The organism is Streptomyces sp. NPDC017202 (genome assembly GCF_044331705.1).
GTDB lineage: Bacteria > Actinomycetota > Actinomycetes > Streptomycetales > Streptomycetaceae > Streptomyces.
Genome location: NZ_JBIRNP010000035.1, coordinates 1 through 43,482, shown reverse-complemented (window position 1 = coordinate 43,482; position 43,482 = coordinate 1). Strand labels below are relative to the sequence as shown.

The following is a 43,482-nucleotide window of genomic DNA, read 5'->3' as shown; positions in this document are numbered from 1 at the left end:
CCGGCGAGCCGTGTGATGAACACGAACGGGGCGGGCCAGGCGGACCACGTCATGGCGGCCTCGCCGGAGCGTATGCGGCACCGGATCTACCGCGACGTCGTCGTGGAGATGGCCCGGGTCCTGGCGCAGCAGGCCGCCAACGGCGACGAGGGCGCGGTCCCGAAGGACGTCACCCACCTGTTCGACACCTACCTCATGGACGTGGCCACGATCGCGGTCACCAACGACCACCGCGGTCGGGCCCTCCTGGAGCCCGTCAACACCGCCAAGGTCTACAACGCCTACAAGCAACTGCTGCGCGACCAGCTGGCGGACACCCCCGCGCTTCAGGCACTCCTGCCCCCCGACAAGGGATGGCGCGGCGTCGCGGGGAACTTCACGCGACTCGCCACCAGCATCGCGGCCAACAACGCCGGCGACAGCATCCAGCGGCCCGCCCCGACCGGCGAAGCCCGCCCCCGCCTCCCGCAGAGCACTGCTCAGCAGTCCGAGGACGCCCAGAAGGAGGTTCCGCTCTCCGCCCGGCCGCTGCCGCAGGGCGCCCGGGACACCCGCCCGCGGTTCGTGGTGCGCTCCGGCTTCGACGCCCGCCGCTTCACGCACGCCGGTGATCCCGTCACCGACCTCACGGTGCGGGTCGCGCTACGCGGCACGGATGAACAGCAGGCGTACGTACGCGAACAACTGGACCTGGGCGTCGAGGAGTTGCTTAACGATCCGGCCTACCGTCTGCCGAACGGTGACCGTCTGCACGTGACGGTGGAGCACGTCGACCCGGCCGATTCGCCGCACCTGACGGTGGACTTGGCGGGCCGGGACCGGGCGATGGATCAGAACACGTGGTGGGCGGACGCCGCCCCGGTGCAGCTGGTGCACGAGCTGACCCACCAGCTCGGCCTGCGCGACGAGTACCGCGACGCCGACGCCCCGCACCGCCCCCACATCCTCGGCAGCCTGCTCGGCGACCTGGACGCGGACCCGGAGGACTCCTCCCTCGCCGCGGCCGGTCTGCGTGACCGCCACCTCGCCCTACTGGGTGCGCTCATCGGGGACGTGACCCCGGCGCCGGAAGAGGTCGGTCTCAACTTCGCGGAGGCCCGCAGCGCAGCCGTCCCGGACACGCGTGAAGCGGTGTGGGTGGACCCGATGTCCCTGCCCCGGCCGGCGGACGACACGGCAGGCGCCGAGGTCCCGGCGCACATGCCGCAGGCCACGGATACGCCGGCGGAGCCGGTGCTGCGGTCGTTCCGGATGGGGAACTACGAGTTCACGAACCTCAACCAGACGGACCGGTACGTCGACAAGGCGATGCGGATCGTCGAGCTGCTGGACGAGCACGGCACGATCAGGGATTACGTCGGTGGTCGTCCGGTGCGTATCACGCTGCGTCTGCGGACGACGGAGGCTCCTGCTGATGTGATCGACCGTGGCGAGGACGGCGTCGACATCAACCTGGCCAGCTACTACTTCGAGAAGTACGACACCGGTTACGTCATGGGCATGCTCGCCCACGAGATCGGTCTGCATCCTCTGGCTTCGCGGAACGGTCGTATCGCGGAGGAAGAGGATCTGTTCGCGGGGATGCCGTTGATGGTTCCGGGGCTGGAGTCGTTGAGCGAGCCGCGTTTCATGAACACGATCGGTTCGGGGCAGGCCGACCACATCATGGCGGCGTTCCCGCAGTCGATCCGCCATGCCCTGTATCGGGACGTGGTCGTGGAGATGGCAGGCGTGCTGGAGCAGCGCGCGCGGGTCGGTGTGGAGGGTGCCAAGGCCAAGGACGTCACGGACCTGTTCGACACCTACCTCATGGACCTGGCATCGATCGCGGTCACGAACGACCACCGAGCCCGAGCGATCACGGACCCGGGCTACACGGCGAGGTCCTACAACGCGTACAAGGAGCAGTTGGCGGCGCATCTGCCTGCGGACAGTCGTCTTCGTGCCCTGCTGCCGGCCGACAAGGGCCGGTGGGGCGTACTGGGTGACTTCGCCCAGCTCGCCACCAGTGTGGGGACCAACAACCGCGGCGACAGTATCCAGCGACCCGCCCCGACCGGCGAGGCCCGCCCCCGGCTCCCGCAGGAGACCACCGGTGACCAGCAAGCCGAAGGGAACGTGAACCAGCAGGCCCTGCCGCTGCCGAACGGCGCGCGGGACACCCGCCCGCGGTTCGTGGTGCGCTCCGGCTTCGACGCCCGCCGCTTCACGTATGCCGGTGATCCCGTCACCGATCTCACGGTGCGGGTCGCGCTGCGCGGCACGGCGGAGCAGGGCGCGCGGGTGCGCGAGCGGCTCGACGCGGGCGTGGTCCAGTTCCTGAACGATCCCGGTTACCGTCTGCCCAGCGGGGATCGCCTGCACGTGACGGTGGAATACGTCGACCCGTCCGATTCACCGCACCTGACGGTGGACTTGGCGGGCCGGGACCGGGCGATGGACCAGACCACGTGGTGGACCGATGCCGCCCCGGTGCAGCTGGTGCACGAGCTGACCCACCAGCTCGGTCTGCGCGACGAGTACCGCGACGCCGACGCCCCGCACCGCCCGCACGTCCCCGGCAGCCTGCTGGGCGACCTGGACGCCGACCCCGAGGACTCCTCCCTCGCTGCCGCCGGTCTGCGCGACCGCCACCTCGCCCTGCTCGGCGCACTGGTCGGCGATCTCGATGCGCAGGGAAGCGCGCAGGACGGCGACCAAGGCTGGGAGAGCGTGCGGTCCGCCGCGACACCGATCACCCGGGAATCGCTCTGGGTGGACCCGGTGTCCCTGCCCGGGTCGGCCGACGACTCCGACGGTACGGCCGACACAGGAGTCCCCGCTCGGATGGTGCAGGGGCAGGGTCTGCTCCCGTTCGGGTCGGGCAATTTCACGTTCACCAACCTGAACTTTGACAATGAGGCGTACCTGAGCAAGGCGGTTCGTGTCATTCAGGCGTTGGACAGTCATGCGGTGATCAGGGACTACGTCCGTGGTCGTCCGGTGCGGATCACGTTGCATGTGCGGACGACGGAGACGCCGGCGGATGTGATCGATCTGGACGTGGCGCGTCAGGATGCCGCGATGCGTGCTCTGGAGGCCGCGGCCGACTCGGGCGATGCTCAGGCGGCTCAGGCGGCTCAGGCAGAGCTGGTGGATGCTCTGGCGGACCGGCCTGCGGCAGAGATGCGCGGGGTCGAGATCAACCTGGCGAGCTACTACTTTGAGAAGTACGACGTCGGTTACGTGATGGGCATGCTGGCGCACGAGATCGGTCTGCATCCGCTGGCGTCGGCGCAGGACGGTCTGGGCAGGGACGAGGCCGACAGTGCGGGGAGGCCGCAGCCGGTGCCGGGGCTGCCGGAGAACCGTGTGATGAACACGAACGGGGCGGGCCAGGCGGACCACATCATGGCGGCCTCGCCGGATCGTGTGCGGCACCGGATCTACCGCGACGTGGTGGTGGAGATGGCGCGGGTCCTGGCGCAGCAGGCTGCCAACCGCCAGGAGGGCGCGGCCCCGAAGGACGTCACAGACCTGTTCGACACGTATTTGATGGACGTGGCGACGATCGCGGTGACCAATGACCACCGCGGTCGGGCCGTCCTGGAGCCCGTCAACACGGCCAGGGTCTACAACGCCTACAAGCAGCTGCTCCGCGACCAGCTGGCGGACACTCCCGCGCTTCAGGCCCTCCTGCCCCCCGACAAGGGATGGCGCGGCGTCGCGGGGAACTTCACGCGACTCGCCACCAGCATCGCGGCCAACAACGCCGGCGACAGCATCCAGCGGCCCGCCCCGACCGGCGAAGCCCGCCCCCGCCTCCCGCAGGCCGCCTCGGACCCCGCTTCCCACGGCGCGTTGGTGGATACGTCGGCGGAGCCGGTGCTGCGGTCGTTCCGGATGGGGAACTACGAGTTCACGAATCTCAACCAGACGGACCGGTACGTCGAGAAGGCGATGCGGATCGTCGAGCTGCTGGACGAGCACGCGACGATCAGGGATTACGTCGGTGGTCGTCCGGTGCGTATCACGCTGCGTCTGCGGACGACGGAGGCTCCTGCTGATGTGATCGACCGTGGCGAGGACGGCGTCGACATCAATCTCGCGAGTTATTACTTCGAGAAGTACGACACCGGTTACGTCATGGGCATGCTCGCCCACGAGATCGGTCTGCATCCTCTGGCTTCGCGGAACGGTCGTATCGCGGAGGAGGAGGATCTGTTCGCGGGGATGCCGTTGATGGTTCCGGGGCTGGAGTCGTTGAGCGAGCCGCGTTTCATGAACACGATCGGTTCGGGTCAGGCGGACCACATCATGGCGGCGTTCCCGCAGTCGATCCGCCATGCCTTGTACCGGGACGTGGTCGTGGAGATGGCGGGCGTGCTGGAGCAGCGCGCGCGGGTCGGTGTGGAGGGTGCCAAGGCCAAGGACGTCACGGACCTGTTCGACACCTACCTCATGGACCTCGCGTCGATCGCGGTCACGAACGACCACCGGGCGCGGGCGGTCACGGATCCGGGTTACACGGCGAGGTCGTACAACGCCTACAAGGCACAACTGGACGCGCATCTGCCGCAGGACAGCCGCCTGCGTGCCCTGCTGCCGGCCGACAAGGGCCGGTGGGGTGTGCTGGGTGACTTCGCGCAGCTCGCCGCGAGTGTGGGGACGAACAACCGCGGCGACAGCATTCAGCGGCCCGCCTCGACCGGCGAGGCCCACCCCCGGCTCCCGCAGGAGAACACCGGTGACCAGCAGGCCGAAGGGAACGTGAACCAGCAGGCCCTGCCGCTGCCGAACGGCGCGCGGGACACCCGCCCCCGGTTCGTGGTGCGCTCCGGCTTCGACGCCCGCCGGTTCACGCACGCCGGTGATCCCGTCACCGACCTCACGGTGCGCGTCGCGCTGCGCGGCACGGAGGAACAGCAGGCGTACGTACGCGAACAACTGGTGCTGGGAGTCGAGGAGTTCCTCAACGATCCGGCCTACCGTCTGCCGAACGGTGACCGTCTGCACGTGACGGTGGAGCACGTCGACCCGTCCGATTCACCGCATCTGACGGTTGATCTGGCGGGCCGGGACCGGGCGATGGACCAGAACACGTGGTGGACCGATGCCGCCCCGGTGCAGCTGGTGCACGAGCTGACCCATCAGCTCGGCCTGCGCGACGAGTACCGGGACGCCGATTCCCCGCACCGCCCCCACATCCTCGGCAGCCTGCTGGGTGACCTGGACGCGGACCCGGAGGACTCCTCCCTCGCCGCCGCCGGTCTGCGCGACCGGCACCTGGCCCTGCTCGGCGCACTCGTCGGGGACGTGACCCCAGCGCCCGAGCAGGACGCTCAGGCCGGCCGGAGCTTCGAGGAAGCCCGGAGCGAGGCCGTCCCCGACACGCGTGAGGCGGTGTGGGTGGACCCGGTCTCCCTGCCCCGGACCGTCGACGACGACACCACCGGTGTCGATGTTCCCGCCCGGATGCGACAGGAGGGGACCCTGCTGCCGTTCGGGTCGGGCAACTTCGTGTTCACCAACCTGAACCACCAGGACAGAACGTTCGAGAACAAGGCGATCCGCATCATCGAACTGCTTCAGGCCCACCCGATGATCCGGGCGTACGTGAACGACCGTCCGTGCCGTATCACCCTGAAGTGGCGCGTGAAGGACGCGCCGGCCGACGTGATCGACCGCGGTGCGGACGGCGTCGACATCAACCTGGCCAGCTATTACTTCGAGGGGTACGGAATCGGTCACATCATGGGGATGCTGGCCCATGAGATCGGTCTTCATCCGCTCGCTGAAGAGGACGGAGGGATCGAGGACCAGGAGCGGAACATGCGGACATCGCGGTTCCTGGTACCGGGGACGGAAACGACCGCGGCTCCGATCTACATGACACCCGAGACGGCGGGGCAGAGAGATCACGTCTTTGCCGCCTCCCCCGGCACCCACCGGTACGACATCTACCGGGAAGTCGTCGCGACGATGGCCGACCGGTTGGCCGTGGCCGCGGCTGACGCGGGGGACGAAACCACGGACCAGGACGTCACGGACCTGATCGACTGCTATCTCATGGACCTGGCGTCCATCGCGGTCACGAACGACCACCGGGCGAGAGCCATCAGGCAACCCGGCAACACCGCTGTGGCCTACAACGGCTACAAGCAATCGTTCGCCGAGTACATGGTCGACCGCCCCGCCCATGCCCACGTGCTGCGAGCCGTGAAGGACACCGACGGTGTCAAGCGGGACTTCGCCACCCTCGCCAATCGCCTGGTGTTCTCCAACCGTGGCCGCAGCATCCAGCGGCCCGCCCCGGCCGGCGAGGCCCGTCCCCGGCTCCCGCAGGAGACCACCGGCGACCAGAGCGAGCGTGTTCTCCCGCCCGCCACATCCGCGCCCCGCGGCGCGCGGGACAGTCGTCCCCGGTTTGTGGTGCGGTCGGGCTTCGACGTCCGTCGGTTCACGCACAACGGTGACCCGGTCACCGACCTGACCGTGCGCGTGGCGATGCGGGGCGCGGACGGTCAGAGCGCGCACGTCTTCGGGCAGTTGAGCGCGGGTGTCGAGGAGTTCCTGAACGACCGCGGGTACCGCCTGCCGAACGGTGACCGTCTGCACGTGACGGTGGAGCACGTCAACCCCGCGGACTCCCCGCACCTGACGGTTGATCTGGCGGGCCGGGACCGGGCGATGGACCAGAACACCTGGTGGACCGATGCCGCCCCGGTGCAGCTGGTGCACGAGCTGACCCACCAGCTCGGCCTGCGCGACGAGTACCGCGATGCCGACGCCCCGCACCGCCCCCACATCCTCGGCAGCCTGCTCGGTGACCTGGACGCGGACCCGGAGGACTCCTCCCTCGCCGCCGCCGGCCTCCGGGACCGCCACCTCGCCCTGCTCGGCGCACTCGTCGGGGACGTGACCCCGGCGCCCGAGCAGGACGCTGAGGCGGACCGGAGCTTCGAGGAGGCCCGCAGTGCGGCCGTTGCGGACACGCGTGAGGCCGTGTGGGTGGACCCGGTGTCCCTGCCCGCCCCGGCCGAGGGGCAGCGCGACCCAGGCCCTGTTCCCGCCTCCGCCCCCGCCACGGGCGTCGACCCGGATGCCGGGGGTGCCGTGGCCGGCGAGGTGTCGCCCCGGATGCTCGTACCGTTCAAGTCGGGGAACTTCGAGTTCACCAACCTGAAGCACACGCAGGAGGTGTACCGCGACAGGGCGGTCCGCATCATCGAGCTGCTGCGTCAGCACGACACCATCCGCGAGTACATAGGCGACCGGCCGTGCCGCATCACCCTGCACGTGCGCACCACGGAGACGCCCGCCGACGTGATCGACCGCGGCGAGGACGGCGTCGACATCAACCTGGCCAGCTACTACTTCGAGAAGTACGACATCGGTTACGTGATGGGCATGCTCGCCCACGAGATCGGCCTGCACCCGCTGGCCTCCCGGAACACGGGCCTTCCGGACGAGGAGGCGATGTTCGAGGACTTCCCCCTGCCGGTGCCGGGACTGGAAGGCGTGAACCCGCCCCGCACCATGAGCACGGCGGGCGCCGGCCAGGCCGACCACATCATGGCCGCCTACCAGAGCAGCACCAGGCACCGGATCTACCGCGAGATCGTCCTGGAGATGGCCGGGACGCTCGCGCGGCACGCCCGGGACGGCGAGGAGAACGCGAAGCCCAAGGACGTCACCGACCTCTTCGACTGCTATCTGATGGACCTCGCCTCCATCGCCGTCACCAACGACCACCGGCTGGGCGCGGCCATGGAGCCCGGTTACACGGCGAAGGTCTACAACGCCTACAAGAAGACGCTCCACGACCTGCTCGCGGCGGACCCCGCTCTTCAGGCCCTGCTGCCGTCGGACAAGGGCATGCTGGGCGTGATGAACGACTTCCGGCGCATCGGCACTTCCATCTCCGTGAACAACCGCGGCGACAGCATCCAGCGGGACGGGACGGCGACCTGACGCGCGGAGCCCCGGGGTTCCGCGCGTCCCCCGGCCGGCTCGGCACCACGGCGACCACAGCCGGGCCCGGCACCGGCTGGATCTCCCCTCCGGCACCGGGCCGTGCCGTCACCAGGCTTGTCCGCTCCGGGCGTTCGCCTCGGCGACGAGGGCGCTCAGCAGTTCGTCCTGGGTGAGTGCCCGCAGCCGCCCGGGATCAGCGTCCCACTCGCGACCACCGCCGAGCGGGCGGACCTGGACGTACGGGCCCTCGTGCCCCGTCACGCGCCCGACGCGGTCGCGGACGGTGTCACGGACGGCCTCGCCGACGGCCGGGAGCCCCTCGGGAACCTCCGTCACCTGCCGACGCCCCTCATGATCACGTCCGCGAGCATCAGGGCGACGGGGGCCGAGCACACCCCGAGGTGGACGAGCGCGTACTGTGCCTCGGCCCTGCGGTCGTCCACCCACGGCGTACGGATGTCCATCGCGGGGAGCTGGATGCCGGCCTGCGAGAGGGCGTCGGCGAGCGCGTCCCGGGCTTCGAGGGCCTCGGAGGTCCTGGGGGCGGGGGAGTGGTGGGGAGACGGGCGGGTCTGGTCCATGGGTGTCCTCGTGGGTGTGGGTGTGGGTGTCCGTACGGGGGTGGTTCCGCTGATTCGGCGACCCGACCGTGCCGACTGGATTACTCTGCGTGGTCCGGCCGTTACGAGAATGCGGCCGGGTGGGGGCGGCCGAGGTGTGGACGGGGTGGCTCTTCTCCGCCACACGGAGCTGGTTCCACAGGTTCCACATCGGTCGCACGAACGTCCCGGAGGGAGCGGTATGTCGCAGCGACGCGTCGTCACCGGCCGCAGCCAGGAACCCCGTCAGCGGTTCGCCGAGGAACTGCGGACGCTACGGGCGGGGAGCGGGACGAGTCTGCGCGCGCTCGGTGAACGGCTCGGCTGGGACTGGTCGTTGTTCGGCAAGATGGAGAAGGGCGAGACGCTCGGCAGCCCGGAGGTCGTCCAGGCCCTCGACACGCACTACGGCACGCCGGGACTGCTGCTCGCACTCTGGGAGTTGGCGGCCGGGGACCACACGCAGTTCCGCGAGCGGTACCGGCGCTACATGGCGCTGGAGGCGAAGGCGGTGAGCCTGTGGCACTTCGCGGTGAGCGTGCTGCCGGGCCTGCTCCAGACGCCGGGGTACGCGCGGGAGGTGCTGGCGGCGGGCGGTCTCAAGGGCAAGGAACTGGAGCAGCAGGTCGAGGCGAGGATGGGGCGGCGGGAGGTGCTGGAGGGGGAGGACGCGCCCCGGTTCCGGACGATCCTCTCCGAGGCGGTCCTGCGGACGGCGTTGCTGGACACCTCCGAGTGGCAGGGGCAGTTGGAGCACCTTGCCGAGGTGGCGGAGCGCCGCAACATCGCCGTTCAGGTGCTGCCCTTCAGTGCCGGCCCCTACGGACTCGACAGCACCGACGTGTGGTTCCTGCGCCTGCCGCAGCAACGCACGGTGGCCTACACGGAGAACGCGCACCGGGGTGACCTGATCGAGGACGATGCGGCGGTCGAGAAGCTGCAAGCCGCTTACGATGCAGTCCGTGACCTGGCACTGACCCGGGCCGAGTCGCTGAATTTCATCCGGCGCCTGTTGGAGGAAGTACCGTGCGATCCATCGACCTTGGCAACGTGACGTGGCGCAAGAGTTCCTACAGCAACTCGGACGGCGGAGCATGCCTCGAGGTCTCCCCCGACTTCGCCACCGCCGCCGTCCCGATACGGGACAGCAAGGTCCCGCACGGCCCGGTGCTGGTGTTCCCGGCCGCCGGCTGGGCCTCCTTCGTCTCGGCCGTCAAGGACGGGCGGCTGAGCGGGTGAACGCGTCATGACCTCACCCACGCTGGCCGTGGTGAGCGGGGGCCCCGGCACGGGGAAGACCACGCTGGCCCACGCCCTCGCACGGGAGCTGGGCTGTCCCGCGATCGTCCGGGACGAGATCAAGCAGGGGCTGGTCATGTCCACCCCCGGCTACCGGGGCGGCGGTGACGACCCGCTCAACCGCCCCGCGTTGGAGGCGTTCTTCGGCGTGCTGGAGGTGATGCTCCGGGCCGGGGTGACGACCGTGGCCGAGGCCGCCTACCAGGACCGGCTGTGGCGGCCGCACCTGGAACCCCTCATGGACCTCGCCCGGATCCGCGTCGTCCGCTGCGTCACGCCCGCCGCGATCGCGCACGAGCGCATCGTCCGGCGCGTCGAGGAGGACGCCCACCGGGCCGCCCACGGCGACCGCGACCTGCTCGACAGGATCGCGGCGGGCGAGCACCCGCTGGAGTCCTTCGTGCCGATCTCCCTCGACGTCCCCACCCTGACGGTGGACACCTCCGCCGGTTGCGTCCCGAGTGTCCCGGACATCGCCGCGTTCGTACGGGCGGCCGTACCGGACGGAACCGACGGCCCCGACTGAGCCGTGTGCGGACACGTCCTCGGCCGTCCGCGGCGGACGCCCTTGAGTCTCCCGCCACGGGAGACACCAGGATGAGGCGCATGAACGACGCGACGCTCTTCCCGATCGGGGAGGTGGCCCGGCGGACAGGTCTGTCGGTGAAGACGATCCGCTTCTACTCCGACTCGGGGGTGGTGCCGCTCGCCGGCCGCAGCCCCGCCGGCTACCGGCTCTACGACCTCGACGCACTGCTCCGTCTGGACCTCGTACGCACGCTGCGGGAGCTGGGCTTGGGCCTCGCGGCCATCCGGCGGGTGCTGGACCGCAAGGTCTCGGTGGCGGAAGTCGCGGCGGTCCACGCCGATGCCGTGGACCTCCAGATCCAGACGTTGCGCCTGCGTCGCAGCGTCCTGCGAGCCGTGGCCGACCACGGTTCCGGTCCCGAGGAGGCCGCTCTCATGCACAAGCTCACCCGGCTGACCACAGCCGAACGCCGACGTCTGATCGACGAGTTCATCGTCACCACTTTCGGTGCGGAGCACGCCCGGCACGGTCTGGCGGCCATGGTGCGCGTGGCCGCTCCCCACCTCCCCGACGACCCCTCGCCCGCGCAGGTCCGCGCGTGGGCGGAGCTCCACGAACTCATCGGTGACGAGGACTTCCGCGACCGCATGCGCAGGGCGGCCGAGCGCCAGGCAGACCCGGCCGGATCCGGTATCGACGACGGGTTGCCGGAGCCCGTGCGCGAGCGGATCACCGTGGCGAAGCAAGCGGGCATCGACCCGGCAGGCCCTGAAGCCGGACCGGTCGTCGAGAGCGCCGTCCGGCTGTTCGCGCAGGCGTACCCGCACGTCCCGGACGCGGAGGTGACGGCCCGGTTGACCGAACGACTCGAGGCGGCCGGCGATCCGCTCGTGGAGCGGTACTGGCGACTGGTGTGGGTCGTCAACGGCTGGCAGGTCGTACCCGGCCTGCTCCCGGACGCCTCCTGGCTGCTCCAGGCGTTGCGCGAGAACCACACTCCATGACCGGGCACAGCTACGAGGTCACGGGCTCCCGTAGTCCTCCATGAGGTCGCCGATGAGGGAGAGCAGGGCGTCGGTCCGGTGCCGGTCCTCGCGTTGGTCGTGCAGGGCTCGGTGGACCTTTCGGAGCCGGGTCAGGGCGGCCGCGTTCCGGTCCTTCACCTCGTAGAGCAGGGGAGCGGTGACGAGGTCCAGGCATGCGGTGAACAGCAGCCGGGTGGCGGGGGTCGGTGGGGTGGGGTCGGGGGCGGCGAAGCCGGTGGTGAGGTGGCGGGCGGGGTCGGTGAGGCTCCAGCCGACGACGGTGTCGTGCTGGACGAGGAGTGCGACGTCGGGGGCGATGCCGATGCGGGCGTCCAGTGGTTCGTCGAGGACGTCGAGGTCGCGCAGGCAGGTGAGCACGGTGTCTCCGGGGGCGCGGCAGAGCTCCGTGGTCACCTCGAGGTGGAAGTCCCGGGCCTCGTCCGCGCGAAGGCCGCCGGGGCGGACGGCGGGCGTGAGCGGAACACGGGCCGAGTCCTCGGCATCGGCGCCCTCATAGGCGATCTGGAACTCGGCTCCGACCAGTTCCCGGCTCGCCCGGTCGAACCCGAGCTCGTCGGGTGTGTCCCACAGCCACGGCTGACTGCCGAAGGTGTCCAGAAGGAACCGCCCGCGTTCCTCGACGTTCGCGTACGGCGCGACGCGCACAAGGAAGTCCCGGAAGTCGAGACGCGGGCTGATGTCCAGCGGACCGCTTGTCACCTCCGCGGTCCAGTCGCCGTCGACGATGATCCTCATGGTGACTTCTCCCGCGGCCGGGACGAGGCGGAGCCGCCGTCCGTGTCCAGCATCGTTCTCGACTCCCGCGATTCTCGGTGTTCCGGTTCGGTGACCACGGGGACTCATGGTGCTTTCTACGAGAACAGGAGGCGGTCGTGTACGGACAGGCGGGGCGTCACCCGGATCTCCACCGTCCCCGTGCACTCACCCATGTCGAAGTCGATGGAAACGTGTCGGCTCGATCGCCCTGAGGTGAAGGAAAGACGCGTCGCGCTCTCGCGGAAGACGTCCAGCACCTCGATTCCCCGATCGTCCACCCAGCGAATCCTCACCGACCTCGCCGGCCCGTCGTAGGAGAGCACGAGACACTGACCGGAATCATCCCGCAGGGTGAGAACCCGCGCACCGCTCTCGTCGGAGGAGGGCCACTCGCCGATGGCCTCGTGGACCTCTTCGTCGTCGGGGGTGACGAACTCTCGGTACATGTCAGCCTCTCCCCGCTCGGCAACCGGTGGCCAGGACTGCTGTGAGTTCCGTCGATCGCCCGGCCAAGGCTCCTCGCCGCGGCGGTCGGCTCGGGCACACCCTACTTTTCCCGGCGGACGTCGAACGCGTACACCACCACCCAGTAGTCGTATTCCTCGACCGAAGCGGCACACAGGTGGCGGCCGTCGACCGAAACCGCGACGAACTCCGGTGAGCCTGCCGCTGCGGAAACGCGGGAAGGGAGGTTCTCGCCGGCCGGGTCCCTGACACGGATCCAGCCGACCTCGCTCCCTCCCGGCATGGGCGGGAGGACGAGGAACTCGCCGTTCTGCGTGTGCAGTGAAGCTCGTGCGGCGTGGTGATGCCACGCCTGGTCCAGTTCGTCGGCGGCGTGCGGGGCGGTGGCGGGGATCGCGGCGACCGGCTCGACCTCGAATCCGTTGACCGCGTGGAGGGCGGCGATCGCGGGTGGGCCACCTTGCGCCGCCCCTCCCGTCACCTCGAGGCCGCAGCGCTCGAGCAGCCGTACGGCGGCTTCTCGGTCGGTCGTCACCACTTCCCGTAGTCCTCGACGTAGGTGGCGATCAGTTCGAGCAGGGCGTCGGCCCGGTGCCGGTCCTCGCGCTGCTCGCGCAGGGCCTTGTCGGCGGCCTGGAGGCGGGCCAGTGCCGCCGGTTCGCCGTCCACCAGGTCGTCGACCACCGGCGTGGTGATCAGGTCCAGGCATTCGGTGAACAGGCGGTGGGTGGTGGGGGAGGGCGGGTCGGGGTCGGGGTCGGCGTACGTCGTGGTCAGATGGCGGGCGGGGTCGGTGAGGCTCCAGCCGACGACGGCGCCGCGCTGGACGAGGAGTGCGACGTCGGGGGCGATGCCGATGCGGGCGTCCAGCGGTTCGTCGAGGACGCCGAGGTCACGCAGACAGGTCAGCACGGTGTCCCCGGGGGCGCGGCACAGCACCGTGCACCTCTCGTGGCGGAAGTCCCGGACCTCATCGGCGCGGAGCCCGCCCGCGCGCACCGCGGGCGTGAGGGGAAGGCGGGCGACCTCCTCGGCGGAGGCTGATTCCTCCGGCCAGTGGAATTCCGCCCCGACCAGTTCGCGGCCCGTCTTGTCGAACCGGAGCACGTCAGGTGCGTCCCACAGCCACTCCTGGCTGCCGAAGGTGTCCGCGAGGAACCGCACACGCTCCGCCGCATCCACGTAGCGCGCAACGTCCACGGAGGCGCTGCCGGTGAAGCGGGGGGAGATGTGCAGCGGGCTGTCCGTCACCGTTGCGCGCCAGTCGCCGTCAAAGGCCAGTCGCACGGTCGTCGCCGTCCCCCGCCCGGTCGAGGCTCCGCTCACGCTCACCCCTCCAGTAGATCACTGACGGAGTCCTGCAACTGAGGAGGAAGGCCGGTGAGGGTGATCTCGCGCAGTGGAGAAAGAGCGTCGAGGCCGACGTGCCCGGTGGAGGCGAGCTCGACGAGGGCGTGCAACTCGGCTTCCAGGGCGGCACTCGCCTCTTCGGAGACGGCAGTCGCCGCCAGCAGTGTCGCCAGGGCCGATGCCTGGGCGGGTGTGTAAGCGCCCAGGTGGTCGGTCACTTCGTCGGCTGCGCGCTCGCGTACGTGCGGATCGCCTTCCAGGAGCATGCGGGCGATTTCGATGAATTCACGGGACTTCAATGCGGAACGCCCGTCGTCATGGGCACGGAAGCCGAAATCGGGCCGGCCATCGGTGAAGGTCAGTCGCACCGTCATGGCCGGCTCGTCCGATCAGCGCCGACGTGCACTCGGGCCGAGACGCTTTCACCGTCCGGTCCGGTCGGCTTCTCGGCGACGAAACGCCGCCCAGACCGCGGTTACGGCTGTCTGGAGTCCGGCGTCGTCGAGATCGCCGGGTTCTGCGAGGTCGGGGTCGACCGAGTAGTCCTCGAGGATCATGAACACCTGGTCGAGGAGATCACCGAGGGCCCCCTGGATCCTTTCCCCGTTCGCCTGGGAAGCACGCCGGGCCTTCCACCAGCCGTGCGCGAAGTCCGGTGCGTCGCACGTCCCGTCGGTGAATGCGTCCAGCAACGCCAGTTGCCGTGCTGCCGCACTCGCCGAGGCGACGTCATCAAAGCGTGACCAGGCCTTGATGCGATGCGGGTGAGCGGCGGTCACGGACGCCGTCGCCGCATCGATCTGTGCGTCCCCGGGTGCTGGGGCCGACGATTTCTCATTCACCACAGAAACCCTTAGTGCTGTCTACTGGAACAGGAGGCGGTCGTGTACCGAGAAGTGGGGAGCCACCTGAATCACCATCGTCCCCGCGCACTCGCCCGTGTGGAAATCAATCGAAATATGCTTGGTCGATTGCTCCGACGTGACAGAAAGGCGTGTAGCGCCTTCACGGAAAGAATCCAACATCTCGATTCCCTGATCGTTCACCCAGCGGATCCTCACCGACCTCGCCAGAGCATCGTAGGAGAAAGCAATGGATTGGCCGTAAGTATCCTCCAGGGTGAGAACCCGCGTGCCGTTCTCGTCCGAATCCGGCCATTCGCCGATGGCCTCGTAAACCTCTTCGTCGTCCGGGGTGAGGAACTCTCGGTACACGTTCACCTTCATTTTCCGGTGTACGGCGGCCAGTGGTCCAGGCTGCCGTGAATGCTGACATTGGGGCCGCTGCCGCGGAAGATGACTGTGGAAAGTCTATGCCCGCCGTCCGGCAGAATCTGCCATGTGCTCTCCACGCCAAGGGCTCCGTGGGGGCCGTGGAGGACGGATTCGGTCACACCGAATTCTCCGCTTCCGCCAGGCCACTCCTTGGTGAATGTGCGCCCGAACGGCTGTTGGGACGCCTGTGACAGATGATCGGTGACGTACCGTCGCATCTCCGGAGTGTCCGGTATGCCGATCCGGTGGAGTTGCAGTTCGTTCTGGAGCGCCCTCGGCGAGTTGTGCGAGTCCGGTTTGATGTCCTTGTTGAACAGGTAGTCGAGCTTCCGGGAATCGATCTCCGCGTTTCCTCCCTTGTCCTGATAGGGAGAAAGGCCCAAAGGGTCCGCCCAGGTGTGCGGATTATGGACGTATGCGGCCGGGTTGGGTGCGGGAGCGAGGCCGAGCGGATCCGGGGTGAGATAACGAGCTGTGGCGGGGTCGTAGTGCCGGAAGAGGTTGTAGTGGAGGCCGGTCTCCGGGTCGTAGTACTGGCCGGGAAAACGGAGAGGCGTGTAGGTGGTGCTGCTTCGGTTCCAGGCGGTGTTGCCCCAGAGGGTGGACCGGGCGCGCCAGGCGACGTTCCCGTCCTCGGCGACCAGTTCGGTCGGGGTGCCGACGAGGTCCGTGACGATGGCGAAGAAGCGGCGGTCGATCTCCCGCTGCCCCGCCTCGCCGGCGATGATGCGTTCGGTCTGGGCGGCAGGAGCCGAGCCGCGGTGGTCCCAGGTGAGTGCGACGATGTTCGGCAGGTCGTGGGAGGCAGTCGTCTGTTCGCACAGGACCATGCCGTCCCAGGTGAACCGGGTTTCCTCCAGGACGGTCTCACCGTCGTCCGAGAGGCGCTGCTTGGCGATGCGGCGGCCCAGCGGGTCGTAACGGTACTTCCAGAGGGTGCCGTCCGGAGTGACGACCGAGGTGAGGCGGCTCTCGCCGTCCCATGCGTAGCGCCAGGTCTGCGGTTTGCGGGACAGCCGGGTCCGCTGCTTGAGGATCACACGCCCCAGGCGGTCATGTTCGAAGCGGCTGTCGCCGGCACGGGTGATCGTGGTGCCGGTGTACGTGCGAGGGCCGGTTGTCCCGTGACTCGGATGCGTGGAGGGCCAGGAGGCTTCGGTCTGGTTGCCGGCCAGGTCGTAGGCGTAGCGCTCCGTCCATCCGTGGGCGTTGACGGTGGTGACACGGCCGGCATCGTCGAGCTCGAACGACCGGGTGCCGGAAAGCTGATCGGTCACAGAGGTGAGGTGACCGTCGGCACGGTAGGTGTACGTACGGCTGCTCAGGGCCTGTTCACCGGCTGTGAGGTACTGGGCGGTGAGCTTGCCGACTTCGTCCCGGACGGATGACAGGGTCATCGTGTCGCCGTAGGAGCGCGACACTTCACGGTCTGCGGCGTCATGGGTGAAGCCGATCTGACGGCCGCTCGCGGTCATCAGATCGAGCCGGCCGGCGTCGTCGTAGGTATACGTCGTGACATGGCCGGTCGGAGTCACGCGTCGAGTCCGGCGACCGAGTGCATCGTGCACGTAGGTGATGGCGCGGCCGTCGACGAGTTCGGTCTTGAGCAGGCCACGTCGGTCGTACTGGCGGATCAGGTCGCCGTCCGGGCCGGATGCCTGCAAGAGACGTCCCGACGCGTCATAGGCGTAGGTAGTGGTCCTGCCTCCGGCTTCCTTCCTGATCATTCGGCCGAGTTGGTCGTGTTCCAGCTTGAGAACGCCGCCGAGAGCGTCGGTCCGGGACGTCAGTTGCCCTGCGGCGTCGAGGTGGTAACTGAGGGTTCGGCCGTCGAAGTCGGTTTCCGACACGAGGCGGTTCGCCGCGTCGTACGCGTATGTCCAGCAGAGTCCCTGGGGGTTGATGACCCGAGTGAGACGCAGGTTGGCGTCGTGCTTGAACTCGTACCGTGAGCCGTCCGGCTGGACGCGGGTGGAGAGGAGGTCGAAGTGGGTGTACTCGAAGCGGGAGACGCCACCGGACGCGTCGGTGTGGGTGAGGCAGTTGCCCTCGCCGTCGTAGGTCCACGACTCCGTGGCGCCGTCGGGGCCGGTGCGCCGGGCGAGCTGCCCGTCCGCGTGCCACTCCAGGAGGGTGACGCCGCCCGTCGGATCGGTGACCCGGACCGGCCTGCCGAGGCCGTCCCGCTCCGTGCGGGTGACGGCGCCGCCGGGAGCGGTCACCTCCACGGGCAGCCCGGCCGCGTCGCACACCACACGTGTCGTGGCCCCGAGGGCGTCGGTGACGGAGGTGAGCCGGCCGGCGTCGTCGTAGGTGTAGCGGGTGGTGGAGCCGGCCTGGTCGGTGACCGAGGTGCGGTTGCCGCGTTCGTCGTACGCGTGGACCATGCGGGTGCCGTCCGGCGCGACGACCTCCACCGGCAGGCCGAACGGGCCTCGCACGGTGCGCAGTTCGCTTCCGTCGGGGCGGGTGGCGGAGACGACCCGGCCGGCGTCGTCGTAGGCGAGGACGGTGGTGTGGCCCAGCGGGTCCGTGCGGCTCAGGACGTTGCCGCGGGCGTCGTGGCGGAACCGGGTCGTGTGGCCGAGGGGGTCCGTGGTGGCGATCACCCGGGAGTGCCGGTCGACGAGGTGGCGGGTCGCGTGGCCGTCGGCCGTGGTGAGGGTGGTGGTGCGGTGGCCGGTTTCGGGGTCGGGTTCGGTGTAGGCCAGGGTGATCTGGACGTGGCCGGCCTCGCCGCCCTCGGCCACGACGCGGTCGTGGTCGTCGTAGAGGTAGTCGTAGCGGCTGCCGCCTGAGTCGATCCAGGCGATGACGCGGTGGCGGTCGTCGTAGAGGAAGGTGGTCGTCGCGCCCGACGGCTTGGTGACGGTGGTGAGGTCGCCGTCCTGGTAGCCGTACGACATCAGGGGCAGGTCCGTGCCGTCCTCGCCCGCGCCCGCCAGGGACAGGGCGGTGACCAGGCCGTCGGCGGTGGTCAGGTCCACCCGGTGGCCCGCCGAGTGGACCAGGGCCAGCGGCAGGCCGTCCTCGCCGCGGTCGACGGCGACCGTGTGGCCGTTGCGTTCGGTGACGGTCGACAGCCAGGCGGTGCCGTCGTCGCCCGGTTCGGTGCCGGGCGGGGCGGTGAAGCGGAAGACCAGGCCGCTGTCGGGGTCGGTGAGCGTGTAGTCGCCGTCGGGCTCGCGGGCCAGCAGGGTGCGCGTCCTGCCCGACTCCGGTGTGGTGGGGACGCCGGGGACCGGGTGCGGGTACGGGATCAGGAGCCCGTCGGCGGTGACGTGCAGGACGCCGACGGCGTCGACCTGGAGGCGCTCGTCGACGGTGGACGTCCAGGCGGGTCCCAGGAAGCGGCCGGCCGTGCAGCCGGACTCGGTGCGGCGGGTGAACACCAGCGGCAGGATGCCGGGGATCTCCAGGTCGGTCTGCGGCAGGAACATCCGGCCCGAGGCGAGGTCGACGGGGTCGGTGCCGTCCGTGGTGCGCTCGCCGTCGGGCCGGTTGTGGGTGCCGTCCGGGGCGTCGTCGACCAGCCTGCGCACCCGCGCGGCGTCGGCGGCGTCCTCGGCGATGCGGATGCCCTTCACCGCGGCGCCGCCGCCACCGGTGGCCGCGGTCAGCGCCAGGTCCGGGATGAGCCGGCCGAAGCCCTCGGCCGGGTCCTTCATGAAGTCGCCGATCATCTGCTTGCCGGTGCCGACGGGGTCGTTGGCGGCGACCACCAGACCCGCGGCCAGACTGTTCAGGGACGTGGCGTACTCGGCCGGGTGCGTGATGTTGTACGGGTCCGTCGGGTTCACGCTGCGCACGAAGTTGAGCAGCCCGGCCGTGCCCTTGATGATGCCGCCGCCGACGTGGTCGCCCATGATCTGCAGTTCCTGCAGCCCGTCGCCCAACTGCTCGGCGTACGACGGCTTCTTCGGGGCCATGTCGCGGGCGGCGCGCACCGCCGCGCGGGCGGTCTCCGCCGCCGAGTTCCGCTGCGTGCGGGCCTCGGCGAGGATGTCCTGGGCCTCCTTCATCAGCTTCTTGCCGGGGTCGTCGAACGTCGACGCGGGCTTGGGCGGCAGCGAGGCCGGGTCGCGCTTGTCCGCCGGCTGGGCGTTGAGGCGGTCGACGGCGCTGTTGTAGTCGTCGACCTTCTTGCGGTGGGCGTCGGCGGCGTCCTTCGAGGCCTTGACGCCCTCCTTCCACTTGTCGATCGCCGTCTGCGCCTGCCCCTGCGCCCAGGTGACGGTGTCGGCGAACGCCTCCAGCGCGCCGGCCGCCTTCTCGACGGCGTCGGCGGCGTCGTACCACTTGGGCGGCTGGGTGCTCACCGCGGTGCGCAGCGCGTCGGCCGTCTCACCCTTGAGCCGGGCCGGGTCCATGCCCTTGAGGCCGTCGCCGGTGCCGTCGAAGGCCTTCTGGAAGGCGCGGAGTTTCGTGGCGGTGGCGGTGATCTTGCCGGGGCTGCCGTAGACCAGCTTGGTCTTGTCCTCGGTCTGCCCGAGGTCCATCTCGTCGACCTCGGCGCCCAGCCGGTTGGCCACCGATCGGGACTGCTCGCGCACCCAGTCCGCGCCGGACTCCCAGCCGACGTCGTCCAGCCGGTCGGCGGTCCAGTTGCCCGCGTCCTCGACCCGGTTGCCCACCCACTCGACGCCGTCCTCGACCACGTCCTCGACCGAGTCGGGCGTGATGTCGCTGATGAAGTCGCCGATACCCATGGTCAGTTCCCCCCGGCCTCACCCTGCTGCTGTTCCTGCCGGGCGCGTTCCTCCGGCGACGGGCCGAAGGTGTCGTCCAGCGCCTGGTTCCACTGGTCGTCGGAGATGCCGAGCGCGTCGTTGAGCATCTCCGACTGCTGACCGCCCCGGCCCTCGGTGAGGACGGTGCGGCCGGTGTCCTTCCAGGTCTGCCCCATCTCGTCGCCGGCCTTGTCCCACGACTCGGCACTCCAGTCCGGGTCCAGGTAGTCCGGCGTAAAGATGTCGCCCCAGTCCTGCTGGGCGATCTCCTCCTCACTGGCGTGCGGGTTGCCGCCGAACAGGGAGTTGGCGCCCACCTTGAGCGTGCCCGCCACGTACTGGTCGTGCTCCCACAGGGTGCCCGCCGCCAGCCCGAGACGGTTCGCGAGCTCGCCGGCGTCGTGCACCAGCGCGCGCACCCCCCACTCCCAGCGCTCGCAGAAGTCCTCGAAGTCGACCGAGAGGCCGTGGTGTCCGGCCTCCATCCCGGTCATCGCCAGCTCCGAGAAGCCCTTGCCCATGATCGACCCGGTGGGGCCGCCGAGGTCGCCGAGCTGGTCGATCGTCGCGCCCACGCCCTGCGTGAACTTGGCGACGGACGCCTTGTCGAGATTCAGGTCCGTACCGTCACCGCTCACGACCGCGGCCCCCGTTCCGTCTCGGGCCCCGTCGCACGCCCCGTCGCACGTCCCGCCGCACCGGCGTCGACGGCGACCGCGTCCGGGACGATGCCGACGACCGGCGGGAAGAACATCGACCCGTCCTCGGTGGCGATGTCGACGGCGAGACCGGCGGGCTCGTCCAGGGCGGGCACGATCTCGTCGACGATGCGCGCGCCCAGCAGCGCCGCGTACTCCATGGGCCGGTCACCCGGCCCGTGCCGCAGCGCGAACCGGGCCAGCGCCGTCTCGTCGGTGAACCCGCAGATCCACCGCACCCCGCCCGAACGCACCGACCACAGACCGCCGTCGGCCACCGGCACCAGGAGCACCGAGCGCCGCATCTCGCCGACCAGGGCACGGGGGTCGTCACCCCCTCTTCTCCGCTCGGCGATCCGCTCGGCAAGTGCCGCCCCGGTCTGCTGCACGGTTCCTCCCTGGTCGTGGGTGACTGATGGCACCGTAGAACAGGACGCGCGGTATGACGGGGTCGGTTCTTGTGAAGGTGTCGAAGCCGCGGACACGCCCTAGCTCAGGCGGGCTCCCGCCGTGTTGAGCCGGGCGTACCAGGCGCGCATCCTGCCCGCGGCTCCCGCGTTCAGCAACTGGTCCACGGCGCCGGTGGAGTTCGTGGAGCCGGTGGAGCCGGCGGGCGCGGATGCCGGGGACCGCCGCAGGGCGGCGAGGTCCCGCTCCTGTTCGGCGCTCGGCGCGGGGGACAGGTCGGCGCCGCGTCCGACCAGGTCGTACCGCCGGCCCGCCACGTTCAGGCGGAGGGTCCCGAAGCGGGTGAGGCGTCCGCTCACCTCCGCGGGAGCGGTCCGGAAGACGATCCCCGACGCCCGGTCGTGCGCACGCAGTTCGGTGGGGGTCAGGACGAGCAGGACCGGCTCGCACAGTGCCCCCCGCCACAGACTGCGGCGCCAGTGGACGATCTCGGCGTGCTGTCGCTGCTCACTCACGCGGCACATCATGGCACGTACGTGATGCGGCGGACCGCCGGGCCGTGACGGTGCGCTTCACCGGTGCCCGCCTGCGCACCTGTCCGCCCGTCCGGCCACCTGTCCAGCCGTCCGTCCGCCCGTCGGCCCGTCCGGCCGCCGCCGGGGACCGGCCGGGACACCGGGCGGCACGCGGCCCCGCCGTCCGCTGTCGGGTCCGGACGGCCGGGCCGCGTGCCCGGGCGGGGCCGCAGTGGGGGCGGCCGCCTCCGCGGCCGCGCCGGCGACGTCGTCATGGGCCGGTGCCATTCTGATCAGCGCGCCGGACACGGTCGCCGAGATCGGTACCGGGCCGGTTCGAGGTCGGCCGCTCCGACCTGCGTGGCCCCGAGGGGCACAGGGCGGCGCCGGGTGGCCGGGTGGCGCCGAGCGGCACCGAGTGCGCCCGGCGCGGCACGGGCCCTGCCTGCCCTGCCTGCCCTGCCTGCTCGACGGGCCAGGCGTGGCTGGCGGGCCAGGCGTGCCAGGCGTGCCCGGCGTGCCAGGTGTGCCAGGCGTGCCCGGCGTGCCCGGCTTGCTCGACGGGCCAGGCGTGGCCGGCCCGCCGGGCCCACCGGGTTCCCCTCGCGTCGGCGGAGCGGGGCGGGGCCGGACGGTGTGCCGGCGGGGCCGGGGCCGCTGGCGGACGCGGACGGCCGGGCCGCCCCGAGGGGAGCGGCCCGGCCGGTGCGCGAGAAGGTCAGACCAGGTCGAAGCGGTCCAGGTCGGAGACCTTGACCCAGGCGTCGACGAAGTCCTTGACGAACTTCTCCTTCGCGTCGTCGCTCGCGTAGACCTCCGCCAGCGCGCGCAGCTCGGAGTTCGAGCCGAAGACGAGGTCGGCACGGGTGCCGGCCCACTTGACCTCGCCGGTGGCGGCGTCGCGGCCCTCGAAGGTGCTCTGGTCCTCGGAGGTCGACGTCCACGTCGTGCCCAGGTCGAGCAGGTTGACGAAGAAGTCGTTGGTCAGGGCGCCGGGCGTGGCGGTGAGGACGCCGAGCTGCGACTGCTGGTGGTTCGCGCCCAGCACGCGCAGGCCGCCGACGAGGACGGTCATCTCGGGGGCACTCAGGGTCAGCAGGTTGGCCTTGTCGAGCAGCAGGTACTCGGCCGGCAGGCGGTTGCCCTTGCCGACGTAGTTGCGGAACCCGTCGGCGGCCGGCTCCAGCGCGGCGAAGGACTCCGCGTCGGTGTGCTCCTCGGTCGCGTCCACCCGGCCCGGCGTGAACGGCACCTCGACCTCGACGCCGCCCTCCTTGGCGGCCCGCTCCACCGCGGCGGCGCCGCCCAGCACGATCAGGTCGGCCAGCGAGACCTGCTTGCCGTCGGTGCGGCCGGAGTTGAAGGACTCCTGGACACCCTCCAGGGTGCGCAGCACGAGCGCGAGCTGGTCGGGGTCGTTGGCCTCCCAGCCGCGCTGCGGCTCCAGGCGGATGCGCGCGCCGTTGGCGCCGCCGCGCTTGTCGCTGCCGCGGAACGTCGAGGCCGACGCCCAGGCGGTGGAGACCAGCTGCGAGACCGTCAGGCCCGAGGCGAGGATCTGCTCCTTCAGACCGGCGATGTCGGCGGCGTCGATCAGCTCGTACGTCCGCTCCGGCAGCGGGTCCTGCCACAGCAGGGTCTCCTCCGGGACCTCCGGGCCGAGGTACAGCGACTTCGGGCCCATGTCGCGGTGGGTCAGCTTGTACCAGGCGCGGGCGAAGGCGTCCGCGAACTGGTCGGGGTTCTCGTGGAAGCGGCGCGAGATCTGCTCGTAGACCGGGTCGAAGCGCAGCGCCAGGTCGGTGGTGAGCATGGTCGGCAGGTGCTTCTTCGACGCGTCGTGGGCGTCGGGGATGATGGCCTCGGCGTCCTTGGCCACCCACTGCTTGGCGCCGGCCGGGGACTCGGTCAGCTCGTACTCGAACTCGAACAGGTTCTTGAAGAAGCCGTTGCTCCACTGCGTCGGCGTGGCGGTCCAGGTGACCTCGAGGCCGGACGTGATGGTGTCGCCGCCCTTGCCGGTGCCGTAGGTGTTCTTCCAGCCGAGGCCCTGCTCCGCGAGGGAGGCGGCCTCGGGGTCGTCGCCGACGTGGTCGGCGGGGCCCGCGCCGTGGGTCTTGCCGAAGGTGTGGCCGCCGGCGATCAGCGCGACGGTCTCCTCGTCGTTCATGGCCATGCGGCGGAACGTCTCACGGATGTCGCGGGCCGCGGCCAGCGGGTCCGGGTTGCCGTTCGGGCCCTCGGGGTTGACGTAGATGAGGCCCATCTGGACGGCGCCGAGCGGGTTCTCCAGCTCGCGGTCACCGGTGTAGCGCCGGTCGTCGAGCCAGGTGGTCTCGGGACCCCAGTACACGTCCTCCTCGGGCTCCCAGACGTCCTCGCGGCCGCCGCCGAAGCCGAAGGTCTCGAAGCCCATCTGCTCCAGCGCCACGTTGCCGGTGAGGACCATCAGGTCGGCCCAGGAGAGGCTCTGGCCGTACTTCTTCTTGACCGGCCACAGCAGTCGGCGGGCCTTGTCGAGGTTGGCGTTGTCCGGCCAGCTGTTGAGCGGGGCGAAGCGCTGCTGGCCGGCGCCGGCGCCGCCGCGGCCGTCGCTGATGCGGTAGGTGCCGGCGCTGTGCCAGGCCATCCGGATCATCAGCGGGCCGTAGTTGCCGAAGTCGGCCGGCCACCAGTCCTGCGAGGTCGTCAGCACCTCGGCGATGTCCTGCTTCACGGCCGCGAGGTCGAGGTTCTTGAACGCCTCGGCGTAGTCGAACTCCTCACCGAGCGGGTTGGCCACGGCCGGGTTCTTGGCGAGGATCTTGACGTTGAGGCGTTCCGGCCACCACTGGCGGTTTCCGCCGCCCTGGGTCGGGTGCAGGGCGCGCCCGTGCGCGACGGGGCAGCCGCCGGCCTCCTCCGCCTTCGGTTCCGTGACGATCGCGTCGTGGTTCTCGGTCATTGGGGGGTTCCTTCCGAACTGCGTGGATCACGGGGCTTGGCTACCGCGTGGATCAGTGGATCGGGTGGATCGGTACATCGGTGGATCAGGGGGTCGACGGGGCCCTGGAGCAGTCGGGGCACAGGCCCCAGTAGATGACCTCGGCCTCGTCGACGGAGAAGCCGTGGCGGTCGGAGGCGGTCAGGCAGGGGGCGTGGCCGACCGCGCAGTCGACGTCGGCGATGGCACCGCAGGAGCGGCACACGAGGTGGTGGTGGTTGTCCCCGACGCGGCCCTCGAACCGGGCGGGGCTGCCCGGCGGCTCGAGACGGCGCAGGAGACCGGCCGCGGTGAGCGCGTGCAGCGCCTCGTACACGGCTTGCAGCGATATGTGGCCCACGCGGTCGCGGACGCCCGTGGCGATCGCCTCGACCCCGAGGTGGTCGCCCTCGCGCACGGTGTCGAGCAGCGCGACGCGGGCGGCCGTCACCCGCAGGCCGGCGCCGCGCAGCTCCTCCGCCGTGGACGGGACACCGGGTGTGGTCATGGACACCAACCTACCCCCATAAACACGAACGGTTCAAGAAATGGAATCGATCCAATTCTGAGCCGTGTCGTGTAGCGATCATGGTGTGCGTGTCGTGGCGTGCGCAAGGAGTCACGGGTGAACGTGTCGTGCGCGAGGTGGCCGCGGCGGGTTCCGCGGCTGGTGCAGAAGTGAACGGGTGCCTGGAGCGAGCGGCGCGGCGATCGTCGTTCCGGTGGTTCCGGGAAGGATGGACGGGGCCGGCCGACTTCGTCGGGCCGGTGTCACCGGCGTGCTGCTCGTCAAGTACGTGGCAGGGGAAGGCGATCGGGGCCGGCGGGCGGGCGTGTTCGCGGAGGCGAAGGCTGTGCTGCGAGGCGGCCGGGAAGCGGTGCGGGGGCTTCCGTGGCGGTCGCGGCCCGTGTCGCTGTTGGGCTGAACGGGTGACTTGGCGTAAGAATGGCTGGTGCAGGCAGTGAAAGCGAGTCAGTTCGGGGGGTGCCGGTGAACCGTTACGACGTCACCGATGAACAGTGGGAAGGGCTCGCTCAGGTCGTTCCGTTGCGCGGCCGGGACGCCTGGCCGTCGGCGGTGAGCCATCGCGCGCTGCCGGACGCGGAGACGGAGACCCGGCGGCGCTTCGTCGTCCTGCGGGTCAATGTCTTCGCGGACGCGCGCGAGGTCGCCGAGACCCTGATGGCCGGCATTCCGGTGCTGCTCGATCTGAGCAGCGCGGAGACCGACGTCGCCAAGCGGGTGCTGGACTTCTCCACCGGCGTGGTCTTCGGCCTCGCCAGCGGCATGCACCGGGTCGACCGCAACGTGTTCCTGCTGACCCCGCCGGGCACCGAGGTGAGCGGACTCATGGAGGACGCGGGAGTGTGAGCGGGGCGCGGGGCGCGGGAGGGTGAGCCGGGGCGCCGGGCGGGACGGCGGTCCGTCGCTCCTGCCCCGCACGGGACGGCGGTCCGTCGCCCCCCCGCCCCGCACGGGACGTAGCCCGTTCGCAGGGAGCTCACGAAGGCGGAACGGTTCGCCGGCCCGGCGGAGTCCTGCGGCCCGTACACGGCCGTCGGTCCGTACACGGCCGTGCCGCTGACGTCCTCCCCGCCCCCGCTTCCGCCCCCGCCCACCCCCGCTCGTCGTGCTCGCCGACGGCTTCGGCCGGGACCTCGACCCGCGCCGGTGCCGCAGCCTGCTGCGGCCCGCCGTCCGGACGGCGGGCGCGGCCGCGTCCGCTGTGCCGGGGCGGTGGGTGACGCCTCCCGGGCGGCGGGGACCGCCGGAGTGACGGTGGTACACCTGGAGCCGTGACAGAACATCTCGACGTGGCGAAACTGCAGCGCAGGCTGGCCGAGTTCGCGGCGGCCCGGAACTGGCAGCCGTACCACACCCCCAAGAACCTCGTCTCCGCGCTCAGCGTGGAGGCCTCCGAACTGGTGGAGATCTTCCAGTGGTTGACGCCGGAGGAGTCGGCGCGCGTGATGGACGACCCGGACAGCGCGCACCGGGTGACGGACGAGGTCGCCGACGTCCTGGCGTATCTGCTGCAACTGTGCGAGGTGCTCGGCATCGATCCGCTGGCCGCGCTCGACGCGAAGATCGACCGCAACGAGCGGAGATTTCCGGCGCCGTGACCGGCCCCGCGCGGGCGGCGGGACGGGCGTCCGGGGCCGCCGGCCCGCGGAATGACACCCTCCACTATCACTCTCCGTGAGTTTTTCGGAGTGCGACACCGATTTGTTGTCCACAGATTTCGGTCTTCCTCTGGCTTTTCGTCTCATCCGCCTTCACTCTGGGTAGTGATGAGGTGACGTGGACGTGCGCGGAGCACGTCGGGACAGACGGGGGCGCCCCATGGACGCGGTGCGGCTCATTCTGACGAGTAGCCGGGCTCTCGCGGGCAGTGACGGCGGGAGACGGACCCTGACCGAGGCGTGGCAGGCGCAGGCCCTGGCCCAGGCGATCGGCAGTCGCCTCGCGGTCTCGGGCCCGCCCGAACTGCGCGGCGAGGCGCTGAGGTTGACCGAGCTGGCGGGCCGGGGCTGCGGGGTGCTGGACACCCCGGACCTCGACCCCGGTGACCTGCTCGCCGCCCGGCTCACCGAGCTGTACGACGCCCGCGAAACCCTCCTCCGCCTGGGCGACCTGCTCGGCGAGGTCGGCATCGCCCTCGTCGGCGTCGCCAGTTCGGCGGCCGACGAGGGGACGTACTGGCAGTGCATGGAGGCCATCGACGCGGCGGACGAGTCGAGGGACCGGGTCCAGGAGATGCTGCGCAAACTGGCGGCGCGGGAAGGGGTGCTGCGGGAGGGGTGACCCCGCGGGAGGGCCGGGCGCCGCCGGCACACCCGGCGTCCGGCCCCGTACGGCACCCTCCGGCCGGGACGGACGGTGCAGGAGCGGATGCCGAGGTCGACGAGGTTTCTCGTGCAGGATGGAGGCATGGATCTCCGCATCTTCACCGAGCCCCAGCAGGGCGCCACCTACGACACGCTCCTCACGGTGGCGAAGGCCACCGAGGACCTCGGCTTCGACGCCTTCTTCCGCTCCGACCACTACCTGAAGATGGGTGACGTGGACGGCCTGCCCGGCCCCACCGACGCCTGGATCACCCTCGCCGGCCTCGCCCGGGAGACCAGCCGCATCCGGCTCGGCACGCTCATGACCGCCGCCACCTTCCGGCTGCCCGGCGTCCTCGCCATCCAGGTCGCCCAGGTGGACCAGATGTCCGGCGGCCGCGTCGAACTCGGCCTGGGCGCCGGCTGGTTCGCCGAGGAGCACGCCGCGTACGGCATCCCGTTCCCGAAGGAGAAGTTCGCCCGCCTGGAGGAGCAGCTCGAGATCGTCACGGGCCTGTGGGCGACGGACGCCGGCCGGACCTTCGACTTCCAGGGTGAGTACTACCAGCTCAAGGACTCGCCCGCGCTGCCCAAGCCCGCCCAGGCGAAGGTCCCCGTGCTCATCGGCGGTCACGGCGCGACCCGTACGCCCCGGCTGGCCGCCCGTTACGCCGACGAGTTCAACATGCCGTTCAGTTCGGTCGAGGACACCGAGCGGCAGTTCGGCCGGGTCCGGGCCGCCGCCGAGAAGGCGGGGCGCGCACCCGACGCGATCACCTACTCCAACGCCCTCGTGGTGTGCGTCGGCAAGGACGACCGGGAGGTCGCCCGCCGTGCCGCCGCGATCGGCCGCGAGGTCGACGAGCTGAAGGAGAACGGCCTGGCGGGCACCCCGGCCGAGGTCGTCGAGAAGATCGGCCGCTACGCCGGGATCGGCTCCACGCGCCTCTACCTCCAGGTCCTCGACCTGCACGACCTGGACCACCTGGAGCTGATCTCCGCCCAGGTCCAGTCGCAGCTGCCGTAACACCCCCGCGCGCCCCGCGTGTTCCCGGCGCCGGACCCGCACGCCGCGCCGGACCCGCACGCCGTGCCGGACGCACGCGCCGTGCCGGACGCACGCGCCGCCGCCCCGCGCACATGCCGCGTGCCGCACGGCCGCGCGCCCCGCGCCCTGGACCCCGGGTCTCGGACGACGATGTCCGACGCCCGGACCGCGACGGTGCGCAGGCACCCGCACCCCGGCCTTCCGGGCCTTGGACAACGTTGTCCAAGGCCCGGGGCGGCGGCGGACACTGTGACAGCCCTGTGGCCGGAATTGTGGCCTCCGCCACAGTCGCCGGGGTGGCCCCCTGATGAGGTGGCCGGATGCGCAGACCCACCCCCCTCCTCCTCCCGGCCCTCGCCACCGTCCTGCTGCTCTCGGCGTGCGGAACACAGCACGCCGGCCCCGGGAGCACCGGCCTCGGCGTGAGCACCCCCTCACCCGGTGCCCGGGTGACCGACCCGGGCGTCGACGGGGTCCGGATCACCTCGGTGACCGTCCCGTCGCCCTCCGCGCCCTCCCCGTCCCCCCGGCGCAGCCTCTCGGTCACCGCCGACCGGCTGCCCACCGGCCCCCTCACCGGCATCTCCGCCGCCTACGAGGTCACCAACCGGGGCTCCGAGGCGATGACGTACACGATCCTCGTCGACTTCACCGACGACGCCGGTGAGGTCATGGGCAACCAGCGCGAGACCGTGCGCGCGGTCGGCCCCGGAAGGACCGTCCGCGGCACCGTCACCCTGGGGGCGGCGACGCCGGGAGCCTCGTCGGTGACGCGCGCCGAGGTAGCCGACGTCACCAAGGTGCCCGCGGCCGAGGCGCCGGCCGAGGCGGGCGACTGCCCGTCCTCCGGGATCCGGGTCACCGCCGACCAGGGCGACGCGGCGATGGGCCTGCGCGTGGTGGGCCTGCACCTGGAGAACTGCGGACCGCGCGACTACACCGTCCACGGCTACCCGCTGCTGGAGCTGCTGGACGACGACCGCGAGCCGGTCGACGGCGTCGAGATCCTCGAGGGCAGCGGCGAGATCACCACCGGGGCCGGGCCCGACGTGCCGCCCGAGCCCGTCACCCTGAAACCGGGCGAGACGGCGAGGGCGAGCCTGGTGTGGCGCAACACCACCGGCTTCGGCACACCGGTGAACGTCCCCTACGTCCGGGTCCGGGCGAAGGCGGGCGCCGACCCGGTCGTCGTGACGCCCGGACTCGACCTCGGCACCACCGGGAAGCTCGGCGTCAGGCCGTGGGAACGGACGGCGGGGTAGCGCGGGAAAATCCCGGGTGCCCGTGCGCCGATCTCTGTACGTTGGAGAGGCGCGCAGGCGCATCACCAGCGCTTTCGCTCCTTTCGAACCCTTTCGAGGCACCCACCGTGTTCCTGACGATCACCACCACCGGCACCCCCGAACGCCCCGCCACCGACCTGGGTTTCCTGCTGCACAAGCATCCCGACAACGCGCAGGCGTTCTCCACCTCCTACGGCACGGCGCACGTCCTCTACCCCGAGGCGGACGCCGAACGCTGCACGGCGGCGCTGCTGCTGGAGGTGGACGCCGTGGCGCTGGTCCGCCGGGGCAAGGGCAAGGGCCGCGGCGGCGCCCCCGACGCGGCGCTCGCCCAGTACGTCAACGACCGCCCGTACGCGGCCTCCTCGCTGCTGGCCGTCGCGCTGAGCGGCGTCTTCTCCAGCGCCATGCGGGGCGTGTGCGCGGCGAAGCCCGAACTGCCCTCGCAGCCGAGGCCCTTGCGCGTCGAGGTGCCCGCGCTGCCCGCGCGCGGCGGCCCCGGCCTGGTGCAGCGCCTCTTCGAGCCGCTCGGGTGGACGGTGACCGCCGAACCGGTCGCGCTCGACGCGGAGTTCCCCGACTGGGGCGACTCGCGGTACGTGCGCCTCGCGCTGGAGTCCGAGACGCTGACCCTCGCCGAGGCCCTGCGGCACCTGTACGTCCTGCTGCCCGTCCTCGACGACGCCAAGCACTACTGGGTGTCCCCCGACGAGGTCGACAAGCTGCTGCGCGCCGGGGAGGGCTGGCTGCCCGGCCACCCCGAGCAGAAGCTCATCACCAGCCGTTACCTGTCGCGCCGCTGGTCGCTGACCCGGCAGGCGATGGAACGCCTGGAACTGGTGCGGCTCGCCGAGACCGACGACACCGCGGTCGAGGAGATCGACAACGCGGTCGAGGCGGAGGCGGAGGCCGAGGAGAGGCCGACCCCGCTGGCCGTGCGGCGCCGGGACGCGATCGTCGCCGCGCTGGGCGAGTCCGGCGCCGCCCGGGTCCTCGACCTGGGCTGCGGCCAGGGCCAGTTGGTGCAGGCGCTGCTGAAGGACCCGCGGTTCACGGAGATCGTCGGCGTCGACGTGTCGATGCGCGCGCTGACCATCGCCTCCCGGCGGCTGAAGCTGGACCGGATGGGCGAGCGGCAGGCCTCGCGCGTGAAGCTGTTCCAGGGCTCGCTCGCCTACACCGACACCCGGCTCAAGGGCTACGACGCTGCCGTGCTCAGTGAGGTCGTCGAGCACCTCGACCTGCCGCGGCTGCCCGCCCTGGAATACGCGGTGTTCGGCTCGGCCCGCCCCCGCACGGTCCTCGTGACCACCCCGAACGTCGAGCACAACGTCCGCTGGGAGACCCTCCCGGCCGGCCACGTCCGGCACGGCGACCACCGCTTCGAGTGGACCCGCGAGGAGTTCCGCACCTGGGCCGGCGCGGTGGCCGAACGGCACGGCTACGACGTGGAGTTCACGCCCGTAGGACCGGAGGACCCCGAGGTCGGACCGCCGACCCAGATGGCCGTGTTCACCCTGCGGACCACGGACGAGAAGCACCCGCACGAGAAGCGTACGAACGAGAAGCGTACGAACGAGAAGGAGGCGAAGGCAGCATGAGCGACACACGGGAAACCACGGGGCAGGGCCGCGTCCTGCCCGTCACCGACCTCTCCCTCGTCGTGCTGATCGGCGCGTCCGGGTCGGGCAAGTCCACCTTCGCCCGGCGGCACTTCAAGCCCACCGAGGTCCTCTCCTCCGACTTCTGCCGCGGCCTGGTCGCCGACGACGAGAACGACCAGAGCGCCTCGCGGGACGCCTTCGACGTCCTGCACCACATCGCCGGCAAGCGCCTCGCGGCGGGCCGGCGCACGGTCGTCGACGCGACCAGCGTGCAGCAGGAATCCCGGCGTCAGCTGATCGACCTGGCCCGGCAGCACGACGTGCTGCCCATCGCGATCGTGCTGGACGTGCCGGAAGAGGTGTGCGCCGAACGCAACGCGTCCCGCTCCGACCGCGCCGACATGCCCCGCCGGGTCATCCAGCGGCACACCCGCGAACTGCGCCGCTCGCTGCGGCACCTGGAGCGCGAGGGCTTCCGCAAGGTGCACGTCCTGCGGGGCGTGGCGGACGTCGAGAACGCCACCGTCGTCACCGAGAAGCGCTTCAACGACCTGACCCACCTCACCGGACCCTTCGACATCGTCGGCGACATCCACGGCTGCTCCGCCGAACTGGAGTCGCTGCTCGGCAAGCTGGGCTACGTCGACGGCGTGCACCCGCAGGGCCGCCGGGCCGTCTTCGTCGGCGACCTCGTCGACCGCGGCCCCGACAGCCCCGGCGTGCTGCGCCGCGTGATGGCGATGGTCAAGTCGGGCAACGCGCTGTGCGTGCCCGGCAACCACGAGAACAAGTACGGCCGCCACCTGAAGGGCCGCAAGGTCCAGCACACCCACGGGCTCGCCGAGACCGTCGAGCAGATGGAGCGCGAGAGCGAGGAGTTCCGCGCCGAGGTGCGGGAGTTCATCGACGGACTGGTCAGCCACTACGTCCTCGACGGCGGCCGGCTGGTGGTCTGCCACGCCGGTCTGCCCGAGAAGTACCACGGCCGCACCTCGGGCCGGGTCCGCTCGCACGCCCTGTACGGCGACACCACCGGCGAGACCGACGAGTTCGGCCTGCCGGTGCGCTACCCGTGGGCGGAGGACTACCGGGGCCGGGCCGCGGTCGTCTACGGCCACACCCCGGTCCCGGAGGCGAGCTGGCTCAACAACACCATCTGCCTGGACACCGGCGCCGTGTTCGGCGGCAAGCTGACCGCGCTGCGCTGGCCGGAGCGGGAGCTGGTCGACGCACTGGCCGAGCGGGTCTGGTACGAGCCGGTGAAGCCGTTGCGGACCGAGGCGCCGGGCGGGCACGACGGGCGTCCGCTGGACCTGAAGGACGTGTACGGCCGGCGGGTGGTCGAGACCCGGCACGCGGGACGGGTGTCCGTGCGCGAGGAGAACGCGGCGGCGGCCCTGGAGGTCATGAGCCGGTTCGCCGTCGACCCGCGCCTGCTGCCGTACCTGCCGCCCACCATGGCGCCGACGCCGACCAGCCGCGTCGAGGGTTACCTGGAGCACCCGGCGGAGGCGTTCGCGCAGTACGCCGAGGACGGTGTGGCACGGGTCGTGTGCGAGGAGAAGCACATGGGTTCGCGGGCGGTGGTCCTGGTGTGCCGGGACGCGGAGACGGCGCGCAGGCGCTTCGGCGTCGCGGGCGGCCCCACGGGCTCGCTCTACACCCGCACCGGCCGTCCTTTCTTCGACGACGAGTCGGTCACCGAGCAGATCCTCGACCGGGTCCGCACGGCGGTCGGCGAGGCGGGCCTGTGGGACGAACTCGACACGGACTGGCTGCTGCTGGACGCGGAGCTGATGCCGTGGTCGCTGAAGGCGGCCGGGCTGCTGCGCTCGCAGTACGCGGCGGTCGGCGCCGCGTCCGGGGCCGTCTTCCCGGGCGCCCTGGCCGCCCTGGAGGGCGCGGCAGCGCGCGGGGTCGACGTGCGCGACCTGCTGTCCCGGCAGCGTGAACGGGCCGCGGACGCGGCCGCGTTCACGCAGGCCTACCGCCGCTACTGCTGGACCACGGACGGCCTGGACGGGGTCCGTCTGGCGCCGTTCCAGATCCTGGCCGTCCAGGGCCGCAGCCTCGCCGCCCTGCCCCACGACGGACAACTGGCGCTGCTGGACCGGCTGGTGGAGCACGACGGCACCGGTCTGCTCCGGACGACCCGGCGCCTGTACGTCGACACCGCCGACCCCGAGTCGGTGCGGGCCGGCGTCGACTGGTGGCTGGAGATGACGGAGCGCGGCGGCGAGGGCATGGTCGTCAAGCCGCTGGGGGCACTGGTGCGCGGCCAGGCCGGCCGCCTGGTCCAGCCGGGCGTCAAGTGCCGGGGACGCGAGTACCTGCGGATCATCTACGGACCGGAGTACACCCGCCCCGACAACCTGGCCCGGCTGCGGCAGCGCTTCCTGAACCACAAGCGCTCCCTGGCGGTCCGCGAGTACGCCCTCGGCCTGGAGGCCCTGGACCGGCTGGCGGAGGGCGAGCCCCTGTGGCGCGTCCACGAGGCGGTCTTCGGCGTGCTGGCCCTGGAGTCGGAGCCGGTGGACCCCCGGCTGTGAGGCGCGGGGCGGCGGGGTGTCGGGCCACCGGGTCGGGCCGGACGCGGCGAGGGGGAGGGGGAGTCACCGGGACGGGCGGGGCGCGGCGGCGGGGTGCGGTGTCAGCGCACCAGCCGCAGCCGTTCCCCGCACACGCCCACCGTCACCCGCTGCCCCCAGGTCAGTTCCAGCGCGTCGCTCTCGATGCCGTCGCCGAAGGCGATCAGCCGTTCCGACTCGACGGTCAGGGCCAGCCGGGCGCCGGCCGTGAGTTCGCCCGCGACCAGAGCCGTGCCGGTGGCCGGGGACGGCCAGGCCTCCCGGACGAACCACAGCAGCCGCCGTTCGGACGGGCCCGGCAGGCGCGGGCCGTCGCCGCCGCGCTGCTGCCGGACCGAGCGGATCCAGCCGGTGGCTCCCGTGCCGGTGCCGACCAGCACTCCGGAGGAGGCCTGGGCCTCGGCGACACCCCCGTCGCCGTCGAGGCCCAGGCGGTACCGGGCGGTCTGGTGGCCGGCCGCGCCGAGATAGATCTCGTTCAGGGCCACCAGCCGTTGGGTGTCGTCGGCGACGGCCTCGACCATGGTCAGTTCCTCGACGTCCCCGGTGCCGGCCGCCAGCAGCGCCTCGGTGTCGGCGGGCCGGTGGCGGACCAGGACGCCCGGATTGCGGCCGGGGTCCGTGTCGATGCCCACGACCGGCTGGCCCGCCAGGTACTTGGCGACGTTCGCCACCAGCCCGTCCTGGCCGACCACGACCACCACGTCCTCGGGCGCGAACAGGAAACGGTCCAGGTCCCGCCGTTCGACCCGGCTCTGACGCCAGGTCAGGGGGATCGCCGCCGTCACCCGGGCCAGCGCGCGCCGGGTGGCGCGGTGGCGTTCGGCGATCTCCTCGATGTCCCGGCCCCGCGAGGAGAGGAAGAAGGCGGCCTGGCCGTGCGTGCCGTGCCGGGCCACCAGCTCCTCGTACTCCGTGGTGCGGTGGACCAGCACGGCCCGCGGGGCGAGACTCACTGCGGTGCTCCCAGCCTGGCCAGCAGCCCGGTCAGCACGTCGGGCGACACGGTCAGGCTGTCGATGTGCGGCAGGTTCTCCGCGAGCCGGGTGCCGGTGAGGGCGTGCAGGGTGGCGACGTCGACGTCCGCGTGCACCCGGAGCCAGGCCGCCTGGGCCTGCGCCCGCGCCTCGCCCACCTCGCGGGCCGCCTCCGCCTCCGCGCGGGCGAGCCGTACCGAACGGGTCGCCTCCGCGTCGCCGAGGGCCACGGCACGGGCCGCCTCCGCCTCCGCCAGCCGGACCAGGCGGGCCGCCTCCGCCTCGGCGCGCACCTTGTCGGCGGCCGCCTCCTCCTCGGCCTCGCGGCGCGCGTTGGTACCGCGCTGGTCGACCAACTGCTCCTCGCGCCGGGCGAGTTCGATCCGGCTGGCGAGTTCGTTCTCGGCGATCGCGCGCTCCCGCTCGACGGCCACCGCCCGCCGCTCGTACGTCGCCCGGTCGGCCTCCTGCTGGATCTGCTCGCGCGCCGGGGTGCGCAGCGCCCGCTCCACCTCGGGTTCCGGCCGCAGCGCCACCACGCGTACGGCGACGATCTCGATGCCGGTGGCGGGCAGCCGGGGCTCCGCCGCGAGCCCGGCCGCGACCCGCTCGCGCACCGCCGTCACCCCGTCGACCAGCGCCGCCGACAGCGGCGTGCGGGCGAGCACGTCCAGCGCGTGCTGCTGGGCCGTCTCGGTCAGCAGGGTGCCGAGCTGTTCCAGGGGGGCGCCGCGCCAGGCCCCGGTGTCGGGGTCGATCGAGAAGTCGAGACGGGCGGCGGCCAGCGCCGGGTCGCCGACCCGGTAGGTCACGGTCGCCTGGACGGCCACGTCCTGGAAGTCGGCCGTACGGGCGTGGAAGGTCATGGCCAGTTCACGGTCGTCGACCGGGACTTCGGAGAGCGCGGCGGTCAGCGGGCGGAACCAGAAGCTGAGCCCCGGACCGTCGTGCACCAGGGTGCCGGAGCGGTGGTGGCGGATGTGCGCCGTCGGGGCGCCCCGCAGATGGCGCCAGCCCAGGCGCCGGGTGATGTCGGCCACGGGATCCCCCTCGGTCGGACTGTTTTCGTCATCGGGACGATAAGCGGGAGATCCATTTGTCGTCAAGAGGACGAGAACAAGCTGGTGCGGAATCGGGCCGGGGGCGGGTGAAGGTGGGTCCCGGTGGTCAGGATGGAGGCATGGGATTCCACGTCGACTCCGAGGCCGGGCGGCTGCGCCGCGTCATCCTGCACCGGCCCGATCTCGAGCTCAAAAGGCTCACCCCCAGCAACAAGGACGCCCTCCTCTTCGACGACGTGCTCTGGGTGCGGCGGGCGCGCGCCGAGCACGACGGCTTCGCGGACGTGCTGCGCGACCGCGGCGTCGACGTCCACCTCTTCGGCGACCTGCTCACCGAGGCCCTGGAGATCCCGGCGGCCCGAGCGCTCGTCCTGGACCGGGTCTTCGACGAGAAGGAGTACGGGGTGCTCGCCACCGACCACCTCCGCGCGGCCTTCGAGAACCTGCCCGCCCCCGCGCTGGCGGAGGTCCTCGTCGGCGGCATGACCAAGAGGGAGTTCCTCGACGCGCATCCCGAGCCGACCTCCGTGCGCTTCCACGCCATGGAACTCGACGACTTCCTCCTCGGCCCCCTCCCCAACCACCTCTTCACCCGTGACACCTCCGCCTGGATCTACGACGGCGTCTCCATCAACGCCATGCGCTGGCCGGCCCGGCAGCGGGAGACCGTGCACTTCGAGGCGATCTACCGCCACCACCCCCTCTTCCGCCCCGAGGAGTTCCACCTCTGGTCCGAGGGGCAGGCCGACTACCCCTCCACCATCGAGGGCGGGGACGTCCTCGTCATCGGCAACGGCGCCGTCCTCATCGGCATGAGCGAGCGCACCACCCCCCAGGCCGTCGAGATGCTCGCCCACAAGCTGTTCGCGGCGGGCTCGGCGGCCACGATCGTCGCCCTCGACATGCCGAAGCGGCGCGCGTTCATGCACCTCGACACCGTGATGACGATGGTCGACGGTGACACCTTCACCCAGTACGCCGGTCTCGGCATGCTCCGCTCGTACACCATCGAGCCCGGTGTCGGCGAGAAGGAGCTCAAGGTCACCGACCACCCGCCGGAGCACATGCACCGCGCGATCGCCGCCGCCCTCGGACTCAGCGAGATCCGCGTCCTCACCGCCACCCAGGACGTGCACGCGGCCGAACGCGAGCAGTGGGACGACGGCTGCAACGTGCTGGCCGTCGAGCCGGGCGTCGTCGTCGCCTATGAGCGCAACGCCACCACCAACACCCATCTGCGCAAGCAGGGCATCGAGGTCATAGAGATCCCGGGCAGCGAGCTGGGGCGGGGGAGGGGCGGGCCGCGCTGCATGAGCTGCCCGGTGGAGCGGGGTCCGGTGTAGCCGTCGGCGTGCCGGCCGGTGCGGGGGCGGCGGGGCGGCGTTGGTGGGGTGGTGCCGGTGGGCGGCGAGACGGGGATGTATATAAATGCTGAACATCGTATAGACTTCCAAGCCCCTGTCATTGAGACCGTCAATGAACGCGTCAGCGAACCTGCCGCGGAACCTGTTCACCGCACCTCTGGAGCGCCCCCATGGCGACAGTCCCGACCGCCCTCGCCGGCCGCCACCTCCTCAAGGAGCTGGATCTCACCCAGGAGGAGTTCCGCGGGCTGATCGAGCTGGCCGCCGAGCTGAAGGCCGCCAAGAAGGCCGGGACCGAGACGCGGTACCTCGCCGGCAGGAACATCGCCCTGATCTTCGAGAAGACCTCCACGCGCACCCGCTGCGCGTTCGAGGTCGCCGCCGCCGACCAGGGCGCCTCCACCACGTATCTCGACCCGAGCGGCTCGCAGATCGGCCACAAGGAGTCCGTGAAGGACACCGCGCGCGTGCTCGGCCGGATGTACGACGGCATCCAGTACCGCGGCGACAGCCAGGACAAGGTCGAGGAACTGGCCGCGTACGCCGGCGTGCCCGTCTACAACGGCCTCACCGACGACTGGCACCCCACCCAGATGCTCGCCGACGTGCTCACCATGACCGAGCACACCGACCGGCCGCTGCACGAGATCACCCTCGCCTACCTCGGCGACGCCCGCTTCAACATGGGCAACTCCTACCTGGTCACCGGTGCCCTGCTCGGCATGGACGTGCGGATCGTCGCCCCCAAGTCCTCCTGGCCCGCCCAGGAGGTCGTCGACCGCGCCCGCGAGCTGGCCGAGGTCAGCGGCGCGCGCGTCACCCTCACCGAGTCGCTCGCCGAGGGCGTGCGCGGCGCCGACTTCGTCGCCACCGACGTGTGGGTCTCCATGGGGGAGCCCAAGGAGGTCTGGGACGAGCGGATCGAGGCCCTCGCCCCGTACGCCGTGACCATGGACGTCCTGCGCGCCACCGGCAACCCGGACGTCAAGTTCCTGCACTGCCTGCCCGCCTTCCACGACCTCGGCACCGAGGTCGGCCGCGAGATCCACGACCGGCACGGCCTGGACTCGCTGGAGGTGACCGACGAGGTCTTCGAGTCCGCGCACTCCGTCGTCTTCGACGAGGCCGAGAACCGGCTGCACACCATCAAGGCCGTCCTGGTGGCGACGCTGGCCCGGTAGGACCGCGGCGACGCCGGCCCCGCGGGGCCCGGCTCACACCGGACGCGGGCGTCCCTGCGGCGGAACGGCGGCCAGCCGGAACCACACCGCCTTGCCGGTCTCCGTCGGCCGGTGACCGCAGGACGAACTGAGCGCGCGGATCAGCAGCAGCCCGCGCCCGTGCTCCTGCCACGGGTCGGGCTCCCGGCCGGCGGCCGGACGGGTCAGGTCACCGGGCGGCACCGGGTCGGGGTCGTGCACCTCGACCTGGCAGCCGGTCGGCAGCAGCCGCACCACCAGCTCGATCGGGTCGTCCCCGGCGGTGTGCTCCACGGCGTTCGCCACCAGCTCGGCGGTCAGCAGCTCCGCCGTGTCGCTGTCCGCCCCGTGCTCCAGCTCCGTCAGCGCCGTGCGGACCAGGGCGCGCGCGACCGGCACGGCCGCGGCGGAGTGCGGCAGCGCGACGCGCCAGGACGCGGCTGGGGAGGGGCGTTCGTGCAAGGCGAGTCCGTTCATGGCGCAGGTCCCCGTGTGCGGCACCGGGCGGCCCTGCTTTCGATGTGAGGAATGGTACGGCGGCCTCCGCCGGAGGCCCGGACCGGTCCCGTACGGGACCGTCCGCCGTACGGGGCCGTCCGCCCCGTCGCCGGTCGGCCTACCCGTCACAACGGTCCCGGGCGCACCCCTGATCCCGTCGTCACCGCCTTGTCGAGGACCGGTGACGCGGGTGACGCGGACCGGACCCTCCGCGCGGTGACGCGTCCGTCGCGCACCGGCCACTCTTATCGCGCGCTCCTGACGACAGTCACGTACAAGTGATAGCTTCGGGGGTGACCACTCGTCGAGGAGGCCGCCCTCATGAGTCCCTTCACCGGCTCCGCCGCCCGCACCTCCGACTGGCACCACCTGCGCGTCACCCACGCCGACGGCGTCGCCACCGTCACCCTCGCCCGCCCCGAGAAGCTCAACGCGCTCACCTTCGGCGCCTACGCCGACCTGCGCGACCTGCTCGCCGAGCTGTCCAGGGAGCGCTCCGTGCGTGCCCTGGTGCTGGCCGGCGAGGGGCGCGGCTTCTGCTCCGGCGGAGACGTCGAGGAGATCATCGGCGCCACGCTCGCCCTGGACACCGCCCAGCTGCTCGACTTCAACCGGATGACCGGCCAGGTCGTCCGGGCGGTACGGGAGTGCCCGTTCCCGGTGATCGCGGCCGTGCACGGGGTGGCCGCCGGAGCGGGCGCGGTGCTGGCCCTGGCCGCCGACTTCCGCGTCGCCGACCCCAGCGCCCGCTTCGCGTTCCTCTTCACCCGCGTCGGCCTCTCCGGCGGCGACATGGGCGCCGCCTACCTCCTGCCCCGCGTCGTCGGCCTCGGCCACGCGACCCGCCTGCTCATGCTCGGCGAACCGGTCCGCGCCGCCGAGGCGGAGCGGATCGGCCTCGTCAGCGAGCTGGCGCAGGAGGCCCGTGCCGACGAGGCCGCCCACCGCCTCGCCCGCCGCCTGGCCGACGGCCCGGCACTGGCGTACGCCCAGACCAAGGCCCTGCTCACGGCCGAACTCGACATGCCGCTGGCGGCGGCGGTGGAACTGGACGCGGCGACCCAGGCCCTCCTGATGAACGGCGAGGACTACGCGGAGTTCCACGCGGCCTTCACGGAGAAGAGGCCGCCGAAATGGCAGGGGCGTTGAGCGTGCCGGCCCCGGGGGCGCACCCCGCCGCGACGCCGCGGCCCGCGCACGACGGGCCCGCCCGCCCCGCACGCGTCGCGGTCATCGGCGGCGGCCCGGGCGGCCTCTACACTGCCGCCCTGCTGAAACGCCGCGCACCCGACCGCCGGGTCACCCTCTGGGAACGCACCCCCGCCGACCGCACCTTCGGCTTCGGCGTGGTCCTCTCCGACGAGACCCTCGGCGGCATCGAACACGCCGACCCCGACGTCCACGACGCCCTCCGCCGGAACTTCGTCCGCTGGGACGACGTGGACGTCGTCCACAGGAACATCCGCCACACCTGCACGGGCCACGGCTTCGCCGCCCTGAGCCGAAAGCGCCTCCTGGAGATCCTGCACGCCCGCTGCCACGCCCTCGGTGTCGACCTGCGCCACACCCAGGCACCGCCCGTGGCGCGCCTCGCGCAGACCCACGACCTGGTCGTCGCCGCCGACGGAGTGCACAGCGCGACCCGCGAGACCTACGCCCAGGTGTTCCGCCCCCAGGTCACCCCCCACCGCTGCCGCTACCTCTGGCTCGCCGCCGACTTCCCCTTCGACGCCTTCCGGTTCGAGATCGCCGAGACCGAGCACGGCGTCATGCAACTGCACGGCTACCCCTACGCGTCCGGGGCCTCCACCGTCATCGTCGAGATGCGCGAGGAGGTGTGGCGCGCGGCCGGGTTCGACCAGGTCACCCCGCAGGAGTCCGTCGAACGCTGCGCCAAGGTCTTCGCGCACGCGCTCGGCGGCAGACCGCTGCGGTCCAACGACTCGGCGTGGACCACGTTCCGCACGGTCGTCAACGAGCGCTGGTCCCACGGCAACGTGGTGCTGCTGGGCGACGCCGCCCACACCGCCCACTTCTCCGTCGGCTCCGGCACCAAACTCGCCGTCGAGGACGCCCTGGCGCTGACGGCCTGCCTGGAGGAACAGCCCGACCTGCGCTCGGCGCTGACCGCCTACGAGGAGGAGCGCAAGCCGGTCGTCGCCTCCACCCAGCGTGCCGCCCGCGCCAGCCTGGAATGGTTCGAGAACCTCGCCCTGTACGTCGACCAGCCGCCGCGCCGGTTCGCCTTCAACCTGCTCACCCGCAGCCGCCGCGTCACCCACGACAACCTGCGGCTGCGCGACGCCCGCTTCACCGGCGGCGTGGAGCGGGAGTTCGGCTGCCCGCCCGGCACACCCCCGATGTTCACGCCGCTGCGGCTGCGCGGCCTGACCCTGCGCAACCGGGTCGTCGTCTCCCCGATGGACCTGTACTCCGCGGCCGACGGCGTCCCCGGCGACCTCCACCTCGTGCATCTCGGCGCCCGCGCCCTCGGCGGGGCCGCACTGGTCATGACGGAGATGGTGTGCGTGTCGCCCGAGGGGCGCATCACGCCCGGCTGCGCCGGCCTCTACACCGGCCGGCAGGCCGAGGCGTGGCGGCGGATCACCGGCTTCGTGCACGAGCGGGCGCCGGGCACCGCGATCGGCGTGCAGCTCGGCCACTCCGGGCGCAAGGGCTCGACCCGGCTGATGTGGGAGGGCATGGACGAGCCCCTGCCGGACGGCAACTGGCCGGTCGTGGCCGCCTCCCCGCTGCCGTACAAGCCGGGCAGCCAGACGCCCCGGGAACTCGGCCGGGCCCAACTCACCGACCTGCGGCATCAGTTCGCGGCGGCGGCCGGGCGGGCCGCGCGGGCCGGGTTCGACCTCCTCGAACTGCACTGCGCCCACGGCTACCTGCTGTCCGGATTCCTCTCCCCGCTGACCAACCGGCGCACCGACGCCTACGGCGGCTCGTCGGAGCGGCGGCTGCGGTTCCCCCTGGAGGTCTTCGACGCCGTACGGGCCGTGTGGCCGGAGGAACGGCCCATGACCGTACGGATCTCCGCGACCGACTGGGCCGAGGGCGGGACCACGGCCGAGGACGCCGTCGAGATCGCCCGCGCCTTCGCCGCCCACGGAGCCGACGCGATCGACGTCTCCACCGGGCAGGTCGTCGCCGACGAGACGCCGCAGTACGGCCGGTCGTACCAGACGCCGTTCGCGGACCGGATCCGGCACGAGGCGCGGATCCCGGTGATCGCGGTCGGCGCCATCTCCTCCTGGGACGACGTCAACTCGCTGCTGCTGGCCGGGCGCGCGGACCTGTGCGCGCTGGCCCGCCCGCACCTGTACGACCCGCACTGGACCCTGCACGCGGCCGCCGAACAGGGCTACGACGGACCGGGCGCCGTCTGGCCGGCCCCGTACCGGGCGGGCAGCCGGCCGCCGCGGACCGGCCGCACGGACGCCCCCAAACCCCGCCTGAAACTGGAGAGTTGAAGCTGGAGAGTCGAGACCGGGGCGGCTCAGGCGTCGGGGAGCAGGCCCGCGAAGGCGGCGCCCGCGTCCCGCAGCCGCTCGTGCAGCCCCCGGAACACCGCCGCCGAGCGCGTTCCCGGCCAGTCGCCGGGCAGCAGTCCGGCGGGCAGGCCGGGGTCGGCGTAGGGCAGGTGGCGCCAGGCGTCCAGGGCGAGCAGGTAGTCGCGGTACGCCTCCTGCGCCGGGGTGTCCTCGCGCCGCTCCCAGGCCCGCAGCACGTGCGCGTGGCGGTCGAGGAACGCCTCGTGCTCCTTGGCGACGGCCGCCAGGTCCCACCAGCGGCCGACGGCCTCGACCGTCGGCGTGAAACCGAGGTGCTCGCCGCGGAAGAAGTCCACGTAGCCGTCCAGGCGCAGCCGTTCCAGGGTGTGCCGGGTCTCGTCGTACAGCCGGGCCGGGGCGATCCACACGCCGGGGGCGGCCGTGCCGAAGCCGAGACCGGCCAGCCGGGAACGCAGCACGTGCCGCTTCTGCCGCTCCGACTCCGGCACCGAGAACACCGCCAGCACCCAGCCCTCGTCCTCGGGCGGCGCGGTGGCGTAGATGCGCCGGTCGCCGTCCTCCAGCAACTGCCTTGCCTCCGCCGACAGTTCGTACCCGGCGGCGCCCTGCGGGGTGCGGGCGGGCAGCAGCAGGCCGCGTCGTTTCAGCCGGGACACCGAGGAGCGCACGGAGGGCGCGTCGACGCCGACCGCGGCCAGCAGCCGGATCAGCTCGGCGACGGGCACCGGGCCCGGCGCGAAGCGGCCGTACGCGCCGTAGAGCGTGACGATGAGGGACCGGGGGGCGGGCTGGTCGGACACGTTGATCATCTTAGGTCGTCGGCATCAACACCGTTGCGTTAGCGCTGTGAGCGGCTGTTGAGGCCGTGTTCGAAGAATGCGACGGTGGTGTGGACGGTGTAGTTCTGGGCCTTCTGGGGG

35 protein-coding genes are annotated in these 43,482 nt (G+C 71.6%); 16 read left to right on the top strand and 19 right to left on the bottom strand.

Annotation, left to right across the window (positions count from 1 at the left end):
* The first annotated feature begins 15 nt into the window (after positions 1 to 15).
* Complete coding sequence (locus ACH4N1_RS34055; protein ID WP_398104249.1) at positions 16 to 7,953, top strand: hypothetical protein; 7,938 nt, start codon at positions 16 to 18, stop codon at positions 7,951 to 7,953.
* Positions 7,954 to 8,061: 108 nt separating this feature from the next.
* On the opposite strand, the gene ACH4N1_RS34050 is transcribed toward ACH4N1_RS34055, so the two are convergent.
* Together ACH4N1_RS34050 and ACH4N1_RS34045 are read right to left on the bottom strand one after the other, a co-directional pair.
* Complete coding sequence (locus tag ACH4N1_RS34050; RefSeq protein WP_398104247.1) at positions 8,062 to 8,292, bottom strand: hypothetical protein; 231 nt, start codon at positions 8,290 to 8,292, stop codon at positions 8,062 to 8,064.
* The gene (locus ACH4N1_RS34045) at positions 8,289 to 8,537 is read right to left on the bottom strand and encodes a hypothetical protein (RefSeq protein ID WP_398104245.1); all 249 of its coding nucleotides are present in this window, start codon (positions 8,535 to 8,537) and stop codon (positions 8,289 to 8,291) included. The genes ACH4N1_RS34050 and ACH4N1_RS34045 overlap by 4 nt, the downstream gene beginning before the upstream one ends.
* A 220-nt stretch (positions 8,538 to 8,757) precedes the next feature.
* On the opposite strand from ACH4N1_RS34045, the gene ACH4N1_RS34040 reads away from it, so the two are divergent.
* From ACH4N1_RS34040 to ACH4N1_RS34025, 4 genes are all read left to right on the top strand, one after another.
* Complete coding sequence (locus ACH4N1_RS34040; RefSeq protein ID WP_398104243.1) at positions 8,758 to 9,609, top strand: helix-turn-helix domain-containing protein; 852 nt, start codon at positions 8,758 to 8,760, stop codon at positions 9,607 to 9,609.
* Complete coding sequence (locus tag ACH4N1_RS34035; RefSeq protein ID WP_398104241.1) at positions 9,582 to 9,794, top strand: DUF397 domain-containing protein; 213 nt, start codon at positions 9,582 to 9,584, stop codon at positions 9,792 to 9,794. Before ACH4N1_RS34040 ends, ACH4N1_RS34035 begins: the two co-directional genes overlap by 28 nt.
* A gap of 7 nt (positions 9,795 to 9,801) precedes the next feature.
* Positions 9,802 to 10,380, top strand: coding sequence for an AAA family ATPase (locus ACH4N1_RS34030; protein WP_398104239.1), 579 nt, complete (start codon positions 9,802 to 9,804; stop codon positions 10,378 to 10,380).
* A gap of 80 nt (positions 10,381 to 10,460) precedes the next feature.
* Positions 10,461 to 11,387, top strand: coding sequence for a MerR family transcriptional regulator (locus ACH4N1_RS34025; protein ID WP_398104237.1), 927 nt, complete (start codon positions 10,461 to 10,463; stop codon positions 11,385 to 11,387).
* Between the two features lie 18 nt (positions 11,388 to 11,405).
* Here ACH4N1_RS34025 and ACH4N1_RS34020 read toward each other — a convergent pair whose 3' ends face one another.
* The 13 genes from ACH4N1_RS34020 to ACH4N1_RS33960 all read right to left on the bottom strand — a co-directional run bounded on the left by ACH4N1_RS34020 (position 11,406) and on the right by ACH4N1_RS33960 (position 25,095).
* Positions 11,406 to 12,164, bottom strand: coding sequence for a hypothetical protein (locus ACH4N1_RS34020; protein ID WP_398104235.1), 759 nt, complete (start codon positions 12,162 to 12,164; stop codon positions 11,406 to 11,408).
* Positions 12,165 to 12,280: 116 nt separating this feature from the next.
* Positions 12,281 to 12,631, bottom strand: coding sequence for a hypothetical protein (locus ACH4N1_RS34015; RefSeq protein WP_398104233.1), 351 nt, complete (start codon positions 12,629 to 12,631; stop codon positions 12,281 to 12,283).
* 101 nt (positions 12,632 to 12,732) lie between these two features.
* Entirely contained in the window at positions 12,733 to 13,185 is a 453-nt protein-coding gene (locus ACH4N1_RS34010) for a hypothetical protein (RefSeq protein ID WP_398104231.1), read from the bottom strand.
* Entirely contained in the window at positions 13,182 to 13,976 is a 795-nt protein-coding gene (locus ACH4N1_RS34005; RefSeq protein WP_398104229.1) for a hypothetical protein, read from the bottom strand. Before ACH4N1_RS34005 ends, ACH4N1_RS34010 begins: the two co-directional genes overlap by 4 nt.
* A 2-nt stretch (positions 13,977 to 13,978) precedes the next feature.
* Positions 13,979 to 14,374 (bottom strand): hypothetical protein, encoded by a 396-nt coding sequence (locus tag ACH4N1_RS34000; protein ID WP_398104227.1) that lies wholly within the window; start codon positions 14,372 to 14,374, stop codon positions 13,979 to 13,981.
* Between the two features lie 48 nt (positions 14,375 to 14,422).
* On the bottom strand, positions 14,423 to 14,842 hold the full coding sequence (locus ACH4N1_RS33995) for a hypothetical protein (RefSeq protein ID WP_398104225.1): 420 nt from the start codon (positions 14,840 to 14,842) through the stop codon (positions 14,423 to 14,425).
* A gap of 21 nt (positions 14,843 to 14,863) precedes the next feature.
* Positions 14,864 to 15,214, bottom strand: coding sequence for a hypothetical protein (locus ACH4N1_RS33990; protein ID WP_398104223.1), 351 nt, complete (start codon positions 15,212 to 15,214; stop codon positions 14,864 to 14,866).
* Positions 15,215 to 15,222: 8 nt separating this feature from the next.
* Positions 15,223 to 19,983 (bottom strand): putative T7SS-secreted protein, encoded by a 4,761-nt coding sequence (locus tag ACH4N1_RS33985; RefSeq protein ID WP_398104221.1) that lies wholly within the window; start codon positions 19,981 to 19,983, stop codon positions 15,223 to 15,225.
* Positions 19,984 to 19,985: 2 nt separating this feature from the next.
* Positions 19,986 to 20,642: a hypothetical protein gene (locus ACH4N1_RS33980; RefSeq protein WP_398104219.1), complete on the bottom strand. Its 657-nt coding sequence runs from the start codon at positions 20,640 to 20,642 to the stop codon at positions 19,986 to 19,988.
* Positions 20,639 to 21,091 (bottom strand): hypothetical protein, encoded by a 453-nt coding sequence (locus ACH4N1_RS33975; RefSeq protein WP_398104217.1) that lies wholly within the window; start codon positions 21,089 to 21,091, stop codon positions 20,639 to 20,641. Before ACH4N1_RS33975 ends, ACH4N1_RS33980 begins: the two co-directional genes overlap by 4 nt.
* A 99-nt stretch (positions 21,092 to 21,190) precedes the next feature.
* On the bottom strand, positions 21,191 to 21,625 hold the full coding sequence (locus ACH4N1_RS33970) for a hypothetical protein (protein WP_398104215.1): 435 nt from the start codon (positions 21,623 to 21,625) through the stop codon (positions 21,191 to 21,193).
* A 718-nt stretch (positions 21,626 to 22,343) separates the two neighbouring features.
* Positions 22,344 to 24,569: a catalase/peroxidase HPI gene (gene katG, locus ACH4N1_RS33965; protein ID WP_398104213.1), complete on the bottom strand. Its 2,226-nt coding sequence runs from the start codon at positions 24,567 to 24,569 to the stop codon at positions 22,344 to 22,346.
* An 85-nt stretch (positions 24,570 to 24,654) separates the two neighbouring features.
* On the bottom strand, positions 24,655 to 25,095 hold the full coding sequence (locus tag ACH4N1_RS33960; RefSeq protein ID WP_398104211.1) for a Fur family transcriptional regulator: 441 nt from the start codon (positions 25,093 to 25,095) through the stop codon (positions 24,655 to 24,657).
* Between the two features lie 483 nt (positions 25,096 to 25,578).
* Here ACH4N1_RS33960 and ACH4N1_RS33955 point away from each other — a divergent pair, with 483 nt between their 5' ends.
* From ACH4N1_RS33955 to ACH4N1_RS33925, 7 genes are all read left to right on the top strand, one after another.
* Complete coding sequence (locus tag ACH4N1_RS33955; protein WP_363090361.1) at positions 25,579 to 25,959, top strand: cell division protein SepF; 381 nt, start codon at positions 25,579 to 25,581, stop codon at positions 25,957 to 25,959.
* 425 nt (positions 25,960 to 26,384) lie between these two features.
* Positions 26,385 to 26,711 carry a nucleotide pyrophosphohydrolase gene (locus ACH4N1_RS33950; RefSeq protein WP_363090362.1) on the top strand — a complete coding sequence of 109 codons (327 nt, stop codon included), beginning with the start codon at positions 26,385 to 26,387 and terminating at the stop codon, positions 26,709 to 26,711.
* Positions 26,712 to 26,931: 220 nt separating this feature from the next.
* Positions 26,932 to 27,393, top strand: a complete 462-nt coding sequence (locus ACH4N1_RS33945) for a DUF6099 family protein (protein WP_398104251.1) — start codon at positions 26,932 to 26,934, stop codon at positions 27,391 to 27,393.
* A gap of 126 nt (positions 27,394 to 27,519) precedes the next feature.
* A complete protein-coding gene (locus ACH4N1_RS33940; protein ID WP_398104208.1) occupies positions 27,520 to 28,443 on the top strand; it encodes an LLM class F420-dependent oxidoreductase in 924 nt (307 codons plus the stop codon).
* 341 nt (positions 28,444 to 28,784) lie between these two features.
* Positions 28,785 to 29,726 (top strand): DUF4232 domain-containing protein, encoded by a 942-nt coding sequence (locus ACH4N1_RS33935; RefSeq protein WP_398104206.1) that lies wholly within the window; start codon positions 28,785 to 28,787, stop codon positions 29,724 to 29,726.
* Positions 29,727 to 29,833: 107 nt separating this feature from the next.
* On the top strand, positions 29,834 to 31,348 hold the full coding sequence (locus ACH4N1_RS33930; RefSeq protein WP_398104204.1) for a 3' terminal RNA ribose 2'-O-methyltransferase Hen1: 1,515 nt from the start codon (positions 29,834 to 29,836) through the stop codon (positions 31,346 to 31,348).
* Positions 31,345 to 33,900, top strand: coding sequence for a polynucleotide kinase-phosphatase (locus ACH4N1_RS33925; protein WP_398104202.1), 2,556 nt, complete (start codon positions 31,345 to 31,347; stop codon positions 33,898 to 33,900). Before ACH4N1_RS33930 ends, ACH4N1_RS33925 begins: the two co-directional genes overlap by 4 nt.
* A gap of 101 nt (positions 33,901 to 34,001) precedes the next feature.
* Here ACH4N1_RS33925 and ACH4N1_RS33920 read toward each other — a convergent pair whose 3' ends face one another.
* The gene (locus ACH4N1_RS33920) at positions 34,002 to 34,895 is read right to left on the bottom strand and encodes a hypothetical protein (RefSeq protein WP_398104200.1); all 894 of its coding nucleotides are present in this window, start codon (positions 34,893 to 34,895) and stop codon (positions 34,002 to 34,004) included.
* Complete coding sequence (locus ACH4N1_RS33915) at positions 34,892 to 35,956, bottom strand: SPFH domain-containing protein (protein WP_398104198.1); 1,065 nt, start codon at positions 35,954 to 35,956, stop codon at positions 34,892 to 34,894. The genes ACH4N1_RS33920 and ACH4N1_RS33915 overlap by 4 nt, the downstream gene beginning before the upstream one ends.
* 140 nt (positions 35,957 to 36,096) lie before the next feature.
* On the opposite strand from ACH4N1_RS33915, the gene ACH4N1_RS33910 reads away from it, so the two are divergent.
* Entirely contained in the window at positions 36,097 to 37,320 is a 1,224-nt protein-coding gene (locus ACH4N1_RS33910) for an arginine deiminase (protein ID WP_398104196.1), read from the top strand.
* Between the two features lie 191 nt (positions 37,321 to 37,511).
* Entirely contained in the window at positions 37,512 to 38,522 is a 1,011-nt protein-coding gene (argF, locus tag ACH4N1_RS33905; protein ID WP_398104194.1) for an ornithine carbamoyltransferase, read from the top strand.
* 33 nt (positions 38,523 to 38,555) lie between these two features.
* On the opposite strand, the gene ACH4N1_RS33900 is transcribed toward argF, so the two are convergent.
* Entirely contained in the window at positions 38,556 to 39,017 is a 462-nt protein-coding gene (locus tag ACH4N1_RS33900) for an ATP-binding protein (RefSeq protein ID WP_398104192.1), read from the bottom strand.
* Positions 39,018 to 39,359: 342 nt separating this feature from the next.
* Between ACH4N1_RS33900 and ACH4N1_RS33895 the strand changes: the two genes are divergently transcribed.
* Entirely contained in the window at positions 39,360 to 40,187 is an 828-nt protein-coding gene (locus tag ACH4N1_RS33895; RefSeq protein ID WP_363090372.1) for an enoyl-CoA hydratase family protein, read from the top strand.
* Positions 40,172 to 42,520, top strand: a complete 2,349-nt coding sequence (locus ACH4N1_RS33890) for a bifunctional salicylyl-CoA 5-hydroxylase/oxidoreductase (protein ID WP_398104190.1) — start codon at positions 40,172 to 40,174, stop codon at positions 42,518 to 42,520. The genes ACH4N1_RS33895 and ACH4N1_RS33890 overlap by 16 nt, the downstream gene beginning before the upstream one ends.
* 26 nt (positions 42,521 to 42,546) lie before the next feature.
* Here the strand turns inward: ACH4N1_RS33890 and ACH4N1_RS33885 are convergent, their stop codons facing one another.
* Positions 42,547 to 43,371 carry a PaaX family transcriptional regulator C-terminal domain-containing protein gene (locus ACH4N1_RS33885; RefSeq protein WP_398104188.1) on the bottom strand — a complete coding sequence of 275 codons (825 nt, stop codon included), beginning with the start codon at positions 43,369 to 43,371 and terminating at the stop codon, positions 42,547 to 42,549.
* Positions 43,372 to 43,482: the final 111 nt, after the last annotated feature.

Bases quoted from the DNA above. Each gene is read 5' to 3' on its own strand.
- ACH4N1_RS34055 (WP_398104249.1), top strand. From the start codon at position 16: ATGAACACGAACGGGGCGGGCCAGGCGGACCACGTCATGGCGGCCTCG.
- ACH4N1_RS33890 (WP_398104190.1), top strand. From the start codon at position 40,172: ATGGCAGGGGCGTTGAGCGTGCCGGCCCCGGGGGCGCACCCCGCCGCG.
- ACH4N1_RS34030 (WP_398104239.1), top strand. From the start codon at position 9,802: ATGACCTCACCCACGCTGGCCGTGGTGAGCGGGGGCCCCGGCACGGGG.
- ACH4N1_RS33945 (WP_398104251.1), top strand. From the start codon at position 26,932: ATGGACGCGGTGCGGCTCATTCTGACGAGTAGCCGGGCTCTCGCGGGC.
- argF (WP_398104194.1), top strand. From the start codon at position 37,512: ATGGCGACAGTCCCGACCGCCCTCGCCGGCCGCCACCTCCTCAAGGAG.
- ACH4N1_RS33885 (WP_398104188.1), bottom strand. From the start codon at position 43,371: ATGATCAACGTGTCCGACCAGCCCGCCCCCCGGTCCCTCATCGTCACG.
- ACH4N1_RS33910 (WP_398104196.1), top strand. From the start codon at position 36,097: ATGGGATTCCACGTCGACTCCGAGGCCGGGCGGCTGCGCCGCGTCATC.
- ACH4N1_RS33960 (WP_398104211.1), bottom strand. From the start codon at position 25,095: ATGACCACACCCGGTGTCCCGTCCACGGCGGAGGAGCTGCGCGGCGCC.
- ACH4N1_RS33935 (WP_398104206.1), top strand. From the start codon at position 28,785: ATGCGCAGACCCACCCCCCTCCTCCTCCCGGCCCTCGCCACCGTCCTG.
- katG (WP_398104213.1), bottom strand. From the start codon at position 24,569: ATGACCGAGAACCACGACGCGATCGTCACGGAACCGAAGGCGGAGGAG.
- ACH4N1_RS33895 (WP_363090372.1), top strand. From the start codon at position 39,360: ATGAGTCCCTTCACCGGCTCCGCCGCCCGCACCTCCGACTGGCACCAC.
- ACH4N1_RS34020 (WP_398104235.1), bottom strand. From the start codon at position 12,164: ATGAGGATCATCGTCGACGGCGACTGGACCGCGGAGGTGACAAGCGGT.
- ACH4N1_RS34045 (WP_398104245.1), bottom strand. From the start codon at position 8,537: ATGGACCAGACCCGCCCGTCTCCCCACCACTCCCCCGCCCCCAGGACC.
- ACH4N1_RS33940 (WP_398104208.1), top strand. From the start codon at position 27,520: ATGGATCTCCGCATCTTCACCGAGCCCCAGCAGGGCGCCACCTACGAC.
- ACH4N1_RS33900 (WP_398104192.1), bottom strand. From the start codon at position 39,017: ATGAACGGACTCGCCTTGCACGAACGCCCCTCCCCAGCCGCGTCCTGG.
- ACH4N1_RS33925 (WP_398104202.1), top strand. From the start codon at position 31,345: ATGAGCGACACACGGGAAACCACGGGGCAGGGCCGCGTCCTGCCCGTC.
- ACH4N1_RS34015 (WP_398104233.1), bottom strand. From the start codon at position 12,631: ATGTACCGAGAGTTCGTCACCCCCGACGACGAAGAGGTCCACGAGGCC.
- ACH4N1_RS34025 (WP_398104237.1), top strand. From the start codon at position 10,461: ATGAACGACGCGACGCTCTTCCCGATCGGGGAGGTGGCCCGGCGGACA.
- ACH4N1_RS34000 (WP_398104227.1), bottom strand. From the start codon at position 14,374: ATGACGGTGCGACTGACCTTCACCGATGGCCGGCCCGATTTCGGCTTC.
- ACH4N1_RS33985 (WP_398104221.1), bottom strand. From the start codon at position 19,983: ATGGGTATCGGCGACTTCATCAGCGACATCACGCCCGACTCGGTCGAG.
- ACH4N1_RS34040 (WP_398104243.1), top strand. From the start codon at position 8,758: ATGTCGCAGCGACGCGTCGTCACCGGCCGCAGCCAGGAACCCCGTCAG.